This window comes from Desulfocucumis palustris, from assembly GCF_002933875.1.
Classification (GTDB): Bacteria; Bacillota; Desulfotomaculia; order Desulfotomaculales; family Desulfocucumaceae; genus Desulfocucumis; species Desulfocucumis palustris.
The window spans coordinates 1-40,545 of sequence record NZ_BFAV01000003.1; the positions used below are offsets into that span (position 1 = coordinate 1).

Genomic DNA, 40,545 nt, shown 5'->3' on the forward strand with positions numbered 1-40,545 from the left:
AGAGTGTTGAAAAACACATTGAAAAAACAATAAACATGTTGCTAAACTACCGCCCGAGGCCGTTCAAAAAGCTCCAGATGCAAGGCGCGGCAAGGCTTCAAGCTTAAGTGTACTCGTAGTACGTCGAGCATTGAGGCCGCAGCCGCAACGCAGCAGATGGACTTTTTCAACGGCCTCCTAGAAATTCACGCCAAACCATCAATACCGGGGATAGATATATGGATTTTGCGGCTGCTCCGAATTTTCACAGGAAGTAACCTTAATCACAGGAACGTTTTGCTGCTCATACGTCCCCTTTTTAATAGTCCCCTTTACGGTCACCCATTGCCCCTTTTCCAAACTCCCGGTATTGTCGTACTCGCATATTAAACCTCCCAGCGTGGCGTCGGCGGCGCAGCAGGTAATCACGTAACGGGCCACTCCAAATTGATTGGGCATAAAACTGTCGTCCTTGTCCACAAAACCAAGTATGGTGATTTCTTTACCGATATAATCATCAAGAAACACATAAAGTTCGGACATCACGTAGTTGTAATTTTCATCGCTCACCTCTATCAGGCCGGCCTGCTTCAGTTCTTTGGCCAGCGGCCTTACAGGCCCCTGGGCCGGGTTATCTTCCTGTTTGTCGGCGTTATTTGGGTCTGCCTGGGCCACCGGCCCGTTGTCACCGGGATTAATTGCCCCGGCCCCATCACCGGCAGCCGTTTTGCTATCTATGACATCCTGAGAGCTTGTACTTTCTTCAGGGGTCTTTACTATACCTTCACCGTCCCGTACCGCGGGCTCAAGCCCATTGGGCCGGCCGCCGCTTACCGTTCCGGCGTCAAGGCTGATTTTTTTATTGGCAGCCGCGTTGGCGTCCAGGGTGGTGTGAGGTAATAGATATGCCATTAATAAAGGAATGATAAAGACTATATAGCCCCATTTTACCCCCCTGACGGAATTGGAATGATTATGACTCATGGCTACCCCCGGGTTTGGCCGGAAGAACTGTACAACAAACATAAGAAACATAACAACCGCCGTTGCCTTTGTAATTCCGGCAAACCGGGGGTTGATATAGACGGTTATTGTTCCGGTATCCACAAGCCAATATAAAAATAAACTGAATCCAAGTAAAATAAAGGCTTTTAATTTATTTTCCAGGTTTAATACTGTCCGCACTCCCGGTATCACCCCTATTGCCATAAATTTATCATATAAGCACCACAAATTATTAATAAGGTAACTATGACGGTTAAAATAACCACAAAACGCAGTTTAAAGGCATTGAGCAGCATCAATATGTTTTTCAAATCGATCATTGGACCAAATACCATAAAAGCAAGCAGCGAGCCGCTGGAAAATAGGTTGATGAAAGATGCCGCTATAAAAGCATCCGCCGACGAGCATACCGACAACCCAAAGGCAAAACTCATCATGGTTAAGATTGATGAAAAGGATTCCTTTCCGATGCCTGTTAACAAATCCTGGGAAATGAAAGACTGGGCTGTGGCGGCTAAAAAAGCTCCCAGCATCAGATATTTACCCATTTCAAAAAACTCGTCGCAGGCATCCTGAAAAGTGCCGCGTATTTTACCGCTAAAAGTCCCCGGCGAATACTCCTGATGGTGGCTGCAGCCGCAGCCGCAACCATGTCCGTGCATGTCCGCGCCCGCTTTCAACTCCCTGCCGTGAAAAAGAAAGCTTAATATCAATCCGGTTAAGCAGGCCACAATAAAGGAAAAGCCCAGCCTGAACCAAACAATATCGGGCCTGACAGTAAAGGCGATGGCTGTTGAGGAAGCCACCACGGGGTTAATAACGGGCGCGGCCAGCATAAATGTTATGGCGCTATATAAAGGAACACCCTTCTGAACCAGCCTCCTGGCCACCGGTACAATACCGCATTCGCATACAGGAAAAATAATCCCCAGCAGGGAGGCGATTAATATGCTAAACAGCCTGCTTTTAGGCAATACCCTACCGATTGTCTCTTCGGAAACGAAGTTTTGAATTATTGCCGATACAAAAACACCTATAATAATAAATGGCAATGCTTCAATGATAATACTTAAAAAAACGGTTTTAAAGTTTAAAATGCCGGCCGAAGAAACACTTTGTTTTATGTATTCCGACAAACCTTTTAGCTCGGCCAGCTTTAACAGGTGCCACATTAAGTAAAGACAGGATAGAGCAAAGGCAATATATATGATTTTTGTTGAACTTTTAATTATAATTCTCAATTCATTTCTCTCCCCGGCAGCGGCGACCGCTTGTCCAATCAGCTTTATCATTATATTTAAACCGCCTGGAATATATGATTTTTGGCAATAAAAAAGCCTTTAAAATTCCTGTTCACAAAAAAATCACTGCTCTGGATAAGAATTAATCCTATTTACTGATCAATATTATTATTCTGCCGGGTAAAACATGTCAACCCAATAAAAAGAAAAACAAATTTTAAAAAATTTAATAGGATATATGAGCAAACCCCCGCCGCATCGCCGGGGAACAGTCCGGTTAAATTTTATCATTGTGGTTTTTTGTGTAACATTTTTTATTAAACATACGTCTATGTTATAACGATAATCTCAAAAAGGAGGTGAAAATTTTGAATACCGAGGAGAAAAGCCGTATACTTCCCGGACTGATAATGGCTGCGGTGATATCCCTGGCATTAATTATTTGCACGCTTATCCTGGCTGCCCCGTTAAAAAACTATGCCAGCAGCAAGAACACCATCACTGTTACCGGTGCCGCCAAGAAGCAGATGGTATCCGACCTGGTTGTATGGCGTGGAAGTTTTTCAACCCAATCCCCGCAGCTTCCCGAAGCATATAACAGGCTGTCCCAGGACCAGTTAAAGGTAAAAAATTACCTGCTGCAAAAAGGTATCGCGGAAAAGGACATAGTGTTTGCTTCCATCCAGACCATTCCCCTGTACCAGATCAATCCCAACGGAATTCAGTCAAATGTACTGGAGGGTTACAGGCTTCTTCAAAATGTGGAAATCAAGTCGGCCGATGTGGACAAAATTACGGAAGTATCCCGCACTTCCACCGAGCTAATCAACCAGGGAGTGGTTTTTGAATCTCAACCGCCCCAGTATTATTACACCAAGCTGAATGATTTAAAGGTGACAATGCTTGGGGAAGCCGCCAAAGACGCGAAAATCCGCGCGGAGCAACTTGCCAGGAACAGCGGCGGCCAAATCGGAGGGCTGCGTTCATCTAAAATGGGAGTTTTTCAGATAACTCCCCTTAATTCCACCGAGGTTTCCGACTATGGAATAAATGACACTTCTTCCCTGGAGAAAGAAATAACAGCCGTAGTTAACGTGGAGTTCTATGTAAAATAATAATTGAATAATATATTGTTTGTAGCACCCCGGCTGTGTGCCGGGTTTTTCGTCATTACAACTAACTTTGCAAGGGGTAAAACATGAATAGTAAATTTTACCACCTATCGCTTCTTATCAGCGTTTTACTGGTCTTGACATGGTCCGGGATCAATCCCTACGACAGGTTCACCTGGCTTCTGGAGGTGCTGCCGGCACTGCTCGGAACAGTCATCCTTGCCGCGACTTATGGTAAATTCAAATTCACCACTTTCTGCTATCTGCTCATTGCCGTACACATGGCCATCCTCATGGTTGGCGGCCATTACACCTATGCCAGGGTGCCGCTGTTTGACTGGCTAAAAGAGGTTTTTGATTTCAGCCGCAACCATTATGACCGGATAGGGCACTTCACCCAGGGATTTGTGCCGGCGATGGTTGCCCGGGAGATACTTTTACGGTTAACTCCCTTAAAGCCCGGTAAAATGCTGTCTTTTATAGTGATCAGCATATGTCTGGCCATTAGCGCCTCTTACGAGTTAATTGAGTGGTGGGTTGCCCTGGCCACGGGCACAGCCGCCGAAGCTTTTCTGGGAACCCAGGGCGACGTATGGGACACCCAGTGGGATATGTTCCTGGCGCTATGCGGCGCCGCAACCTCCCTATTAATATTTTCCGGACTGCATAACCGGAAATTAAATGCTATTTAATATATATTTTGCTACCGGTTTCCGGGCATGTTAATTATATACAGTAACCCCGGTGGAATCGCGGTAATAAAATAAAAGAAATTTTAATGAATCGGGGTGCTTCCAGATGTATGTACAAAGACCAAAAATCCCTTTTACCTCTCCCCCGGGTCATGGTGGACTCCAATGCAAACTCAATGTTATTCCCGGGGGCCGTATCGTTAGTTCCATGGCAGACGCCTATTCCCCGCCCTGTTGTGTCAGACCCCAGGCAGCTTGCGACCATATTCAGATCAGGGCCGACATTATTCCATCCGCTCCCTGCAGGTATACGGGTTACAGGCACTTATCCGCACCGTCTGCCTGATTCAAACGCCCTAAGCCTCCTCCGGGAGGTTTTATTATCCCGCTAACAGGCTGCACCCTGCCCTGAAATTTTCATGTTCATCTCCCGCCGGTCCCGTTTCAGCGAATACCTATTTTTGTTAACATTACCGGCGGCCCCAAAATTTACCAGGCAAAATAAAAATTGTCTTTATTATTAAATAAGCGAAAAAAACAACCAAAAAACCCCATAATCCCGCTACTATGTCTTTAAACTCCATGTTTCCCCTGCCCGTGATGCCCTGTTCAATTTCCAATCCGAACACCAGCACCATCAGCACCGTAAAGGTATACACAAAAGAAATGACGGATATGTTCCACCTGGCAAGCCTTTTAAAAACCGAGTCCACCGCCCAAAATATCACAATGCCCATGATACCTATCAACCAAAAATGCAAATCCTTGTCCGACAGGTTTAAATTAAGGGCTCCGCTGACGCTCAGTAAAAAATCGTGAATAAAGTTGATTATACCCGCCAGGGCTTTTAATACTTCAGCCAATTCACCACTCCTCTTTTGCCGTTACCCCTAAACATTTGTGCCTGGTGAGTAATCTCCCAACACATGTAAAAGGGCTGTCAAATCAAGTATAGCACATGGGCTTTCCCTGCTAAACGGCGACATGGCGGGCATAATTATAAAGATATGGAAGCCGATGGGCAGCTGCGGACAGCAAATTCCGGCAGAATGGTTTAAACGAAAAGGCCGCGGTTTACATACTGAAACGGACAAAAAAAGTCGTTCCTCCATCACCCGTGTCGATGTCAATGGTGGCATTGTGCCGGGCGGCAATGCTGTAGCAAACCGCCAGGCCCAGTCCGGTTCCGTTTTCCTTGGTGGTAAAGAACGGTGTGCCTATCTTTTCCAGAATTTCAGGCAGGATTCCACACCCCTGATCCTGTACGGACAGGTTGATTTTATCCCCCTCTATAAAGGTCCTTATACTTAACGTCTCGTCGGACTGCATGGCGTCAAGGCCGTTCCGGACAAGATTTAGAATCAATTGGCGAATTTCATTGTCATTCAGGTAAATTTCCTGCACTTCCTCAAGTTTTATGGCCACATATTTGTTGGAATGCATGGCGCTTGCGGCAATTAACGGCTCCATGGCCGTGATTATATTGTTAATGTTCTGCAATTCCATTTCCGACTGCCTGTTCCTGGCCATGGAAAGGAATTCAGTTATTATTGAATTGGCCCTGTCCAGTTCGGCGACCATTAGATCAAAATATTCCCTGTAATTGGAACAGTCCTCTTTTGAGGTGAGTAACTGAAGAAAACCGCGCACCGCGGTCATGGGATTTCTAATTTCATGCCCTATGCCGGCGGCCAGTTGCCCCACCAGGTTAAGCCTGTCCAGTCTGTCCATTTCCTTTTGAATTTTTGTTTTGTTTGTAATATCCCTGATAATTCCTGAAAAATATATCCGGCCCCTTGATTCCCACCTGGAAAAAGCTATTTCAACCGGTATTTCCTTCCCTTCCCTGTTAAGGGCGAAAGTCTCTATGGTTTTTCCAGCCGGGATTGAAGCAATTTCATGTAAACTGTTTATCTTTGCCGGATACCGGTGGCGCAGCCTCTCGGGTATGATAATGGTCAGGGGAGAACCCAGCGCTTCCTCCCGGGTGAAACCGAATATAATTTCCGCCGCTCTATTCCAGAACACTATGTTCCCCATATTATCAATGGTAACAATGGCGTCTCCGGCGGACCGGGCCACCGAGCGAAAATGCTCCTCGCTGTATTCCAATGACTCAATCAGGCGGCTGTTATGTAAAGCCATGGAAATATTTTTAGAAAAAGCGTTTGCCATTTTTACATCACCATTTTTAAAACCGCCGGGTTTATTGCCCAGGGCCAGGAGCCCCACCGTTTCCCCCTGTATGGTGAGAGGCGCGCACAGGACGTTTTCCAGAATAATGTGGCCCTCCGGCAATAGATTTGCCCACTCACTTTTGGGGAAGTCATTGCAATAAACCACCCCGCCGGTTTCGCAGGCAATTTTTCTCAAGCCGCGAATCGGGGCGGGAAGCGAAGAGTCAACGGCGCAGGAGGAATCGCCATAGGCAAGGTAAGGCGCCCTGGTTTCGGCATCATTGTTTTTATAGCTGATATATCCCGCCGCGGCTCCCAGCAGCTCCCTGCAGGATTCAAATATAACCCTGGCAGTCTCTTCAAAATTATCGTTTTCCAGCATAACCCGGGAAGTTCTCAACAGCGTTGACAACTCTTTTTGGCATATCCGGAATTCCTCCAGAACCCGGCTCAGTTCCTCCTCCACCTGCTTACGCCGGACTATTTCCCCCTGCAGCAATTTATTCAACTTCTCCAGTTCAGCCGTCTTCTCTTTTACCAGATGCTCCAGTTGCTTCCGGTATTCATGCTTCCTTTTCTTCTCCTTGGACAGTTTTTTAAAATTCATTTATGTATCAAACCTCCGGCTGCACAAGCTGACAATATATTTTCTAGTTATTCAAAATCCGACATATCCGCAATAAAATCTATTGCCCAGATAAGCAACTTAGCTCAACTGGGCAATAAATTTCCACACGGCGCCAAAGGCCATTAATTCTTGTGCAGTTATTAATAATTCTCTCAAAAACAAAAATATCCTTCATTAATTTCCATTAACATTAACTGTGTTTGCAGATATAAGATTTTGAACAAATATTAAAATATCCTTATTTTTCAAAGAATCTGTTGTAGTATATTTTTCAGAGCATGTTGTCCGATAATCCTTAATCCCTTATAAATATACTAATTTGCTGTCAGCTATGCCGGCATGCGCAAATTTTGTTTTTTTACCAACTAATTTAAAGTACTTATTTATCCACGGGAAAAAACCCGCACTCGGCGGGTCATGCTTTTAATCCCTGTATTCTTTTATTTCCCGTAGTAGTTTATTAAAAATATCCTTCACCGGTAAAATATCCTTTATCATATGCACGTTCTTGCCGGCGAAAACCACGCCCTCCTGAACCTTGCCGATGCGGGACTTCTCCAGAGCGTTTATTATGCAGTATTGCCCCGTGCAGGCCTTAAGGCAGGCAGTGCAGTTTTTGGCTTTCTCCACCAGCCCGTTCAGCACATTGTTGACAAATGAATTTTTCAGCGCCCGTCCCGGCATTCCCACCGGGCTGGGTATAACCACCACATCATCGGCGGTGGCCCTCAAATACATCTGCTTAAACGCGTCCGCTACACTGCATTCCTGGCTCAATACAAATCTAGTGGCCATCTGCACCCCGTCTGCGCCAAGTTTAAAAGTCCTGGCGATACCACCTCCATCCACCAGGCCGCCGGCTGCAATCAAAGGTATTTTTATGGCTGAACGTATGGATGGCAATATATCAAACAGGGACTGATCGGTGCCCAGGTGCCCTCCGGCCTCGTTACCCTCGGCCACCACCGCCGCCGCCCCGTATCTTTCTGCTATTTTCGCCAATCTGGCGGAGGAAACTATGGAAACCACAGGCACCCCGGCTTCCCTGCCCCAATTGAAAATATCCCGGGAAAAACCCGCCCCGGTGAATATTACGTCAATTTTCTCGTCAATAGCCGCCTTAACCAACTGGGCGAATTCCCTGACCGCAAACATAATGTTTACACCCACGATGCCCCGGCTCAGTTTTTTTGCTTCCCTTATCTCCATTCTCATCTCTTCGGGAGTCATTCCAGTTGCTCCGATAACGCCAATGCCGCCGGCTTCGGCCACCGCCGCCGCCAGGGAAGCGGTGGAAACCCTAAGCGCCATACCCCCTTGAATAATGGGGAAACGGGGCATCAGATCCCCTATTTTCAACTGTGGTATTTCCAAAGTACAGTCTCCTTCCAAAATTACTTGCATTACACATTAATAATACACTGAAAATGCCCGCCGTACAATTTTAATAGTTACACTTTATACATAGATTATACATAAATAAGGATTTTTATAATATGGGCAAATACCGGGGGTAACGGCGAAAATATTGTCACATTAAGAACGGAGGGCGTTATGAGGATTGAGATTGGGGCCGGACAACATTTGGGAGATGCGGAGGTACCCTAAAAAGCTAAACTAGGGGCAGGGACTTTTACAGGGATCTACCTTAAGCCAGTCTTCCGGTGGTGCCCACCGTTTCCACAAACACCGGAAATAATCCCCTGGACTCACCGTCCAGCAGGACCTCAAACCAGTATATCCCTTCCATCTCCAGGGGCAGGTCCACCTGGATAATACCGTTGGAATAGGGACGCCGGGAGGCAAGTTCAAAAGGATAGGAGGACATTTCCAGCAGTATCCTGGAGCGATCCGGGTTGTGGAATTTCAGGCCGAAATAGTGCTTGCCCTCATCCCCGTACCATCCCAGAACCACGAAGCAGCGCTTTCTGGCCGGGTAACTCATAACGTGGATGCGAAAAAAAACGCCTATGATATTAAATTTTCCATTATCATGATTGATGTCATCGCAAAGAATGAAAGAGCAAAGGGTGGCAGACAAAAGGCATCCCCCTTTATATTGGGCAACAACATTCTTCCCGAAACCGTTAAAATATATGGATACACGCAATTAAAGAAAGCCTGTCCCCCTTCGGAAACTGGGGGATTCCTTTCTTAAATGTTTATAAACAACGGCACCAGCAACGGAACCAGCGAAGACAAAACTGTGCCGTTGACCAGTGCGATCACGGCGGTATCCGGATCCGTAACCCTGGCGATCAGCGGCAAAGTGGTGTCCATGGTGGTGGCCCCCCCGGGAGCCACCGCCGCCATTTTCCCGACCCTGGCGGCCAGCAGGGGAATTAACAGAAAGGCCATTAACTCCCGGGAGACATTGGTAAGAAAAGCCAGCGCCCCAATTTCCACACTGTATATTTTAGCCAGCAGAACCCCGGACAGGCTGTACCAGCCGAACCCCGCCCCGATGGCAGCTGACTCGTTAAAGGGCATGCCAAGCGCAATACCGGCCAACGCAGCGCCTCCCAGGCTTCCTATACATACCATGAGCGGGACAAGAAAAACCTTCAGGCCCATTTTCCAGAGCCTGCTCCAGGCCTCCCGCTGGGAACCGATATCTATTCCCACACCGAACAGCATGATACATAAAGCGGCGGAGGTAATGACGTCCAGATGGGCCTCCCACCCGGCAGGCATGACCCACTTCCCGAAAACAACCCCTACGACTATGGCAATAAGCACGAACCAGGTCATTGACACAAATTCTCCCTGTTTTCAGAAGCCGTTTTTTTCCCGGAGCCTTTTGGATCCAGCCAGCGGAAAAGAATATGTACGGCCAAAATGCTTCCCGCCACCGCGAATCCTGCCAGCACCACCGCTTTGAAGCCTATTTTGCCCAGGTTATTGAGAACCTCCTGGTTAACCCCCAGCTGAGCGCCCATTACCACCAGGAGCAGAAATAATCCCGCCATAGTCACTCTGAACATCATTTTACTTTGCGACACCGAAAGGGGACGCAGGAACCCCAGGGCCACACCCAGTCCCAGTGAAATAAATATTACCCCCATATTTTCATCTCCGTGCTGCTTATTTAAGTTTAAAAATTAAAGGACGGTGTCTGACACCGCCAATTACCAATAATATTAATCACATTAACCGGGAACATTCCCTCTCAAAATCTTTAGAAAGCCCGGAATTATATGCACGTCAACAGGGTCCGCACCTTTTATTAAATCAAGTCCAATCAGGCTATATGAGCTTTTTTTCCTCGGCCCTGACCAGAAAATAGTTTTGTTCAAGGGTGGTGTCGGCTACCTTCATAAAACTCTCCTCCGGGCACCAGGTCAATTGAATGCGTATTCCGTCATAATAATCAACTTTTTCAATTTCGCCCACCGCCACCCTTTTAAAATCCGAAGTGCTGTGGGTGAATATCAGTTGAAATTTATCATTGCGAATTAAGCTGAAATGAGTTTTTCCCACGGCTTTGTCCAGGATAACCACTTCAGGAACGGATTTGTCGAGTAGTTTTTTGTTTTTTGTGTACCAGTCAAGGGTACCCGCCTTAACGTTTACTTCATCTATCATATCATCTTTCCTAAAAGCCACCCTGTCCACCCTCTCAGTTATAATATACATGTCAACAACATATATAAAATATTTCACGGGACAGCAAATTAATCCCTCACACCCGACACATATTTAATTCCCCAAAGTATGACTTAATCCTCCTGTCGGCAGGAATAAAATGTGTTATTTATGTACCGCCACTAATATGGTATGCTCCCATACACCTGTAAAAGACCGGCCAAACCGGTTGCCGCCGGGGCAACAGTAGATTAAAAGAACAGGTGCCGTTTAGCCGGACCTGTTCTTTAATTTTAATGTAATTCTATTATACTATCCAGCCCGCCGGATGGTACACGTAATAAGGGCAGCAGCCGGAAGCTATTTTATTAATCAGCCGCTTTATCGGCCTCCATCCCCTCCAGCGGCTAAACAACCATTTTTTCACGCAACAGGGCGATATCTTCCGCCGTATACCCCAGCCCGGCCAGCACCTCATCGGTATGCTCACCCAATTCCGGGGGCGGACTGTATATTCCTCCGGGAGTTTTCGATAATTTTACCGGCAAGCCCAGCTGCATTATTTTTCCCAGCCTGGGGTGGTCAATCTCCAGCACCATCTCCCTGTGCTTAACCTGAGGGTCCTGGAAAGCTTCGGGCAGATCATTTACGGGGCCGCAGCAGATGTCCAGCTCCTCCAGCTCCTCCAGCCACCGTTCCCTGGTTTTTTGAATAAATATTTCCCTCAAAACAGCTATAATTTCTTCCTGCCTATCAATTGTGAACTGCAAAGGAATTAAATCCTCACGCCCCACATGGCGGCAAAACCTCTCCCAAAACTGTCCTTCCAGCGCGCCCAGGGCTATGTATTTGCCGTCGGCGGCGCTGTACACGTTATAAAAGGCATAACCGCCGCTGAGCAATTCACCGCCCCTCACCGGCGCGCGCCCCCCGGCCATAAGAGCGCCGGTCAGCACCGGCAGGCAGGCCACCACTCCGTCCATCATGGCTATATCCACAAACTGTCCCTGGCCCGTACGCTCCCTGGCCAGCAGCGCCAGAAGTATGCCGTTTACCGCCATGAGCGACCCGCCAACCAGGTCGGCAATTTGAACCGGCGGTATGGCGGGAGTATCCCCGGCCCGGCCGTTAAGCCCGAGCACCCCGGCATAGCCGATATAATTGATATCGTGGCCCGCCTTCAGGGCATAGGGTCCGTCCTGGCCGTAACCGGTTATGGAGCAGTAGACAAGTCCGGGATTAACATTTTTCAAGGTGTCGTAATCAATCCCCAGGCGGGCGGTGACCCCGGGCCTGAAGCCCTCCAGCAGCACATCCGACTCTTTCACCAGCTTGTATATAATATCCCTGGCTTCTTTTTTCTTCAAATCCAGTGTTATGCTTTTTTTATTCCGGTTTACAGTAAGGTATAAGCCTCCGGTATCACCCACCAGGGGCGGCGTCCAGCGAATATAGTCTCCCTGGCCGGGCTGCTCCACCTTTATCACTTCAGCCCCGAAATCCCCCAGCATCATGGAACAATAGGGCCCGGGCAGCAGGCGGGACAAATCCAGCACTTTAACACCCTTAAGCGGCGCGGTCATAACTTCAACTCCCGTATTAAAAGGTTCTTATTTCTTCTCCAGGGCCCCGGTCAGTTTGGTATAAGTCAGCTCAAGCCCTTCGGATATTACCCTGACATCCCCGATTACCGGCATGAAATTGGTGTCGCCGCCCCAGCGGGGAACGATATGGATGTGAAAGTGTCCGGGAACGCCGGCCCCCGCTATTTTGCCGAGATTGACGCCGATATTGAAGCCTTCGGGATTAAAGGCCGCCCGCAAAAGCCCTGTCATTTTCTGGGTAACCAGCCCCAGTTCCAGCAGCTCGTCCTGCTCCAAATCCGCGATATCCCCCACGTGACGTTTGGGGGCTATCAGCAGGTGTCCATTGTTGTAGGGATATATGTTCAATATTACAAATACCTTTTCTCCCCGGTATAAAACATAATTTTCCTTGTCCTGGTCGGAATTAAGCTTTTCGCAGAATATGCATTCGGAACCATGATCCTTGCCCACATATATGGTTCTCCAGGGTGCCCAGATCCTTTCCATGTCAATCCCCCATCCCTTCTTTTTTGTTTATTATTTTCTACGGGGTCAAACTAAATCCTTCCTTATTTCGCGATGCTTAAAACCCCTTTCGGGACTCCGGCCCATAATGCAAAAAGCCGGAAATGGTCAAACTTCACCTTCCCGGCCCTTATTTTTTTATAAATATGAAATTGAACTTTTTTTACTCGGTTTTAACTTCGGACCAAATCCGGTCATAAATGGTGGTGGCATCACCCACATCCTTGATAAACTCGCCCTTTGCCAGAGCCTCGGCGGGGGGGTATACCGCCGGGTTCTCCAGAATTTTTTTGTCTATATGTTGATGGGCCGCCATATTGGGATTGGCATAGGGGAATTCCCTGGAAATCTCGGCGCTGATTTCGGGGTCCAGGATGAAGCTGATAAACTCCTCGGCCGCCTTCTTGTTAGGAGCATCCTTGGGAATTACAAAGCAGTCCTGCCACAGCGACATGCCTTCCTCGGGCAGCACGGCTTTTATAGCGGGATTCTCCTGCTGGGCCAGATAGGCCTCCGCCCCCCACACCAGTCCGGCCGCGGCCTCTCCGTTGATTAACAGGGTTTTGGGGCTGTCACTGTCATAAGCCTTTATATTGGGAATCAGTTTTTTGAGTTCCGCCTCCGCCTCTTTCAGCTTATTCTCATCGGTTTCGTTTTCGGAATATCCCAGTTTCTTCAGGGTCATTCCTATAATTTCCCGGTGATCGTCCAGCACCACCAGTGAATTATTCAGGCTGGGATCCCAGAGGTCCTTGTACCCGGTAATGGGGATTTTTACCTTATCGCTGTTGTAGGCTATTACCGAGCCTCCCCACATGTAGGCCACGCTATATTTATTCTCCGGGTCGAAATCCTTGTTTTTAAAATCTTCACCGATGTTATTAAAATTGGGAATGTTGTTAAAGTCAATCTCCTGCAGCAAGCCCTTTTTAACCATTATATCCACCATATAGCCGCTGGCCACGGTGAGGTCGTACTGGGAAGCCCCGGCCATGAGTTTGGCCAGCATTTCCTCGTTGGAGGAATAGGTGCCGTAATTTACCTTGACCCCGTACTTTTCCTGAAATTTGTCAATTACGGACTGGGGCATGTATTCCGACCAGTTGAACAGGTTCAATTCCCCGGAAATTTTCCCGTCTTCCCCGGTCCCGTTGCTTTTTTCCCCGCCGCCGCAGCCGGCCAGCAGTGACAGCGCCAGCACCAGCACGCCCATTAAAAAAGCCGTTTTCTTAATTTTTTTCACCCTGCTTCCTCCTTTGTTTTTTGTTGTCCGCAATAACCCCTTCACACTTCAAACCCTCCTTTTCTTATATAAAAAAATCATTTTTCCTGCTTTATGCGCAGCTTTTCCGCCGTCACCGCAATGGTTATCACAAACAGCAGAAGTATGGTGGACAGGGCGTTTATTTCCGGGCTGACGCCGAATTTCACCATGGAGAAAACCTTCAGCGGCAGCGTGGTGCTGGACGGGCCGGCCACGAAAAAGCTGATTATGACGTCGTCCAGGGACAGGGTGAGGGCCATCAGGGCGCCGGCCAGTATGCCGGGGAAAATAACCGGAAAGGTTATTTTTAAAAATGTCTGCAGCTGGTTGGCCCCAAGGTCCATGGCAGCTTCCTCCAGGGAGCGGTCGAAGCCCTCCAGCCTTGCTTTCACCACCACCACCACAAAGGGAATGCTGAAGGTGATGTGGGCCAGCACCAGGGTCAGAAGTCCCAGCGGCATTTTAATCATCACGAAAAAGGCCAGCAGCGCCACACCCAGCACAATTTCCGGTATCACCACCGGAATATAGAGCAGCCCGTCCAGCACACTTTTGCCCTTAAAGCTGTACCTGTACATCCCCACCGCCGCCAGGGTTCCTATCATGGTGGAAATAACGGTGCTGAAAAAGGCCACGTAAAGGCTGTTTTTGGTGGCCTCCAGCACACCCTGGTTTTGCAGCAGCTTACCGTACCATTTGAGGGTAAATCCGGTCCAAACGGCATTTAATTTGGAATCGTTAAATGAAAATACAATCAATATCAAAATGGGCACATATAAAAACAGGTAAATCAAAAAAGAGTATACCATCGAAGTCCAGCGAAAAACAGCGGAATTCATCAAAATACCTCCGTGTCTTTTTTGCTGCCCACCACCCGGATATAGGCGTAAATCAGCACCAGGGTAATCACTATCAAGATGATTGACAGGGCGGAGCCGAAGGGCCAGTCCCTGGCGGTGAGAAACTGATTCTTAATCAGGTTGCTGATTAACATGGTTTTACTGCCGCCCATCAAATCAGGTATGAAAAAATATCCCAGGGTAGGGATAAAGACCAGCAGGGAGCCGGCGATTATTCCGGGCATGGTAAGCGGCAGGGTTACCCTTAAAAAAGCCTGCCAGGGAGTCGCGCCCAGGTCTCCGGCGGCCTCCAGATAGCTGGAATCCAGTTTTTCTATGGAGGCGTACAGGGGTAAAATCATAAAGGGAAAAAGGGTGTATACCAGCCCCACCAGCACCGAGCCCTGGTTGTAGAGCATGGTAAGAGGCTGGTGAATAATTCCCAGCTGCATTAAATAAGTGTTGATGACTCCCTCCGTGCGCAAAAGAATTATCCAGGCGTAAGTCCGCACCAGGGAATTGGTCCAGAAGGGCACCACAATCAGCATCAGTAAAAGCAGTCTGAATTTTTTGGGCGCCCGGGCAATGAAATAGGCGAAGGGGTAGCCCAGCAGCAGGCACACCACGGTGGTGGCCAGGGAGATAACCAGGGACACCCACAATATTTTAAGATAAAGGGGGTCCATCATCCTGATATAATTCTCAAGGGTAAATACATAGTTTATATCCCCGTAGGTTCCCCTTTTAAAGAAACTGACCAGTATCACCAGCAAAAGAGGCAGCGCCAGAAAAGTCACCATGAATATGATCACCGGGGAAAGGGTCCACAGGGGCCCGCCGGTCAGCCATCTTCCGGTAGCCGATAACAATTTGCCCGGCCTCAAGATCTCATCACCACCGCGTCTTCCGGCTCCCAGTTCACAAAAACCTGGTCACTGTCCGGATCAAAAATGAATGGCTGCAGCGCCTGCTCGCTAACGGTCATTTCCATTCCGTTATCAAGCTTTAATACTGTTTTTAAAACCGAACCCACGTATATGCGCTCCTTAAAGCGTCCCCTGACGGCCGCTTTTCCCTCTTCGGGCCAGAAGCTTATTTTAATCCTTTCAGGGCGAATGGCCAGCCAGACAGTTTCGCCGCAGACCAATTCATTCCGGGCCACGTGAACCACACTGCCGTTTAAATCCACTAAGGCGATACTGTCACTTACCTGGCTCACCTTGCCCTGGTAAAGATTTGTCTCCCCGATGAAATCAGCCACGAACCTTGTTTCCGGCTTCTCGTAAATATCAAAGGGATAGCCCAGCTGCTCCAGCCTGCCCCTGTTCATGACCGCGATGCGGTCGGACATGGTCAGGGCCTCTTCCTGGTCATGGGTTACGTAAACGAAGGTTATCCCCAGTTTCTGCTGCAAATGTTTCAGCTCCAGCTGCATCTGTTTGCGCAGTTTGAGATCCAGCGCCCCCAGAGGCTCGTCCAGCAGGAGCACCTTGGGATTGTTGATCAGCGCCCTGGCGATGGCTATTCTCTGCTTCTGACCGCCGCTAAGCTGGTCCGGCATCCTGCCGCCGTATCCCTCCAGCTGAACCAGGCTGAGCATTTCCGACACCTTTTGTTTTATTTGCTCCCTGGGTGTTTTTTTCATCCTCAGGCCGAAAGCGATATTGTCGGACACGTTCATGTGCGGAAAAAGGGCATAGTTCTGAAAAACCGTGTTGACGTTTCTCTGGTGCGGCTGCTTTCCCTCCACCGGCTCCCCGTCCAGCAGCACCGCCCCCCCGGTGGGCTGTTCGAATCCGGCTATCAGCCTCAAGGTTGTGGTTTTGCCGCAGCCGCTGGGACCCAGTAAAGTAATAAATTCTCCCCTTTTAATATCTATGGAAACACTGTCCACCGCAATGTTGTCTCCATAATTTTTTGAAATATTAATCAACTGAACCATATTGTCGCCCATTATCCATCAACCCTCCTAAGGTGCCAAACCTTTTGCTTAACTTCAGACAGCTTAAAACCTGAAAGCGCCAATATGAAATAACAAAAAGCCCCCCGGTGCGGTTAACCCACACACAGGCGGCCTCATTGCCCATAATCTGCCTGCTGGCCGCGTCATCGCGGCTTTAAAACAATTCCCAGGCAACAGCATATCTGGAGCATCCCCCAAGGCAAAGTCAATAAATACATTGCAACATCTGCTGTCAGGAAAGTCGGCTCTTTTTTATAAAATTCACCAAAAATCACCGTATCCCTTTTTAAAATTTATATTTTAACTAAATTTTGCATCCGGAGAGGAAAGCCCCGCCAGTACTCAAATATTGTTTTTGAAAGCCTGTATTGCCGCGGTTTTTATTTAATGGGCATGTCGATAATTTTATAAGGATGGCCGTAATCCAACATCAACCGGAGGAAAGGTTCGGGGTTAAACTCTTCGGGGGATCTGACCCCGGAGCCCGTCCATATTCCCCTGGCCAGCAATTCACTGGCAATGATGGGTCCGATGGCGGTCTGCAGGGATACCGCCTGGCAATTGTAACGCCTCATGCAATCCTGGTTGTCCTCGCACTGGTAAATGTAAATTTCCTTGTTCAGGCCGTCCTTTTTACCCTTGACCCAGATGCCCACGGACATTTTACCGTGCATCAGGTGTCCCAGTTCGGCCGGATTGGGCACGCAGGCCTCCACCACGTCCCTGGGGGACACCATTACCCCTTTGACATTTATTTTCCCGGGGTTATCCAGGCCCAGTTTGCGGATGGTGTTGAGAACCTCGATGAACTCTCTGCCCAGCGCTATTTTATAGGATACCTTTTTCAGCCCCTTGTCCACATGGCGGGGGATTAAAATAACCTCCTCGTGCTCAATGCTCACCACTTCCTGGGGCCCGATACCCTCGGGGAATTCAAATATTTCCGGTTCGGCAAAGGATTCCCCGGTATACCAGCCCTTATCCTTTTCCCAGAAATAGCAGGGATTCAGAGTTTCTTCTATGACGCTCCACACCGAAAAGGTGGGGGCGAAATCATACCCCTCCACATAAATGTTGGCGCCGTCCCTGACCCTTATTTCCTCCAGTTCGTCAAACAGCTTGCTCTCGGCGTATTTGGCGAATACATCGGTAACACCGGGATCAATTCCCATGGCGATTATCGCCAGCCTGCCGGCCTCCTGCCATTGCCCGCTTTTATTAAACTGGTAATCCCCCAGCAGCACCCCGGGTTTGTTGTAAGGATCCGCGGGATGTTTCTCCGACAGGGTGGCGGCCAGGTCCATGTACATCACACCGGCCTCAAAGGCACCGTCGAATATGGAAACATTCAACGACTGCGGGCAGCAGTTGAGCAGGAGATCAATGTTGTGCCTTTTGCAGGCCGCCACCACCTGCTCCTTGTCCGCCGCGTTAACCTGGTCCACAACAAACCTTTTGTCATTGAGTTTTTTCTGAACCTTTAAGGGCCTGTCCAGGGTATAGTCGGCCAGCACCACCTGCTCAAACCACTGCGCCCCGGGGTCCCTCTCCACCCCTAAAGAACAGTATGCCTCACCCACCGCGCCGACTCCCAGCAATAAAATTCTCATGACTTCTCCTTCCGTTGTTTTTTTATTAATTTTTTTATTTTATTCAATCAGTATCCAAATTCCTTCAGTATCCAAATTCCTTTTCCACTTCCGTAAGGGTTTCATCCAGCCTTTCAATAATTTTGTTCATGGATTCCAGGGAAAGAATCCCAGGGGGTTCAATGCGGAATGTTTTGGCATTGTTCAGGGTCCCCCCGGTCATAATCCCCCTCTTGAACAGCCCCTTGGAAACAGCGAAGCCGATTTCCGTGGAGGGATACTCCAGTCCGATTAAAAATCCCATGCCCCTGATGTCTGTCAGTATGGAGTGATTATTTCGCAGCTTGCCCAGTTCCCCCAGCAGATAGCGGCCCTTTTCGGCAATCTGGCCGGGAATGTCGTATTCTATGGTATACTTGATGGCTCCAATTGCCGCGGCGCAGGCCAGGGGGTTGCCTCCAAAGGTGGGGGATCCCAAAATCCAGGGATTCTCCACAATGTCTTCGGTCCAGAGGCCGGGCCTGGCGATTATTCCGGTTATGGGCATAACCCCGCCACCGAAGGCCTTTCCTGTAATCAAAATATCCGGTACCACCCCGCTGTGCTCCACGGCCCACATTTTGCCGGTGCGGCCCATGCCGGTCTGAATTTCGTCGGCGATCAGGAACACGCCGTATTTGTCGCATATCTCCCTGAGCCTGGGCAGGTAATCCGGAGGCGGCACTATTATGCCGGCCTCCCCCTGGATGGGCTCCACGATCATCGCCGCCACGGTTTCGCCCACCGCCAGCAGGTTCTTTATGGCCGCCTCGGCGGCGTCGGCATTGCCGTACTCCACGTGCTGCACTCCCTGGATCAGGGGCAGGTAGGGCTTCCGGTACATACCCTTGCCTGTTGCCGATACCGCCCCCATGGACTTGCCGTGGAAGGCGTTCACGGTGGAAATAAAATAATGTTTTTTTGAGGCCAGCCTGGCAAGTTTAAGGGCCATTTCCACCGCCTCGGCACCCCCGTTGCAGAAAAAAGCGTACCGCAGGTCCCCGGGGGTGCACATTGCCAGCAGTTTGGCCAGGTAACCCCTTAAGGGGTCCACCAGTTCCTGGCTGTGTAAAGCGTAACGGTTCAACTGGGCGCTTACCAGCCTGACTATCTCCGGGTTTCTGTGGCCCAGGGTGTATATGCCGAAACCGCCCAGGCAGTCTATAAATTCGTTGCCATGGAGATCGCTGAAAGATTCCTGGCTGTCCTCCCATTCCACGAAGGCCGCGTTGGTGGACACCGATTTGCGGTATACCAGCCAGCCCGGGTTGACGTGGTTGTTGAAATTATCGATGGAGTCCCTGACAATGCGGTCCTTCTCCCGGTCATCAAGGGTTTCCTTTAAGATATACCCTGCAATCCGCTCTCCCTCTTTTAAAATTTCGTCCCTGGAGCTACTCAAAGCAAACCACCTCGCCCTTATTTTTATCCGGCTAACAGCCTTTCCTTCTCCTTTTCTTTTACGATTGAAAGGCGTTAATTAGCTGGTTAAGAATCACCTTTTTCTTTTTTATTCCCGGTTAAATCAAAAGACAACGCTTTTTAAATAACCAGCAAACATTTAAATGCACAAACCGTGCCCAAACAAGATGTTAAAAAACTTGCGCAGAATCCACGGAAATGCTAGACTGGCAAGGAATCAACAACGTAACGGCCGAACTCTTTCTCCGGGCAGTCTCATTCCCGATACGGAAACAACAGACTTTTTGCCCGTTAATATTGGGCTAATCCGTATTATTGTTTTTAAATTAACCGTCATGTTTCAAAAACTTAACAAGATACCATTTTTGAAACACTCCCGGAAAGTACAAAATTTAATTGCTTTTAATCAGTCAAGTGTTTTATAATATGATAAGCAGCAATATATTTATCATAATTATGCTGGCAAAGAGGCCCTCGGGAAAGGTTCTTACCTTTCGGGGGCTTTTATTTTTAACTTTGGAAATATCAAAAACCGGGGGAGTTGTGCTTATGTTGCTTCATAAAGCCGATAAATATAAAACACGGCAGTTCACCGGCCCATACTATCCCTTTCCCTTTCTCTTTATTAACCAGGATCAGGGGCTTTACCTGAAATCCCCCATGCTGCAATCCTTTTCACAGCAGGTGGCGGAGGTGGTGTCCGCGGTTCTGGGAGTCGACACCGGAATACTGGCCGCCGACCTTACCATAGTGGCAGGTTCCGGGAAATACCTCAGCCTGATAGGCACCAAGGATTCGGAAGTAAATTACCCCGATTCGTCTTTCCTTTATACCAGGGTGATTAAAACAAAAAGTTCTTTTATAGTTGAAAACCCTGTGGATGAAGATTATTATTCCCCGGTATACATGGGTGAGCTGGGAGAAATCTGCTGTCCCATAACCATGGGAAACATTGTCATAGGCATTATCGCCCTGGTGGCCTTCAATGAGACCCAAAGGGCGCGGCTGCTTGAAAAAAAGGAGCACCTGCAGTCATTCCTCCAGCATATCGCGGCAATGCTTGCTTCCAGGGTTGCGGAAAATAACGCCTTTATGCAGCTGGAACTGGCCAAAAACCAGCTGCAGGCCCTGGTGGAGTCCATCCATGAGGGCCTGCTGGCCATAGACCACAACAATATGATTACCTACTGCAACGCGGCCGCCGCAAAGCTTTTGGGGAGGCCCAAAGAGGAAATAACAGGTAAGAGAATTAATTATATATTACCCGATTCACCGCTTCCGGAAATAATGGAAACAGGCGAAGGCTACCGGAATAAAGAAGAATTCCACGGGGAACCGCCCCGCCGGATGCATTTCCTGGTTACCGCCACCCCCATAACCTTAAACTCCAGGCCGGTGGGTGTGGTGGCCACCCTGCGGGACATGACGGAGGCCAGGAGACTTGCCTATAATTTGACAGGGCTTCAACAAAAGCTCGGGTTTGACCAGATCAAAGGGACCGGCGGAAAAATAACAGAGGTCAAAAATAAAGCCTTCCGGGTGGCCCAGGGCAGTTCCACCATTTTAATCACGGGGGAAAGCGGCACCGGAAAGGAACTCTTTGCCCGGGCCATACACGAGGCCAGCCCCAGGAGAAATAAACCCTTTGTCATTGTAAACTGCGGCGCCATCCCGGAAACCCTGCTGGAAAGTGAATTATTCGGCTATGATGAAGGGTCTTTTACTGGCGCCCGCAAGGGGGGCAGGGCCGGAAAATTTGAGCTGGCGGACGGGGGAACAGTGTTCCTGGACGAAATAGGCGACCTTCCCCTGCACCTGCAGGTAAAGCTTCTGCATGTGCTGCAGCGCAGGGAAATAGAAAGGGTGGGAAGCAGCAAACTGATACCGGTAAACGTCAGGGTAATCTCAGCGACCAACAGGGATCTGGAAGCAATGTGCGCGGCCAATGAATTCAGGGAGGATCTTTATTACCGTCTCAGCGTCATCCCGCTGGTCATCCCCCCCCTGCGGGAGCACCGGGAGGATATAAACATGCTCATGAATTACTTCCTTGATAAATACAAAAACCTTCTGGACAAGGCCATCAAAAGGTTCGATAAGGATGTTGCCGCGGCATTTTGCCGTTATGACTGGCCGGGCAATGTCCGGGAACTGGAGAATGCGGTGGAATACGCCGTAAATCTGGCTTCGGCGGATGAAATAACAATGGACGGCATTCCCTTAAAAATCCGGGACAACTGGTTAAACCCGGAAAGCAAGAAAGGAAACACCATATTAAAAAACAGGTTAAACCTTGCGGAAAAAGAAGTGCTGACCGGTTACGTGAAAAAAATTAAGGCGGGAAACATAAAAAAAGGAGAACTGGCGGAAATACTGGGAATCAGCAGGGTAACCCTGTACCGCAAGCTAAAACAATACGGCCTGGATAAATAACGGCGAAAAAACAAAAGCATAGACAAAAAATCTATGCTTTTGTTTTTTCAGACAGCCGGGGGGCCGTTGAAAATTGCTTTTTCAATGTGTTTTTCAACACTCTCCCGGCGGGATAAAACCGGTGGCAAACAAATTAGGAGGTCTGCAGCATGAAATTCTTAATAGTGGGAGTTGGCGGAGTAGGTGAATCTATTGCCGCCATTGCTAAAAAAAGAGACCCCGGGAGTGAATGGATGGAATTAATGGTCCTTTCGGACTACAACCTGGAACGGGCACAGGAAGTGGGATTAAAAATGGGAGATGCCGAACGCTTCCCCGTGGAGCAGGTGAATGCTCAAAACAAGGAGGAAATTATTTTTCTGGCGGATAAATATAGTGCCGACATGATCATCAATGGCTGCGATCCCTCCTATGACATGATAATTTTTGAGGCGGCTTACGAAGCCGGCTGTAAGTACATGGATATGGCCATGAGTTTGTCGGAAGCCCATCCCATTGAGCCTTACAAAAAAACTCATATTAAACTGGGCGACCTTCAGTTCGCCAGGGCTAAGCAGTGGGAGGATAAAAACCTGCTGGCCCTGGTCGGTTCGGGGGTTGAACCCGGAATGGTGGACGTTTTTGCCAAATACGCGGAAAAGCATCTTTTCGATGAAATCCAGGAGCTCGGTGTCCGGGACGGCAATAACCTGGTGGTGCGGGGATGCGATGTGGCCTTCGGCTTTTCTATCTGGACTGTTATTGAAGAATGCTTAAATCCCCCGGTTATATGGGAACGGGATAAGGGCTGGTTCACCACCGAGCCATTTTCGGAGCCCGAGATTTTCATCCTGCCGGAAGGGATTGGCCCGGTGGAGATGGTGAACGTTGAGCACGAGGAAGTTCTTCTGATGCCCAGGTACATTGACAAGGGGCTGAAGAGGGTCACCTTTAAATTCGGATTGGGTGACGATTTGATAAAAGCGTTAAAAATCCTGCACGCCCTTGGGCTGGATAGCAAGGAAAAGGTCAGAGTGGGTGATGTCGAGGTCGCCCCCAGGGATGTGGTGGCCTCCGCGGCCCAGGACCCCCGGTACATTGGTGACAAAATGTTCGGTAAGACCTGCGCGGGTATTTGGGTCAAAGGAAAAAAGGAGGGCTTGGAAAGGCAGGTATATCTTTACCAGGTGGCCGATAACCAGGACTGCATGAAGAGATTGGGCTGTCAGGTGGTGGTGGCCCAGACCGCCTTCCCGCCGGTAATCATGCTGGAGCTTGTGGCCAAAGGCATCTGGCAGGGCAAAGGGGTACACGGGCCGGAATACTTCGACCCGGATTACTTCATGGAACTGATGGAAGCCTATGAGTTTCCATTTGGCATGACAGAAATGGATTCCGAATATAAACGGGCTCTTGACAGGCGCAAGCCCGGATGAATGATAAAAAGGCGCCTCCGGGGCCGGTAAAATCCCCGAAGACGCCTTCATTATTTATACCTGCCCTTTAATATTAATGTTTTCCCGGTTCCACATACAACATGGTCCCGGCCATTCCCGGGGTCAACCCTGGCCCGGGATGGGAATGCCCGCCACCGTGGCCAAACATGGACGGGGCGACCAGTCCGGTATAGGCGGGTATACCATGCTCGTTGAGGTCCAGTCCCTCGGCTTCCTCCTGGTCGCTGACCCTGATCCCCACGAGCTTTTTAAGGGCCATAAATACCAGCGCGGTTGCCGCAAAGGACCACACCGAAACAGCAAGCACGCCCAGGGCCTGCACTCCCAGCAGATGGAAGCCGCCGCCATAAACAAGGCCGCCATCCTGGGCAAAAATACCCACGGCCAGGGCGCCCCAGGTGCCATTGACCCCGTGCACCGCAATGGCGCCCACCGGATCGTCGGCTTTGACCCGGTCAAAGAAGCTCACGGCCAGAACCACCAGCACTCCGGCAACGGTGCCTATGGCCAGGGCCGAAGCCGGAGCTATAAAGGCGCAGCCCCCCGTTACCGCGGCAAGTCCCGCCAGGGCGCCATTCATGGCCATACTGGGATCAGGCTTGCCCCACCTGAACATGGTGAACAGGGCGCCGGTGGTGCCGCCAGCCGCGGCCGCCAGGTTGGTATTTACGGCGATGCGGGCAATGTTCATGTCCAGGCCGGACAGGGAACTACCGGGGTTAAACCCGAACCAGCCGAACCAGAGGATGAATGTGCCCAAAAAGGCCAGGTGCAGGTTATGAGCGGGTATTACATTTATGCTGCCGTCACTGTTGTATTTTTCTTTGCGGGGGCCGAGAACCAGCACCGCCGCCAGGGCGCTCCAGCCGCCCACCGCGTGAACCACCGCCGAGCCGGCAAAATCAAGCATGCCCAGCTGCATCAGCCAGCCGTTGGCGCCCCACACCCAGTGCCCCGCCAGGGGATAAATCAGGCCGGTGCAAAGAACGGTAAAAACAAGATAGGGCGCGAATTTCATTCTTTCCGCCACTGCCCCGGAAACAATGGAGGCCACCGCCATGGCGAAGGCGGCCTGGAAAAGCCAGAAAGCGTATATGGGCACCCGGTACTGAATATGACCCAGCTCTCCGGAAAGCATGAAGCCGCTGCTGCCGAAAACCCCGGCCCTGTCCAAACCAAACATGATTCCAAAACCTATGATGAAATAGCTCAACATACCCAGTGTGCTGTCCGCGAAAACCTTCATTACTATATTAAGAGAGTTCTTAGCCTGAACGAAACCGGCCTCCAGAAAAGCAAAACCGGCTTCCATGAAGAAAACCAGGGCAGCGCAAAGCAATACCCATACGGTATCGATACCCGATGCCAGGGTAGACGCGTTTACTTCCATATACTTAAACCTCCCCGAAAAATAAAAAAGGCGCGCCTTTAAAGACCGCAGCCGGTCTTTACAAAAGCGCCCTCGCTTTAGCAATCCTCCGTTGGATTAAATAATTTTATCTACTATATGGCATCGTTGCCGCTTTCCCCGGTCCGTATGCGTATGGCGTTTTCCACCGGGTAAATAAATATCTTGCCGTCACCGATTTCCCCCGTGCGGGCCGCTTCCGTAACCACCCGCACCACCTCGTCAACCAGATGGTCCTTTACAACGATCTCCACTTTTAACTTAGGCAGCAGATTAATGCTGTATTCATGCCCCCTGTATACGCTGACCCGCCCCCGTTGCAGGCCGCAACCAAGCACCTGTGAGACCGTCATGCCGTGAATGCCGTATTTGCCCAGGGCCTCCTTAACATCCTCAAGCTTAGCCGGGCGTATAACGGCTTCAATTTTTTTCATAGTACACCCTCCGTACCTAGAAATAAATAAAAGCCCTGAACCCCATAATAATCACGGCATTAGGACTTCATCGGCCTACTGATACACCTTTGTATCTTATTACGTGATATTAACATTATAAATTTAACCTTAATTAAAATCAATAATTATGACTAAATATTAGAACTATTTCAATGCGAAATATGCAGGGAAAACACACCACTACCTGCAAGTGCTGAAGGAAAAGCTCCAGGCCCCCCCGGAGGAAATCAGCTGATGCTCAAGACTGTAAATATAATTAAAAAGCAAATAGGAGCAAAGGGCCAGCAGTATCAAACCAATCAGTATAATACAGCTGACCGCGGTATTGTAGCTCTTTACGGACGGACTGTGTTTGTATTTTAACATGGACAGGTACCCCAACAACAGGTTGATAACGGTTATGAACAAGGCCACGGTCACCAGAGCGCCTTTAATTTGCTTTGCGAATACCGGGTCCGGAGCCAGGGAGTTGTTCAACAGCCGGAATACCACAAAAATGCCGATTAAATTGATAGCTGAAAAACTAACCGTTAATACCCCAATATCCCTGCAGCCTTTTCTGATTTCAACCATTAATAAGTCACCTTCCTGTATTGCTTAAACCCCTTTTTATTAACATATACCCGGAAGAAATAATTACCAGTTTGTGATATAGCAAAAAAACGGCAGGCAAAACAATACTTCTAGGTTCTGTAAGCTCCGGCAAATTGAAGAGGTTAATTTAATCAAAGCGTCGAAATTATTTACCGGGGCATTGCACCGCAAATATAACTAAAATATAAACGGGGCGGGTGCGTAAAGGTGACGGCGCTACAAATAATCAGCGACACGGCCCAACAGGTGGCCGACGCCATTTCCGCAGCCCTGGGCGTGGAAACGGAGATTGTGGACAGGCAATTCAATATTGTCGCCGGAACGGGCAAATACCGTCAACTGGTCGGCAGCAAGGACTACGAGGCCGTGTACCCGGATTCTCCCTTCCTTTACGGCAGGGTGCTGCGCACAGGCGAGAGCTTCATTATTGAAGATACCCGGGAGAATGAACTCTACGGCCCCTATACCATGGGTGAAATGGGGGAAATATGCTGTCCCATAATAATGGAAGACAGCATTATCGGCGTTATAGCCCTGGTGGCCTTCAGCCAGGAACAAAAGGAGAACATGCTGACCAAAAGAAATGTACTTCAACATTTCCTGCAGCATATGGCCTTTCTCCTGGCTAATACCGTGGCGGCCAAGGAAGCTTTCATCAAGCTTAACATAAACACCAACCTTTTTAAAACAATGATCGAATCCTTTACATCCGGTGTCATTTCATTTAACGCCGGCGGCAGGGTAACCCACTTCAACAGCAAAGCCGAGGAAGTAATCGGAATTAAGCCGGATTTGCTGCAAGGCATGCCCATTGACCGGTTCTGGCCCAATTCCCCGGTGAAGAAGGTTCTGAAAACCGGAGCGGGCTACAACAACAACGAGGAATTTTACCAGGGAGCGGGAGAAAACCTGCACCTGCTGGTATCCGCCAGGCCGATCATAATTGACAAGAAGCCGGCGGGAGCCGTGGTAATGTTTAGTAAAATGGCCGAAGCCCGCAGTCTGGCCTACCGGCTTACCGATACCCAGCACGAACTGCACTTTTCGCACATCAAGGGTGAAAGCAGGATTATTACGAATCTGAAGGAAAAAGCCCTGCAGGTTGCCCGCAGCAGTTCCAGCATACTTGTCACGGGTGAAAGCGGCACCGGCAAAGAACTTTTCGCCCGGGCCATACACTGTGCCAGCCCCCGGCGGGACAAACCCCTGGTGATAGTTAATTGCGGGGCCATTCCGGAAACCCTTCTGGAAAGCGAACTCTTCGGTTATGAAGAAGGCGCCTTTACCGGGGCCAGAAAGGGCGGGCGGCCCGGAAAATTCGAACTGGCGGACGGAGGTACAATCTTCCTGGATGAAATAGGCGACCTGCCTCTACACCTTCAGGTTAAATTGCTGCACGTGCTTCAGCGCCGACAGGTTGAACGGGTGGGAGGCACCAAAAACATCGACGTGGATGTGAGAATAATAGCCGCCACAAACCGCAACCTGGAAGAAATGTGCGTTTCGGGAGAATTCAGAGAGGATTTGTATTACCGTTTAAACGTTATTCCCCTGGTTATCCCCCCATTAAGGGACCGGCGGGAGGATATACCGGAACTTATGGACCACTTTCTCCAAAAATACAATACCTTGCTGCAAAAACAGATTGCGGGCTACCGGGAAGAAACCCTTAAAGTCTTTATGGCCTACCACTGGCCGGGAAACGTAAGAGAGCTGGAAAACAGCATTGAGTACGCGGTAAATATGGAAAACCAACCGCTGGTGGGCATGGAGAGCCTGCCCGCCAGAATTGTGGGCAACAATTGCCCTGCTGCTCACCGGCCTAATTACAACCTCGCCGCCATTACCGGAGAAACGGAAAAGAAAATAATCAGTGAATTACTGGAAAAGGTTTCAACCGGAATGGTGGATCCCCAGTCACTGCCGGATTTGCTGGGCATAAGCCGGGCCACCTTCTACCGCAAGCTAAAGACATACGGTCTGGCAATGCCCAAAGGCTACCGTTATTCACCGGAAACCGCGTAAATATTCAACAAGGCAGGGAACAGCATTGTTCCCTGCCTTATTTACTTTAATGGCCCATAAATACGTCATCGAATTTTACCCTGTCATTATCCGCTTTTACCGCCCTTTGCTTTTTACCCCAAACATGGTACCAGATCATGGGCAGGATCAACATGGGCAACCCCACGTACAGAGACGCTCTTAAATCGGGATTCAACGCCACTATCACCAGGCAGGCCAGCTGAACCCAAATGGCAAAATGGGTGAAGTAAGGAAAGAAAGGAACCTTAAATTTCAACTTGTTGATATCGTAATTCTGGCTTTCCAGTCTCCGGCGAAATTTTAGTTGAGACCAGCAGATGGATATCCAGGCCATGGCCCCGGTAAAGCCCGAGAGGGCCAGCAGGTAGGTAAACAGCATTTCGCTCTTGTCTATGGTAAAGGCGATAACCCCTATCCAGCAGCCGGCCACGGAGAATATTATGGCATTATAGGGTACCCCCCTTTTGTTGACCTTGGCCAGCAACCTGGGGGCCATGCCCTCTTTGGCCAGGGAATACATGGCCCGGGAGGTGGCGTAAAGGCCGCTGTTGGAGCAGGATATGGCTGCCGTAAGCACCACAAAGGAAAACAGCGCCCCCGCCCATTTAAACCCGTGGCTGTTTAAAGCCATGGCAAACACGCTCTCCTCCAGTCCGGCCTTGTTCCAGGGAATGATTGACACCAGCAGGGCCACCGGAACAACATACAGCACGATGATTCTGATGGATACGTTTTTGATCGCTTTGGGTATGGTTTTTTCGGGCTCCTGGCTCTCACCGGCGGCCAGGCCTATTATTTCGGAACCCTGGAAGTTCACCAGGATAATAACCATTGTGAGGAAAACAGCCCAAATGCCCATGGGAAACAGTCCTCCGTCGCTAAACAGGTGGGTGCTCCCCGCAAACCCCTGTTCTCCGATAACTCCGAAGAAAATGAGCACGGCCATGACGATAAACATTATGATGGCTACAATTTTTATTAGTGCAAGCCAGAATTCCAGTTCACCGAAGGTGCCCACGTAGGCAAGATTGATTACCGTTATAAGCGCTCCGAAGAATAGCGCCCAGTAAACCGTCGGGACGGCTGGCACAAAGTTGTTCATGATAATACCGGCTGCAATCATTTCCGACGGGACATAGGTTACCCAGGTGGTCCAGTATGACCATCCCACACCGCAGCCCCAGGTGGGATTGATGAAATCGTTGGCGTAATTCACAAAAGATCCGGATATTGGAATATGAACGGCAAGTTCGCCCAGGCAAACCATCACCATGTAGACCAGAAGACCTCCAAGAAGATAGGCCAGCACCGCGGCGGGACCGGTGGACTCCACCACGTAACCGGTACCCAGAAAGTAACAGCTGCCTATAATTCCTCCCAGGGCGATTAACTGCAGGTGCCTGGGTTTTAATCCTCTTTTAAGCTCGCTGGAGTAGGCCTCTTCCTTTTGGGGAGAGGCGGAATTGCATACCTGTTCTGACATTATCATTCCTCCCGTATAATTAAACTCTTTGCAGCCCGTCAACAGATTAACCGCCGGCCACAACGGGGAAGAGTATTATTTTATACCCTTCCTTCAAAACAGTCGACCTGGCGGCTTTCTGACCGTTAACCGCCACCAGCCCCACGTGATGGGAAGGAACACCCAGTTTGTCCAGCATATCCTGCACTGTAACCACGCTGTCAGCAGGCAGCTCATACTCCGACAATGAACCGTCATTGTTCCCGTAGCGTGTCAGAGGCCCTCGAAAATCCACCTTTACAATACTCATTGTTTTCCTCTAAAACTTTATTGCCACGCACCGTGTTTTTCAGGCAACAATTACAGAAAATTGAACCAATTCGTACTATATTCCACGTAAACCAGGCAGCCCCCCCTTCCGTCAGCAGTAACCATAATATAAAAATGATTATCAAGCCGCCGGCGGCTGATTCCAAAAGTCAACCGGCGGCATGACAGGGGATAAAATTACGTCAATTCCAGACGGATGAGAGTATCCTTTTCCGGAATGCCGTTGGCGTCCCATCCCCGCAGTCTGTAATATTCGCCAAGCATTTTTGTAAATTCTTCCCTGGGCAGAATTTTACCCGCACCGGGGCCTCCCACCAGACCCTGGTTAAATATCCTGTCCGGAAGGGTATCGTCTTTCCCGGTAAATCCTTCCCTGGTGTTAAACAGCCTTAACAGGTTGAATATTCTTTCCCCGGCCAGTTCCAGCTCCCCCGCCGCGACTTCCCTGCCCAGGATGGGAGTAAGCAGCTCCGCCATCAAATCAAAGGAGAGCGCCCAGAAATCGCAAAGGATAAGAGAGAACTTGAGGGCGTTGTAATGCTGCAGGTCCGCCACCAGCCCGGCCTTTCCCTCAACGGTATAGGGGTCCCGCTCCCCGTAAGCCTCTTCCGCCACCGGCCAGGCGCTCATGTGACAGGCTCCCCGGGGCGCAGTGGCATAGGCAAGTCCCATGCCCCAGGAACCCCTGGGTTCATAGCCGGGAAACTCCAGGCCTTTCACCTGCATCGCAAACTCCCTGCCGCCGTAGCGCTCCGAAAGCCCCCTGACCCCAAGGGCAAGCTCCATGCCCTTGCCTTTCCGGAAAGCCACAAGCTCCGGGGCTTCCAGGTAAGAAGAAACATCGCCGAAACGCAGTCCCAAATCCTTTATTCCCTTTTCGGTCATCTCCATGGCAAAAGCTATGGTACTGCCCATGGAAATGGTATCAAGCCCCAGATCGTCGCACAGCGCGTTGAATTTAACCACGGCTTCCAGGTCGGCTATACCGCAGTTGGAGCCGCCAATGGATAGTGTTTCGTATTCCGGCCCTTCCACCCGGGCCGCGCCCTTAACCGTATAGTTTCCGCAGCCCAGGCCGCAGGACAGGCAGGCCTTTTTACCGGCCCTGGCTTTCTGCATGGACGGGGAGGCAAGGGATTCAAATCCTTCAAAGGTGGCCTGCTGGAAATTTCTTGTGGGAAGTATGCCCGAGTTCTGGGACATCTCCACCAGCATGGGAGTGCCGTCAGTGTAGGCCCAGAGGTTGGTGTCAGTCAGCAGGTCTTCCCGCATGGCCTTTTGCGCTGCTTTTAACAGGCCCGGCATATCGGCCACGCCTACCCCTCCGGTGCCCCGGACCACCACGGCCTTAATATTCTTTGAGCCGAACACGGCGCCCGCGCCTCCCCGGCCGGCCTGGCGGTACAACTCCGAAGTCAGGCAGGCGTAGGGAATAATATTCTCACCGGCCGGACCGATGGAAAGCACCCTGGCACCCTCGCCGTGAAGCTTTAGCAGTTCCTTTTCGGTGTCAAGGGTTCCCCTGCCCCACAGAAATCCCGCCTCCATCAGGCTTGCCTCGCCGTCTTCAATGACGAGGTATACTGGTTCTGGCGACTTCCCTTCCAGGATGACCATATCATAGCCCGCGTATTTTAATTCACCCGCTATATTTCCACCCACGGAACAGTCCAGCGCCGCGCCGTTAAGCGGTGACTTGGTAACCACCGAAAGCTTGCCGGAGCAGGGCACTATGGTTCCGGTAAATGGTCCGGTAAGCAGTATTATTTTGTTGCCGTCCGAAAGTGGGTCTGTGCCCGGCTCAAGCTCCTGGTACAGGTATTTAATCCCCAGGCCCTTGCCGCCGTAATAAAGATCGGCCCATTTTCTGTTCAGTCCTTCTCTGCTTATTTCCCCGGTTGTCAGATTAACCCGAAGCACCGAATTAATATAACCCACTCTTTACACCTCCGCCGTTAAGGCTCCCTGGGGGCACCACTGGACGCATACCGGTTCGCCCCCGCAAAAATCACACAGCCGGGGCCTCCCATCGGGTGGCATCACTATTACCCCTTCCGGGCAGGCGTTCGCACATTCACCGCAACCGGTACAGATATCCGCGTCAACCACCGGCACCCCGTTTTCCCCGCTGATGGCTCCGGTGGGACAGGCCTCTGCGCAGCTGAGACAGCCGCTGCATAAAGAAGCGGTGATCACAAGGCCGCCGTTCAAATACTCCGATGCCACCTTCAGCCTGGAGAGGGAAGGGTTGAAAATATTTTCCTTTACCCCGCTGCAGGCCAAATGGCACAACCGGCAACCAATGCATTTTTCTGCTTCAAAAGCCAGTTTCAACTTTTGCTTCCCCCCAATTTATGTTTGGAGACACACCTCCATGGGGTGTTCAATTTCCTACCTCTCAACAATCTAGTGAAGGAATGTCCCAATAATTATTTCCCCGCGGAGCTGTTTACATTTTCCAGCACCTTGTCAAGACGGTTGATGACGGCATCCTGCTGCTCCCGGGTGATGGTAAGCGGCGGCTCAATGCGGATTGATTTGGCATTGATAAGGGTGCCCGCCACCAGCACCCCTGCGCCAAACAGCCCGGTGGCCACTTCGTATCCCAGTTCATTATTCTGGAATTCAATTCCTATCATCAAACCTTTGCCGCGGACTTCCTGGACCACCGCGGGGTATTTCTCCGCCAGCCCCTTTAACTTGCCCAGCATGTACTCCCCGGACTCCGCAGCCCGCCGGGGCAGGTTTTCCTCCAGCAATACATTGATGTTGGCGATGGCCGCGGCACAGCATACGGGGTTTCCGCCGAAGGTGGTGGTGTGCAGGAAAGGATTCTCCACAAGCTTCTCCCATATTTTCTCCCTGGCCACCACAGCCCCTATGGGCATCACGCCGCCGCCGAATGCCTTGGCCAGGCATAAAATATCGGGCACCACATTGCTGTGCTGGCAGCAGAACATTTTTCCGGTGCGCCCCATGCCGGTTTGCACCTCGTCCAATATCAACAGTGCGCCGTAGCGGTCGCACATTTCCCTTACCCTGGGCAGGTAATCATCCGGGGGAATAATCACTCCGCCTTCACCCTGGATGGGCTCAATCAGCACCGCGGCCACATCTTCCCCGATAAAGGCGCAGCTTTCCAGCATCATCTCAATGGCTTCGGCGTTACCGTAGGGCACGTGGTGGAAGCCGGGAACCAGGGGCAAAAACGGCGTGCGGAAAACACCCTTGGCGGTGGCGCTGAGGCTTCCCAGGGATTTGCCGTGAAATGCCCTGGTGGTAACTATATAACTCTTGCGGCCTGTGTACATCCGGGCAAATTTCAAACCTCCCTCAACGGACTCGGTTCCGCTGTTTACAAAGAAGGCGTATTTTAAATCCCCGGGAGTAATTTCAGCAACCAGTTTTGCCAGAAAGCCCCGCAGGGGATCAAGCAGTTCCTGGCTGTGGAGAGCCTGGCGATCCAGCTGGTTGTAAACGGCCTGCATCACCTTGGGGTGACGGTGGCCCACATTGTAAATGCCGTAACCCCCAAGACAATCAATATATTCCTTGCCGTATACATCGGTGAAGGTTGAACCCTGATCGCTCCACTCCACCGAGGTGTAATCCGTGGATACCGATTTTCTGTATTCAAGAAAACCGGGGTTTACATGCTCACTGAAAGCTTCCACGGCGGCTTTGACAACCCAATCCTTTTCTTCCCGGGTAAGCTCCTTCTTGGCTATAAGCTCAAGGTACATTTGTGATTCTTTGATAACTTCCGAATACTTCTCCAAACAAACTACCCCCTAAATTATTGTTTTTGCGCGTGAGGCTTTATTAATTGACCTGCCCGCAAGACCCGACGCACGTAACACCGGGAACATTCCCCACCTTAAATTACGTCCCCTTTCCTTTTCCCCCCAAGCCGGCTTCCACCGGCAAGCAAGTCCAGGGAGGGATGATTTTGAAAAAAAAGCACCTCAACAGGTTCACCTGGAACCCGTTTTAGGCGCCGTTGCCGGTTCATCCTCCGTTGGATTAAATATTGTCTCGGATATATAACCGTAAAAACATTGCAGGGGTAAAAAGCTTCGTGCCTTTGACCCCTAAAGAGATGCAACTAATATACCTGTTAGCCGTAAACAAAGAAAAAACCCGCCATGTATACAGAATACTTTTGTAAATCAAATTATTTTACCAATATCAGTAATTTATTCCCTTTTAACCGGACATGGGAATGACCATAAATTTCAAATATCTCCTTTCAAATCCAATGGTAATTGCCATTCCGCCAAAGGAAAAGCAGTCCCGGCCGGATTAATATCAATAATGAGAAAAAACAAACCCCATTTCTTTTTCACATCGGCAAATAGCAAATCCAGACATTTATTCTCATTATTGACACGCCTAATCTCGCCCCTGAGAAATGCGACAGGGGACGGTTCTCGGGTGTCGCAAAAATTAAATTATTCAAGCAAGCAAGGAATTTAAGCTTAACGAAAAGGAGTGTCCCCTAACATGCGTTGGGGGACACTCCTTCGAAAATTGTTAAACCCTGGTGCTCAGGAGTCAGCACGAGAGAACGGTTTATCTCACTGAAATATTCTGAATGCCTGAATAGCAACAAACAATAATGAATTTAGACAATATAACAAAATGTTAAAACGCAGGAATTCAGGCAGCCTAAGAAGGTGTGTCCCCTTACCTTAGTCGCGGTTTACAAAGATTCTGGGCACCCTGGCGCCTACCATGCACACTATTTCGTAATTTATGGTTCCGATCTTATCGGCAACCTCTTCCACCGGCAGGACACTCCCTTCCTGGATGCCGAAAAGCACTGCTTCCTCTCCGGGCAGAACGTCCTCAATATGCCCCACGTCGACCATTAACTGGTCCATGCATACCCTGCCGATTACCGGGGCCCTCCGGCCCTTTATCATCACCTCTCCCCGGGAGGACAGGGAACGGGGATAGCCGTCGGCATAGCCGGCGGACAGGGTGGCAATCAGCGTGGGCCCGCCGGTTGTATAAGTACAGCCGTAACTTACATTGAATCCCGGCGGCACTCTTTTTACCAATGCCACCGAGGTTTTAAAACTCATGGCCGGCCGCAGGTCTATTTTTCCTTGATCCACATCGGCGGAAGGATACAATCCATAAAGAACTATACCCGGCCGGACCATATCAAGGTGGGTTTCCGGGTATTCAATTACAGCCGCGCTATTGGCACAGTGCCTTACAGGTATAACAAGACCTTCCCTGGACAGGCAGCCGAGTATTTCCATGAATTGCTCAAACTGCCGCAGGGTATAACCTCTCTCTGAACTGTCCGACGATGCAAAATGCGTGTAAATGCCCTCCACGTCCAGGCCGGGCATGCGGGCGACCTGGAGAATATCCGCCACAGCCTGATTATTCCCGCAGACAAAGCCTATACGTCCCATTCCCGTGTCCACCTTTATATGCACCGGCAGCCTGACACCCCTGCTCCGGCACTCCCGGTCAAGTATTCGCGCATACTGCAGTGAAAATACAGTCTGGGTGAGGCCGCCATCTATTATTTCAGCAAAACTATCCGGCGGGGTATAACCCAAAACCAGCACCGGAACATTTATACCCGCCCTGCGCAGCATGGTTCCCTCCGAAGCCCTGGCCACCGCCAGCCGGGCGGCGCCATTGGCCAGAGCCGTTCCGGCCACTTCAACCATTCCGTGCCCGTAACCATTGGCCTTGACCACCGCCATAATTTTTGCCCCGGGGGAGGTAATTCTTCTTATTTCCTTTACATTATGGGCAATTGCCCCTAAATCCACTTCCGCCCAGATGGAATGACCATTCATGCTCTAAACACCTCTGCCTCCATTTCACGAAGAACCTCCGGCAACGCCAGCAGTATATCCCCGGCCAGCAGTCCCATCATGCCTTTCCGGGCCGCGGCCCTGTCGCCGGCAAATCCGTGCAGGTATACGCCGGCGGCAGCCGCCCTTTCCGGACTCAGCCCCTGGGCCAGTAAACCTGCGATTATACCGGTAAGAACGTCCCCGCTGCCTCCGGCAGCCATACCCGGATTACCGGTGGAATTCACGTATACGTTACCGCCGGGGGCCGCCACCAGTGACGGTGCGCCTTTCAAAACCAGCACCGACTGCCACAGGGAAGAATATTTCTCCGCGCCGGCCAGCCTGTCACGGGCAATGTCGGCGGTACTCAACCCGGTCAGACGGGCCATTTCCCCCGGGTGAGGCGTAAGCACCAGGGGCGCCCCGGCCTTTTTAAATATATCCGTATGCCCGGCCAGGGCATTTAGCCCATCCGCGTCAAGCACACAGGGAGCGGATATTTTCCCCAGCAGTTCCCTTACCAGGCGCGCAGTTCCCGGATTGGTGGAAAGGCCCGGGCCCAGGGCCAAAACATCCGCCTTATCCAGCAGTGACATGATTACCGGCAGGGCCTCCGGGGACAGGGACTGGCTTTTTTCCTGGGGCAGAGGATATGTCATCACCTCTGTCAGTTTGGTTTCCACTATTTGATGCAGGCCTTCCGGCACGGCCAGGGTTACCAGTCCCGCGCCGGTTCTGGCGGCAGCCTCCGCCGCGAGGCAGGCCGCCCCGGTCATGCCGGCTGAACCTGCCACCACCAGAACACTTCCGTAATTACCTTTATGTGAATCGGCAGCTCTGCCGGGAAGCCAGCCCCGCACCATTTTCCTTCCCAGCAGGTGCCTTTTCAGCCCGTCATTCCCGAGCAGCGCCGGAGGTATGGAAATATCGGCAATTTTTATTTTTCCGGCGCAGCCGGCCCCGGGGTGAAAAAGCAGCCCGAGCTTGGGCAAGCCGAAGGTGACTGTGGCGCCGGCCCTGATGCAGGCTCCGTTGACCTTTCCGGTATCCGCCTCAACACCCGAAGGAATATCCACCGATACCACCGGTTTGCCCCCGGCGTTAACGGCTTCCATTACCCTGCCCGCCAAATCGTTTACTTTGCCTCTAAATCCCGTTCCGTAAATAGCATCCACCACTAAATCAGTTTCAGCCAAAAATAGCCGGACGGGGTCAAATTCACTGTCCTGGGTTATAGAATAAACATCCTGCCCCATATTAATCCAAATGTTAAAATTGACCGCGGCATCCCCGGTTATTTCCTCCGGTCTGGCCAGCAGCAGCACCTTTACCCGCGCCCCGCTGTTATGCAGGTGCCGCGCAGCCACCAAGCCGTCGCCGCCGTTATTACCCTTTCCGGCAAATATGGTTACAACCCTGTCCCGGACATTTCCCAGCATAGCCCTCACGGCATTTGCCACATGCAGCCCGGCGTTTTCCATCAATACAACCCCTGGAATGCCGTACCGGTTTATGGCTGCCAGGTCAATCTCCCTCATTTCCCGTGCTGTTGCGATACGCAAAATCCATTCCCCCCTTTAAAGCAACCGCGAATGCCACAGCCCTGCCCCGGTCGTGGCTCAAACTAAGCAGCACGGCAGTTACGCCAGCCGCCCCGGCCAGTTCCACAGCCCGCCCGGCAAGTTTTACCTCCGGAGCCCCGGAGGGTGTGCCGCAAACCTCCACGTCAGTCCACCTGCACCCTGCCAGGCCTGTACCCAGGGCCTTCAGTACAGCTTCCTTGGCGGCAAACCGCGCTGCGTAACAGGGGTAGGGGTCCTTGCGGGAGGAGCAAAGACCGGTTTCGGCAGCGGTGTATACCCTGTTCAAAAACCTGAATCCATATCTATTCACCGCTTTTTCAATTCTCTCAATTTCTATTATATCCGTGCCTATTCCCAGCACCAAAACAATACACCCTCCCAACTGCCGCGATTTTTGTTAGACACCGGCTAACAGGGTTTCTCCACGAAGAATGAAAAACCTGCCATAAATTTTACTCTTATACAAAAGGCGCATCCCCCGGCCTTAAAAAAAGAACTGCCCCTACCAGGCAGTTTCTCTTTATTGATTCTATACCGTTCCTTCAGTTAAAGCTTAAATATTTTCCATTACAACTGTAAATCGTTATTGCTTTCAAATTTACCGGTTAATTTAAAATTAACCCACTGGGGAAAGGAAACACCGGAACTGGCAAAAAACTCGCTTTCCTGGGCACGCTGGCTATCCTTTTTTTTGAGGAAATCCTTAACAGCCTTACGGGTCAGCTGATAGAGCTTTTCGTCCACCAGTTCCTCCTCCATCAGTAAAACCCTCAGGGCAAGGTTCTCCTCTTCCACTATTTTCAGCCGGCTAAACATTTCTATGAGCATCAGCCGGGTTACGTCCTCATCCAGCTTGCGGTTGACATCTCCCAGCAGCGACCATATTTTTTTATCGCTGAGCATATCCCAGACAACCTGCAAATTAACCACTCCTAATACATATCATGCCAATAGTGTAACATGTTGGAGGGTTAATTATACTAAATTTTGGAGTACGTTTATTGTTTTTTCAATGTGTTTTTCAACACTCTCCTAGAACCCCAGTATTTTTCTGAGCTTTTTGGCCTGCGCCCTGCTTACCGGGACCTCACTGTTTTCCTTATCCTCCACCACCAAATTGTAGGTTCCGTTGAAAAACGGGACTATCTCCTTAACCTTGTGCAAATTTACCAGATAGCAGCGGTGGGTTCTGAAAAAAATGGAGGAATTCAGCCTGGCTTCCAGTTCCTTGAGGGTGAATCTGGTGAAAAGCTTGTCTGAAAATGTTTTGATATATATATAATCCTGTTCAGTAAAGGCGAAGAAAATATCCGATTCCGCCACCAGCACTGTTTTACCCTGTTTTTCAGCAGGAATACGGTCAATTTTAATCTGCCCCTGGCCGGCGGGTGTCCCCGGTGGCCGCTGGTCCGCCTCGGGAATGGCATTATCCTGGGCAGCGGCGGCGGCTTCGCCCCCTGCCGCGCTCTCCTGGGTTATCTTTACCACCTTGTCAATGGCCTTTTTCAATCGCCCGTGCTCCACCGGCTTCAGCAAATAGTCCACGGCATTGACCTCAAAGGCCTGAACCGCGTAGTCATCGTAGGCGGTAACGAATATAATGTGCGGTTGCCTGGGAAGTTCCTGTATGGCGGCACCCAACTCCAGACCGGTCATCCCCGGCATGGAAATATCCAGGAAAAGCACCTGGTAGTCCAGGGCTTTGATTAAAGCCAGGGCCTCCTGGGCGTTGGCAGCCTCACCCACTATTTCAATATTGTCAAAACTGCTCAGGGCAAAACGCAGTTCCTGTCTGGCCGGATATTCATCGTCCACTATTAGCGCTTTCAGCTTCATCTTTTTCAATTAACCTCCTTATCAGATGATTTACAGACCAGCGGTATTCTGAATTGAATTGACGTTCCCTGTCCGGGAGTGCTCTCTATCTTCAGGCCGTATTCATCCCCAAATAACCCCTTAAGCCTTTCATGAACATTGGACATACCCACGCCATTTCCGGATCCAAAACCGGGCTTGAGCACCAGAGGCACCTTCTCAGGCGGAATACCCACGCCATTGTCCCTTATTTCAAAGAATATCTCTTCCTCTTCCTCCAAAAAAGCCCTTATCCACACCGTACCCTGCCCCTCCTTGGGCTGAATACCATGCTTAATCGCGTTTTCTACCAGGGGCTGTATAGTCAGAACCGGCACCTGATAATCATAAAGGTCTTCATCCAACTCCCTGATAATTTTAATTTTATCCCGGAAACGGGCCTTTTCTAAAATAATATAGGTGTTCAGGTATTCAATCTCTTCTCTCAACGAGTTAAAATAGCCGTGCCTTTTCAAGGCGTGGCGGAAAAATGCCGCCAGCCGTATCAATAGTCTCCGGGCTGTTTCCGGCTTGGTACGGCTAAACATAATAATAGTATTTAAGGTGTTGAATAAAAAGTGCGGATTGATTTGCGACTGCAGGGCGTCAAGTTCCGCCTTGGTTACAAGTTGAGCCTGTCTGTCCAGCTGCGCCAATTCCATCTGCAGGCTCAGCAGCTGAGCGACTCCCTCAACCAGTTTCACCACACTGGGGGATACATCCTCCTGTTTGGTTTGATAAAGCTTTACCGTACCCGCCACTTCACCCTTTAGTTTAAGCGGCGCAATCACGGCGGATTCGAGGGGACAATTTTTTTGGGGACAGCTTAATCCGTACCTGCTCTGAATTATTTTCAATTCTCCCGTGGCCAGAACCGACTTGGTGGCATCAGTCATTATGGGCCCACCCGCCTTGTGGTGATCAGACCCCGCCCCGATATATGCCAGAACCCTTTCATTGTCGGTTATGGCCACCGCCGCCACGTCTGTAAGTTTTCGAATAATTTCGGCTGTTTTATTGGCGGTCTCCATATTCAGACCCTGCCTGAGATAAGGAAGGGTCTCATTGGCGATGCGCAGGGTAGGCTCCAGGGGATGTTCCTCCAATTGCCCCATCCTGCAGCTCTCTTTAAGATAAAATATTAATAACAAGGCAGAAACAAAACTGGCGCCAAGCATAACCAAACCGGCGACATTACCGGGCAGCTTCAGCCACACGACCGCTCCCAGGGCGGCGGCGTTAACGGGCAGCCACCTTACGGCGACGCCAAGGAATAAATCCCTGTTCAAGAAAAGTCATCCTCCGCAGATAGAAATATCCTAAATATTCTGACATTCTTCAGAATATTCGACATACTAATAAACGAATCCTTTAAACAGTACAATACCATATTGTTTAGAAAAGTAAAGTAAATAAATAAAGGCAAAGGATTTTAACCATTTGCCCCAACACGTTTATAGTTTTCAACAATCC

36 protein-coding genes are annotated in these 40,545 nt (G+C 50.2%); 5 read left to right on the forward strand and 31 right to left on the reverse strand.

What is annotated here, in order from left to right; genetic code table 11:
• Positions 1-198 precede the first annotated feature (198 nt).
• Together DCCM_RS00185 and DCCM_RS00190 are read right to left on the reverse strand one after the other, a co-directional pair.
• A complete protein-coding gene (locus DCCM_RS00185; protein ID WP_104370461.1) occupies positions 199-1,188 on the reverse strand; it encodes a TIGR03943 family putative permease subunit in 990 nt (329 codons plus the stop codon).
• Complete coding sequence (locus DCCM_RS00190; RefSeq protein ID WP_231702577.1) at positions 1,179-2,276, reverse strand: permease; 1,098 nt, start codon at positions 2,274-2,276, stop codon at positions 1,179-1,181. Before DCCM_RS00190 ends, DCCM_RS00185 begins: the two co-directional genes overlap by 10 nt.
• A 317-nt stretch (positions 2,277-2,593) precedes the next feature.
• Here DCCM_RS00190 and DCCM_RS00195 point away from each other — a divergent pair, with 317 nt between their 5' ends.
• Positions 2,594-3,340: an SIMPL domain-containing protein gene (locus DCCM_RS00195; RefSeq protein ID WP_231702578.1), complete on the forward strand. Its 747-nt coding sequence runs from the start codon at positions 2,594-2,596 to the stop codon at positions 3,338-3,340.
• A gap of 83 nt (positions 3,341-3,423) precedes the next feature.
• Entirely contained in the window at positions 3,424-4,029 is a 606-nt protein-coding gene (locus tag DCCM_RS00200) for a DUF2238 domain-containing protein (protein ID WP_104370462.1), read from the forward strand.
• A 470-nt stretch (positions 4,030-4,499) separates the two neighbouring features.
• Here DCCM_RS00200 and DCCM_RS00205 read toward each other — a convergent pair whose 3' ends face one another.
• The 15 genes from DCCM_RS00205 to DCCM_RS00270 all read right to left on the reverse strand — a co-directional run bounded on the left by DCCM_RS00205 (position 4,500) and on the right by DCCM_RS00270 (position 19,626).
• Complete coding sequence (locus DCCM_RS00205) at positions 4,500-4,892, reverse strand: hypothetical protein (protein ID WP_104370463.1); 393 nt, start codon at positions 4,890-4,892, stop codon at positions 4,500-4,502.
• A gap of 211 nt (positions 4,893-5,103) precedes the next feature.
• Positions 5,104-6,813: a PAS domain S-box protein gene (locus DCCM_RS00210; RefSeq protein WP_104370464.1), complete on the reverse strand. Its 1,710-nt coding sequence runs from the start codon at positions 6,811-6,813 to the stop codon at positions 5,104-5,106.
• Positions 6,814-7,257: 444 nt separating this feature from the next.
• Positions 7,258-8,208 (reverse strand): NAD(P)H-dependent flavin oxidoreductase, encoded by a 951-nt coding sequence (locus DCCM_RS00215; protein WP_104370465.1) that lies wholly within the window; start codon positions 8,206-8,208, stop codon positions 7,258-7,260.
• A gap of 274 nt (positions 8,209-8,482) precedes the next feature.
• Positions 8,483-8,875 carry a DUF6941 family protein gene (locus DCCM_RS00220; RefSeq protein ID WP_128739014.1) on the reverse strand — a complete coding sequence of 131 codons (393 nt, stop codon included), beginning with the start codon at positions 8,873-8,875 and terminating at the stop codon, positions 8,483-8,485.
• Positions 8,876-8,988: 113 nt separating this feature from the next.
• Positions 8,989-9,585, reverse strand: a complete 597-nt coding sequence (locus tag DCCM_RS00225; RefSeq protein WP_104370467.1) for a LysO family transporter — start codon at positions 9,583-9,585, stop codon at positions 8,989-8,991.
• Positions 9,582-9,899: a LysO family transporter gene (locus DCCM_RS00230; protein WP_104370468.1), complete on the reverse strand. Its 318-nt coding sequence runs from the start codon at positions 9,897-9,899 to the stop codon at positions 9,582-9,584. Before DCCM_RS00230 ends, DCCM_RS00225 begins: the two co-directional genes overlap by 4 nt.
• Positions 9,900-10,080: 181 nt before the next feature.
• Positions 10,081-10,440, reverse strand: coding sequence for a hypothetical protein (locus DCCM_RS00235; RefSeq protein WP_128739016.1), 360 nt, complete (start codon positions 10,438-10,440; stop codon positions 10,081-10,083).
• A gap of 386 nt (positions 10,441-10,826) precedes the next feature.
• On the reverse strand, positions 10,827-12,002 hold the full coding sequence (locus DCCM_RS00240) for a CaiB/BaiF CoA transferase family protein (protein ID WP_104370470.1): 1,176 nt from the start codon (positions 12,000-12,002) through the stop codon (positions 10,827-10,829).
• Between the two features lie 27 nt (positions 12,003-12,029).
• Entirely contained in the window at positions 12,030-12,512 is a 483-nt protein-coding gene (locus DCCM_RS00245; RefSeq protein WP_104370471.1) for an HIT family protein, read from the reverse strand.
• Positions 12,513-12,693: 181 nt separating this feature from the next.
• Complete coding sequence (locus DCCM_RS19625; RefSeq protein ID WP_231702579.1) at positions 12,694-13,773, reverse strand: polyamine ABC transporter substrate-binding protein; 1,080 nt, start codon at positions 13,771-13,773, stop codon at positions 12,694-12,696.
• Between the two features lie 77 nt (positions 13,774-13,850).
• A complete protein-coding gene (locus DCCM_RS19630; RefSeq protein ID WP_128739018.1) occupies positions 13,851-14,633 on the reverse strand; it encodes an ABC transporter permease in 783 nt (260 codons plus the stop codon).
• On the reverse strand, positions 14,633-15,433 hold the full coding sequence (locus DCCM_RS00255; protein WP_104370490.1) for an ABC transporter permease: 801 nt from the start codon (positions 15,431-15,433) through the stop codon (positions 14,633-14,635). The genes DCCM_RS19630 and DCCM_RS00255 overlap by 1 nt, the downstream gene beginning before the upstream one ends.
• 80 nt (positions 15,434-15,513) lie before the next feature.
• On the reverse strand, positions 15,514-16,587 hold the full coding sequence (locus DCCM_RS00260) for an ABC transporter ATP-binding protein (protein WP_104370472.1): 1,074 nt from the start codon (positions 16,585-16,587) through the stop codon (positions 15,514-15,516).
• Positions 16,588-16,976: 389 nt separating this feature from the next.
• Positions 16,977-18,206 (reverse strand): saccharopine dehydrogenase family protein, encoded by a 1,230-nt coding sequence (locus DCCM_RS00265; RefSeq protein ID WP_104370473.1) that lies wholly within the window; start codon positions 18,204-18,206, stop codon positions 16,977-16,979.
• Positions 18,207-18,270: 64 nt separating this feature from the next.
• On the reverse strand, positions 18,271-19,626 hold the full coding sequence (locus tag DCCM_RS00270) for a putrescine aminotransferase (RefSeq protein WP_104370474.1): 1,356 nt from the start codon (positions 19,624-19,626) through the stop codon (positions 18,271-18,273).
• A 569-nt stretch (positions 19,627-20,195) separates the two neighbouring features.
• On the opposite strand from DCCM_RS00270, the gene DCCM_RS00275 reads away from it, so the two are divergent.
• On the forward strand, positions 20,196-22,079 hold the full coding sequence (locus DCCM_RS00275; RefSeq protein WP_231702580.1) for a sigma 54-interacting transcriptional regulator: 1,884 nt from the start codon (positions 20,196-20,198) through the stop codon (positions 22,077-22,079).
• Positions 22,080-22,228: 149 nt separating this feature from the next.
• The gene (locus tag DCCM_RS00280) at positions 22,229-23,494 is read left to right on the forward strand and encodes a saccharopine dehydrogenase family protein (RefSeq protein ID WP_104370475.1); all 1,266 of its coding nucleotides are present in this window, start codon (positions 22,229-22,231) and stop codon (positions 23,492-23,494) included.
• A gap of 73 nt (positions 23,495-23,567) precedes the next feature.
• On the opposite strand, the gene DCCM_RS00285 is transcribed toward DCCM_RS00280, so the two are convergent.
• The 3 genes from DCCM_RS00285 to DCCM_RS00295 all read right to left on the reverse strand — a co-directional run bounded on the left by DCCM_RS00285 (position 23,568) and on the right by DCCM_RS00295 (position 25,951).
• Positions 23,568-24,905, reverse strand: a complete 1,338-nt coding sequence (locus DCCM_RS00285; RefSeq protein WP_104370476.1) for an ammonium transporter — start codon at positions 24,903-24,905, stop codon at positions 23,568-23,570.
• 113 nt (positions 24,906-25,018) lie between these two features.
• Positions 25,019-25,357 carry a P-II family nitrogen regulator gene (locus tag DCCM_RS00290; RefSeq protein ID WP_104370477.1) on the reverse strand — a complete coding sequence of 113 codons (339 nt, stop codon included), beginning with the start codon at positions 25,355-25,357 and terminating at the stop codon, positions 25,019-25,021.
• Positions 25,358-25,558: 201 nt separating this feature from the next.
• Positions 25,559-25,951: a hypothetical protein gene (locus DCCM_RS00295; protein WP_104370478.1), complete on the reverse strand. Its 393-nt coding sequence runs from the start codon at positions 25,949-25,951 to the stop codon at positions 25,559-25,561.
• A 228-nt stretch (positions 25,952-26,179) separates the two neighbouring features.
• Between DCCM_RS00295 and DCCM_RS19380 the strand changes: the two genes are divergently transcribed.
• A complete protein-coding gene (locus tag DCCM_RS19380; protein WP_104370479.1) occupies positions 26,180-27,997 on the forward strand; it encodes a sigma-54-dependent Fis family transcriptional regulator in 1,818 nt (605 codons plus the stop codon).
• 46 nt (positions 27,998-28,043) lie between these two features.
• Here DCCM_RS19380 and DCCM_RS00305 read toward each other — a convergent pair whose 3' ends face one another.
• From DCCM_RS00305 to DCCM_RS00355, 11 genes are all read right to left on the reverse strand, one after another.
• Positions 28,044-29,501 (reverse strand): amino acid permease, encoded by a 1,458-nt coding sequence (locus DCCM_RS00305; RefSeq protein WP_104370480.1) that lies wholly within the window; start codon positions 29,499-29,501, stop codon positions 28,044-28,046.
• A gap of 46 nt (positions 29,502-29,547) precedes the next feature.
• Positions 29,548-29,790: a MoaD/ThiS family protein gene (locus tag DCCM_RS00310; protein WP_104370481.1), complete on the reverse strand. Its 243-nt coding sequence runs from the start codon at positions 29,788-29,790 to the stop codon at positions 29,548-29,550.
• 197 nt (positions 29,791-29,987) lie between these two features.
• The gene (locus DCCM_RS00315; RefSeq protein WP_104370482.1) at positions 29,988-31,748 is read right to left on the reverse strand and encodes an aldehyde ferredoxin oxidoreductase family protein; all 1,761 of its coding nucleotides are present in this window, start codon (positions 31,746-31,748) and stop codon (positions 29,988-29,990) included.
• Positions 31,749-31,751: 3 nt separating this feature from the next.
• A complete protein-coding gene (locus tag DCCM_RS00320; protein WP_165791966.1) occupies positions 31,752-32,144 on the reverse strand; it encodes a 4Fe-4S dicluster domain-containing protein in 393 nt (130 codons plus the stop codon).
• 95 nt (positions 32,145-32,239) lie between these two features.
• The gene (locus DCCM_RS00325; protein ID WP_104370484.1) at positions 32,240-33,589 is read right to left on the reverse strand and encodes a putrescine aminotransferase; all 1,350 of its coding nucleotides are present in this window, start codon (positions 33,587-33,589) and stop codon (positions 32,240-32,242) included.
• A gap of 912 nt (positions 33,590-34,501) precedes the next feature.
• A complete protein-coding gene (gene alr / locus DCCM_RS00330; protein WP_104370485.1) occupies positions 34,502-35,635 on the reverse strand; it encodes an alanine racemase in 1,134 nt (377 codons plus the stop codon).
• Positions 35,632-37,197 (reverse strand): NAD(P)H-hydrate dehydratase, encoded by a 1,566-nt coding sequence (locus tag DCCM_RS00335; RefSeq protein ID WP_104370486.1) that lies wholly within the window; start codon positions 37,195-37,197, stop codon positions 35,632-35,634. Before DCCM_RS00335 ends, alr begins: the two co-directional genes overlap by 4 nt.
• Positions 37,160-37,579: a holo-ACP synthase gene (gene acpS / locus DCCM_RS00340; protein ID WP_444979461.1), complete on the reverse strand. Its 420-nt coding sequence runs from the start codon at positions 37,577-37,579 to the stop codon at positions 37,160-37,162. The genes DCCM_RS00335 and acpS overlap by 38 nt, the downstream gene beginning before the upstream one ends.
• A gap of 206 nt (positions 37,580-37,785) precedes the next feature.
• Complete coding sequence (locus DCCM_RS00345) at positions 37,786-38,139, reverse strand: hypothetical protein (protein ID WP_373855378.1); 354 nt, start codon at positions 38,137-38,139, stop codon at positions 37,786-37,788.
• A gap of 111 nt (positions 38,140-38,250) precedes the next feature.
• On the reverse strand, positions 38,251-39,054 hold the full coding sequence (locus DCCM_RS00350) for a LytR/AlgR family response regulator transcription factor (protein WP_104370494.1): 804 nt from the start codon (positions 39,052-39,054) through the stop codon (positions 38,251-38,253).
• A 5-nt stretch (positions 39,055-39,059) separates the two neighbouring features.
• The gene (locus tag DCCM_RS00355; protein ID WP_231702582.1) at positions 39,060-40,361 is read right to left on the reverse strand and encodes a histidine kinase; all 1,302 of its coding nucleotides are present in this window, start codon (positions 40,359-40,361) and stop codon (positions 39,060-39,062) included.
• Between the last annotated feature and the right edge of the window lie 184 nt (positions 40,362-40,545).

Coding starts and splice junctions, on each gene's coding strand:
- DCCM_RS00285 (WP_104370476.1), bottom strand. CDS start 24,905: ATGGAAGTAAACGCGTCTACCCTGGCATCGGGTATCGATACCGTATGG.
- DCCM_RS00230 (WP_104370468.1), bottom strand. CDS start 9,899: ATGGGGGTAATATTTATTTCACTGGGACTGGGTGTGGCCCTGGGGTTC.
- DCCM_RS00290 (WP_104370477.1), bottom strand. CDS start 25,357: ATGAAAAAAATTGAAGCCGTTATACGCCCGGCTAAGCTTGAGGATGTT.
- alr (WP_104370485.1), bottom strand. CDS start 35,635: ATGAATGGTCATTCCATCTGGGCGGAAGTGGATTTAGGGGCAATTGCC.
- DCCM_RS00240 (WP_104370470.1), bottom strand. CDS start 12,002: ATGACCGCGCCGCTTAAGGGTGTTAAAGTGCTGGATTTGTCCCGCCTG.
- DCCM_RS00295 (WP_104370478.1), bottom strand. CDS start 25,951: ATGGTTGAAATCAGAAAAGGCTGCAGGGATATTGGGGTATTAACGGTT.
- DCCM_RS00200 (WP_104370462.1), top strand. CDS start 3,424: ATGAATAGTAAATTTTACCACCTATCGCTTCTTATCAGCGTTTTACTG.
- DCCM_RS00245 (WP_104370471.1), bottom strand. CDS start 12,512: ATGGAAAGGATCTGGGCACCCTGGAGAACCATATATGTGGGCAAGGAT.
- DCCM_RS00280 (WP_104370475.1), top strand. CDS start 22,229: ATGAAATTCTTAATAGTGGGAGTTGGCGGAGTAGGTGAATCTATTGCC.
- DCCM_RS00305 (WP_104370480.1), bottom strand. CDS start 29,501: ATGTCAGAACAGGTATGCAATTCCGCCTCTCCCCAAAAGGAAGAGGCC.
- DCCM_RS00310 (WP_104370481.1), bottom strand. CDS start 29,790: ATGAGTATTGTAAAGGTGGATTTTCGAGGGCCTCTGACACGCTACGGG.
- DCCM_RS00185 (WP_104370461.1), bottom strand. CDS start 1,188: ATGGCAATAGGGGTGATACCGGGAGTGCGGACAGTATTAAACCTGGAA.
- DCCM_RS19630 (WP_128739018.1), bottom strand. CDS start 14,633: ATGAATTCCGCTGTTTTTCGCTGGACTTCGATGGTATACTCTTTTTTG.
- DCCM_RS00190 (WP_231702577.1), bottom strand. CDS start 2,276: ATGATAAAGCTGATTGGACAAGCGGTCGCCGCTGCCGGGGAGAGAAAT.
- DCCM_RS00350 (WP_104370494.1), bottom strand. CDS start 39,054: ATGAAGCTGAAAGCGCTAATAGTGGACGATGAATATCCGGCCAGACAG.
- DCCM_RS00255 (WP_104370490.1), bottom strand. CDS start 15,433: ATGGTGACTTTTCTGGCGCTGCCTCTTTTGCTGGTGATACTGGTCAGT.
- DCCM_RS00265 (WP_104370473.1), bottom strand. CDS start 18,206: ATGAGAATTTTATTGCTGGGAGTCGGCGCGGTGGGTGAGGCATACTGT.
- DCCM_RS00225 (WP_104370467.1), bottom strand. CDS start 9,585: ATGACCTGGTTCGTGCTTATTGCCATAGTCGTAGGGGTTGTTTTCGGG.
- DCCM_RS00275 (WP_231702580.1), top strand. CDS start 20,196: ATGTTGCTTCATAAAGCCGATAAATATAAAACACGGCAGTTCACCGGC.
- DCCM_RS00260 (WP_104370472.1), bottom strand. CDS start 16,587: ATGGGCGACAATATGGTTCAGTTGATTAATATTTCAAAAAATTATGGA.
- DCCM_RS00210 (WP_104370464.1), bottom strand. CDS start 6,813: ATGAATTTTAAAAAACTGTCCAAGGAGAAGAAAAGGAAGCATGAATAC.